Origin of the sequence: Saccharopolyspora ipomoeae (genome assembly GCF_029952525.1) — a bacterium.
Lineage (GTDB): Bacteria > Actinomycetota > Actinomycetes > Mycobacteriales > Pseudonocardiaceae > Saccharopolyspora > Saccharopolyspora ipomoeae.
Genome location: NZ_JASAOF010000003.1, coordinates 461,374 through 518,520 on the forward strand (window position 1 = coordinate 461,374; position 57,147 = coordinate 518,520).

Below are 57,147 nucleotides of genomic sequence, written 5' to 3' on the forward strand. Positions count from 1 at the left end.
TCTCCTTGAGCGTGGTCTCGTGCGAGCGACGCATGTGAGCGCGGAACTCGGCCTCGAAGCGGCGCACGTCGCCGACCGCCACGGAGTCGAGGTGACCCTTGGTGGCGATGAACAGCGTCAGGACCTCTTCCTCGACCGGGAGCGGCTCGCCCTGGCCCTGCTTGAGGACCTCCATCAGGCGGGCACCGCGGTCCAGCTGGGCCTTGGAAGCGGCGTCCAGATCGGAGGCGAAGGCCGAGAAGGCCTCCAGCTCGCGGTACTGGGCCAGGTCCAGACGCAGCGAACCGGTGACGCCCTTCATCGCCTTGATCTGCGCGGAACCACCGACACGCGACACCGAGATACCGACGTCGATGGCGGGGCGCTGACCGGCGTTGAACATGTCCGACTGCAGGAAGCACTGGCCGTCGGTGATCGAGATGACGTTGGTCGGGATGTAGGCCGACACGTCGTTGGCCTTGGTCTCGATGATCGGCAGACCGGTCATCGAACCCGCGCCCAGCTCGTCCGACAGCTTCGCGCAGCGCTCCAGCAGACGCGAGTGCAGGTAGAAGACGTCACCCGGGTAGGCCTCGCGGCCCGGCGGACGACGCAGCAGCAGCGAGATCGCTCGGTACGCCTCGGCCTGCTTGGTGAGGTCGTCGAAGATGATCAGGACGTGCTTGCCCTGGTACATCCAGTGCTGGCCGATGGCCGAACCGGTGTACGGGGCCAGCCACTTCAGACCCGGGGAGTCCGAGGCGGGGGCGGCGACGATGGTGGTGTAGTCCATCGCGCCGGCTTCCTCGAGGGACCGCTTCACACCGGCGATCGTGGAGCCCTTCTGGCCGATCGCGACGTAGATGCAGCGGACCTGCTTGGCCGGGTCGCCCGACTCCCAGTTCTGCTTCTGGTTGATGATCGTGTCGACGGCGACCGTGGTCTTGCCCGTCTTGCGGTCACCGATGATCAGCTGACGCTGACCCCGACCGACCGGGGTCATCGAGTCGATGGCCTTGATGCCGGTCTGCATCGGCTCGCCGACGCCCTGCCGCTGCACGACCGTGGCGGCCTGCAGCTCCAGCGGGCGGTGCTCCTCGGCGACGATGTCGCCGAGACCGTCGATGGCCTCGCCCAGGGGGTTCACGACGCGGCCGAGGAAGTTGTCGCCGACCGGGGTCGACAGGACCTGGCCGGTCCGCTTGACCTCCTGGCCCTCCTCGATCTTGTCGGACTCACCCAGGATGACCGCGCCGATCTCCTGAGCCTCCAGGTTCATCGCGACACCGTAGATGCCGCCGGGGAACTCCAGCAGCTCCTCGGTCATGACCGAAGGCAGGCCCTCGACATGGGCGATGCCGTCACCGGTCTCGGTGACGACCCCGACCTCCTCGCGGCTGACCTCCGGGGAGTAGCTGGAGACGTAATTCTCGATCGCACTGCGGATCTCGTCCGACGAGATCGTCAGCTCCGCCATGTCTCGTTCCTGCCCTCGGTTAGTTCTTGGAAGGGAGTTGGTGTTGCGCGCCGCGCGCCCGGCTCGGTCAAGCCGGGGCGCGGCGTCGGCATCAGTCGGCCAGGTCGCGCCGCAGCGTCTGCAGGCGTCCCGTCACGCTGCCGTCGATGACCTCGTCACCGACCTTGATCAGCAGCCCGCCCTCGACACCGGGATCGATCTCCAGGTGCAGAGCGATCGGACGGGCGTAGATCCGCTGCAGGGTGCGCGACAACCGGTCCTGCTGTTCCGCGCTGAGCGGGAAAGCGGATCGGATGTGCGCCACCGAGCGTTCCCGGCGCTTCGCCGACAGCTCGGCCAGCTCTTCCAGCCCCTCGCTGACCCGCCGACCGCGCGGCCGGGCCACGAGCTGCCGGACCAGTTCGAGGGTGACCGGTTCGACCTTGCCCTCGATGAGCCGATCCAGCACGGCGGTCTTGGCCGCCGGGTCCCCGGAGGGATCCGACAGCAAGCGCTCCAGATCCACCTCGGAGCCGATGATCCGGCCCAGGCGGAACAGCTCGTCCTCGACGGCGTCGAGGCGACCTGCCCGCTCGGCCTGCACCAGCAGCGCGGTGCGGGCCAGCTGCTCCAGACCGCCGACGAGGTCGTTCGGGCTGGACCAGCGGGCGCGGACGGCTTCGACGATCACCGGAAGCGCCCGGGCGCCGACCTTGGTCTCCAGCAACCCGCGGGCCAGGTTCTCCCTGGACTGCGCGTCGGTGGAGGCATCGGCGAGCGCCCGCCGCAGCGTGGACTCACGGCCCAGCAGAGCGGCCACGCCGAACAGCTCGTCGGCGAGCCCGGTGATCTCCGCAGCCTGAGCCCCGTCAGTGGCCTGCAGCAACTGCAGCTGGCTGGCTGCCATCGCCTCACGGCTCGCGGCGTTCACGAGGGTGCTCAACTCTCAGCGCCTTTCACTAGATTCAGGGCTTGGCCGACTCGGCCGGGGCCGAGGTCGCGTCCAGCTCGTCGAGGAACCGGTCCACGGTTCCGCGACGACGCGCCTCGTCCTCCAGGGACTCGCCGACCACCCGGCTGGCCAGGTCGACCGCCTGACGTCCCAGATCGGCACGCAGCTCGGCGACGATCTGCGCCCGCTGGTGCGTCAGCTGGGCCTGACCCTGGCTGACGATGCGGTCCGACTCGGTCTGAGCCTGAGCGCGCATCTCCTCCAGGATCTGCTGCCCTTCGGCACGGGCGTCGTCGCGAATGCGTGCGGCCTCGGCGCGGGCCTCGGCCAGCTGCGACTTGTACTGCTCGAGGGTCCGCTGAGCCTCGGCCTGCGCGGCCTCGGCCTTCGCGATGCCGCCCTCGATCCGCTCGCTGCGCTCCGCGTAGATCTTTTCGAAGCGCGGGACCGCGAACTTCCAGAGCACGAACAGCAGCAGCAGGAACGCGATCAGACCGACCACGATCTCCGCGGGCTCCGGGATGATCGGGTTGTGCTCGCCTTCAGCGGCCAGCAGCATCTGGGTCTTCACCACAACGTCTCCCAACGCGTTGAGCCGTCAGATGATCAGGCAGCCGACGCGATGAAGTAGACGACCAGACCGATCAGCGCCAGCACCTCGACCAGAACGAAGGAGATCCAGGCGATGCCCTGCAGCTGACCCTGGGCCTCCGGCTGGCGGGCGGTGCCGTTGATGACCGCGGCCCAGATCAGGCCGACGCCGATGCCCGGGCCGACGGCGCCGAGGCCGTAGCCGATCGCGGCGAGACCGGGGTTGATGCTGCCCGCAGCCTCAGCGGCCTGCGCGAGAACGATGTTGCTCACTTTCACTACCTTTCACTCGGTCCGCTTTATCTGGGCGGATCGACAGGTCCTTTTTCGGATCGGAAAGTCTTTGTCGTCGCCCGGTTTTTATTTGTGTCGGGCCCTCAGTGGCCTTCGGCCAGTGCCGCACCGATGAAGTTGGCGGTCAGCAAGGCGAAGATGTAGGCCTGAAGCACCTGGATCAGGGCTTCGACAAAGGTCAGGGCGATAGCGAAGGCGAACGCCACCACGGAGATGGGCTTGAACGCCGCGCCCGCCTCGAGGAGCAGGTACTCACCGCCGAGCGTGAACACCAGCAGGATCAGGTGCCCGGCGAACATCGCGGCGAAAACTCGGACCGCCAGAGCGGCCGGCTGCGCGATGAACTTCTGCAGGAACTCGATCGGCGCCAGCAGGATGTAGATCGGCTTCGGAACCCCGGGCGGGAACATGATGTGCTTGAAGTAGCCCAGGAAGCCGTGCCGAGCGAATCCGACCCCGTGGAACACCAGGTACACCACGGCCGCCAGCGCGATCGGGAAACCGATCTTGGACATCGTGGGGAACTGGATGATCGGGATGATGCCGAAGAGGTTGTTCACCAGGACGAACGTGAACAGCGCGAAGATCAGCGGCACGAAAGGACGGAAGTCCTTGGCACCGATCTGCTCCCGGGCGATCTTGTTCCTGCTGAACTCGTAGGCGAACTCGGCCACGAACTGACCCTTGCCCGGAACCAGCTTCAGGTTTCGGGTGGCGATCAGGAAGTAGGCGCCCACGATGATCGCCGAAGCGATGACGAGAACCATCGGCTTGGTGACTCCGCCGGCGATCGGCGGGAGGAAAAAGCTATCGGCGCCCGGCGGCTGGAATGTTCCGCCTTCGGCCAGCATCAGCGCGCCCAACTGGGCTCCTTCCGGTTCTCCCGGCCGAACTTCACTCTTCCGGGGGAATCGTCACGTTTTGCACTTAACGTACCTGATACGCGATCCGGCACGCGGAGGGGCCCACCCCACCTAGTGGTGTCTCAAGGGCCGGCCTCCTGGTGCCCTTCAACCCGCTGTGCAGGGAAGGCTTGCGGTTCAGACCTTACCAGCGGGTACGTAGCCAACCGACATGCTGGTCGGCTACCCCTGCGATTCCACCCATCCGCAGGGCCGGATTACGCCGTGAGAACGGTTCAGTTACCCGGAATGATGGTCGGGATCCTGGTGCGTTTGAAGGCCACGACCTCCGCACCGGCCCACACCATCACGGTGGCCAGCATGGTGAACGCCAGCGACTCCCGGTGAATGGCGTCGACGCCTCCCAGCAGCGTCATCACCACCAGCAGCACCAGCATCTTGCCCACGTATCCACCCAATGCGACAACCATCACAAACTGCGGGTTCATGCCTCCGGAGAACCGCATCAGCCAGATGGTCAGCAGCGAGGACCCGAAGGCCACGACCCCGCCGATCAGCGCCCCGACCAGCCCGGGAACACCGACCAGCACCGTCGCCACGATCGCCCCGACGACCACGGTGGCCGCACCCGGCCACACGGCGGTGCGCAGCATCGCCGAGGCCAACCTGCGCACGACCTCGGCGTGCGGGTTCACCGGCTCGGCCTGCACGGCCTGCTCGCCGGTGGCGGGCTCGGATGCTTCGCTCATCAGGACTCTCGATCGGCTCGGGTTCGCATGCGCGGAATCAACGAGATGATAGCGGCCAGCAGGACGACCAGTCCCACGACCCAGCCGACCACCCACGTGTTGAACAGCGTCAACGACACCGCGCCGAAGGCGATCACGGCCGCCCACAGGTACATCAGCAGGACCGCGCGGCGCTGCGAATGACCGATCTCCAGCAGCCGGTGGTGCAGGTGCATCTTGTCGGCGTGGAAGGGGCTCTTGCCCGCCTTCGTCCGCCGCACCACCGCCATGATCAGGTCCAGCAGCGGGACGAACAGCACCGCGGCCACCACCAGCAGCGGCGACAGCAGCGCGATCGTGTCGCCCGGCCCGGAACCGGTGTAGATGATGCGGCCGGACGCCGAGGTGCTCGCCGTGGCCAGCATCAGGCCGATCAACATCGACCCCGAGTCACCCATGAAGATCTTCGCGGGCTGGAAGTTGTGCGGCAGGAAGCCCAGGCAGGCACCGGCGATGGCGGCCGCGATCAGCGCCGGCGGGTAGGCGTTGACGTCGCCGTTCTGCCGGTCCAGCACGCTCAGGCAGAACACGAACGTCGCCGCAGCCGAGATCAGCCCGATGCCCGAGGCCAGCCCGTCGAGGCCGTCGACGAAGTTCATCGCGTTGATCATCGCCACGACCAGCAGCACCGTCAGCAGCTGCCCCTGGTTGCTGCCCAGCACCAGCAGCTGGCCCACGTGCCCGTCGGAGCCGCCCCACGGCACCCAGAACACGAACCACTGCACGCCGCCGAGCACCAGGATCCCGGCCGCGGTGACCTGACCGGCGAGCTTGGTCAGCGAGTCCAGCTCGAACCGGTCGTCGAGCGCGCCCACCAGCACGATCAACCCGCCCGCGATGAGCACGGCGAGGGAATCCCTGGAGTAGCTGAACCCGCGGGACAGCGCGGGCAGGTTCGCGGCCAGGAAGATCGCGGCCAGCACGCCGCCGTACATCGCCACGCCGCCCATCCGCGGCATCGGCTTGACGTGCACGTCCCGGACCCGCGGGTAGGCGACCGCGCCCACCCGGATGGCCAGCAACCGGACCAGACCGGTCAGCAGGAAGGTCGTGACGGCCGCCGTGAGCAGGACCAGCAGGTACTCACGAGCGGGCAGTCCGACCGGGGCGAAGGGTGCGTAGTCCATGCCGGTGGCTCACCCGCGCTGCGGCGCGCGGTCGAAGTCCAGCCCCCAGAACGGAGTAATCAAACCCGGCGCTCCTCGTCGCTTGAGAATCGCGGTCCCGCCGGCGTCGCCGCGGCGCCTGGCACCCGCGCGGCGAGACCGCCGCCCGCCCCGACCGGGACGGCAGGTCCGCACTGTTACAGGCCTAACGCTATCGATCGCGCCACCGGGACCGTTCACCGGTCCGCTTCGAGCTCCACGCCCAGCACGTCGGACAGCTCCGCCCTGCTCACAGCGCCGTCGCGGAGGATCCGCGGCGTGCCCTGGGTCAGGTCGACGATGGTCGAGGCCACCGGCTCCCCCGACGGCCCGCCGTCGAGGTACACCTGGACCCGGTCGCCGAGCTGCTCCTCGGCCTCGGTGACGTTGCCGGCAGGCGGCTGACCGGTGAAGTTGGCGCTGGAGACGGCCATCGGGCCGACCTCGCGCAGCAGGTCGAGGGCGACCGGGTGCAGCGGCATCCGCAGGTTCACGGTGCCCCGGGTCTCGCCCAGGTTCCAGTTCAGTGACGGTGCCTGCGGCAGCACGAGCGACAGCCCGCCCGGCCAGAACGCCTCGATGAGCGCTCGCGCCTGCTCCGGGACCGACATGACCAGGCCGTCCACCGTGGACCAGGAACCGACCAGGACCGGCACCGGCATGTCCGGGCCCCTGCCCTTCGCCGCCAGCAGCGACCGCACGGCCTCGGCGTCGAAGGCGTCTGCGCCGATGCCGTAGACCGTGTCGGTCGGCAGCACGACGAGCCCGCCCGCGCGGACCGCGTTCGCCGCGGCGGCCAGTCCCGCCTTGCGCTTGTCCTGACTGCTGCAGTCAAAAACGGTGCTCACACCACGAATCCTGACACGCCACGCCGAGACACCTGCGGGTGGTGCACCAGATCACCGTCGGGGGCATCCTGACTAGTAACGCCGGAGCATCGGCCCGAGATCAATTCGGGTGTGGCCGTGGACGTGGAACGAACCCGGCCTCCCACGCGTCTGCCGGACACGGGCGCCGATCGAGCACAGAAATGAGGAGAACGCTGATGACCGCCCCACCCCAGGGTGTCGAGGTCGACCAGATCGAATTCCCGGCCGGCAAGGTCCGCTACTACAAGGCGGGAACCGACGGACCGCCGATCGTCCTGCTGCACGGAGGCGGCCCCGACAACGCCCTGCTCAGCTGGCGCCACACCATCGGCGCCCTCGCCCCCGACCACCGCGTCTACGCCCCCGACCTGCCCGGTCAGGGAGGCAGCACCGAGTGGCGCGGCCGCGGCAACCAGCGCACCTTCGAAGAGGTCCTGCGCTGGCTGCTCGACGCCTGGCAGGTCCCGCAGGCGATCCTGGTCGGCCTGTCGATGGGCGGCAGCATCGCGACCGGCTTCACGCTGCGCCACCCCCAGCGGGTCCGCGCGCTCGCCCTCGTCGACAGCACCGGCGTGCAGCACCGCATGCCGCACCACCTGCTGACCTACCTGCTGATGCGCACCGACCTGACCGGCCGGGTCGCCGCCAAGCTGCTGCGCGGCAACCGCGCCCTGGTGCGCACCGCCCTGAACAAGGTGTTCTTCGCCGACTCGACGTCGGTGCCCGACCTGGACGCGGTCGTCGAGGAGGTCAGCGCCGAGGCCCGCGTCCGCCGCTCGGTGTTCGCCGACTGGCACGCCGACGCCATCAACCGGCGCTCGATGAGCATCAACCACCTGCCGCAGCTCAACCGGATCACCTGCCCGGTCACGGTCGTCCACGGCGAGAAGGACGCCCTCGTCCCGGTCGCCTCCGCCCAGGCGGTGGCCGGAGCGATCCCCGGCGCCCAGCTGCGGATCATGCAGCAGGCCGGTCACTGGCCCAACCGGGAACGCCCCACGGAGTTCAACGCCCTGCTCCGCGAGTTCGTCAACGCGCTCAACGCCCCGCCCCCGGCGGCACCGCCGGCCTCGGCCCCGCAGCGCGATGCGACCGCCGAGGCCCCCACGCAGCGCATGAAGGTCCCCGCCACCCCGCAGGACGACGGGCCCGGCGCCGACGCCGAGACCCAGATGATGAAGATCGGCACGTCCGCGTCCGAGGACGTGAAGTCGCAGGAGCGGTCCGAGGAGTCCCCCGACAAGCCCGAGAACACCTCGAAGACCACCGAGACGACCGACGAGGCGTCGGAGAGCACCGCTGCCCCCTCAGACGAGGGCGGCGATGACAGGAAGGCGACCACCGACGCACCGACCCGCTTCATCAAGCTCGACTCCACGCCGAAGGACGGAGACGACGCACCGGAGGATTCCGAAACGGCCCAGGACGCAGCAACGGCCGGAGAGCCCGAGACGGCGCAGGAACCCGAGACGGCGCAGGAACCCGAGACGGCCGAGAAGACGGAGCCGAAGCAGGAGACCGGGTCGACCGACGAAGCCGAGTCGTCCGAGAAGGCCGCCACCGAACCGGCCGCCACCGACACCTCGGATGGCGACGACACCTCGGATGGCGACGACAGCGACAGCGGCACCGAGGCCGCCGCCGACGACACCGGTTCGGACGCGGACACCAGCGGCACCGACGCGAAAACTCCCACCGCCGACGACGAGACGGACGCCCCCGAGGAAACCGAGAAGCCGAAGAAGACCGACTCGAAGAGCACCGACGACAAGCCCGTGACCTGAGCAAGGGAACCTTTCGCGCACCACCGGCGCTCGCTTCGCGACCTTCACCGCCACGACGCCCGGCCGTGCGCGAAAGGTTCCCCTCCTCCGCGCGAGCAGGGGAACCTCCCTGTCACTCCGGCTCGGTGCGGCGGGCGGTGGCGAAGCGGGGGCGACCGGCGAGGTCGGGGTGTTCCCGCACGTCGGTGAGGACCCTGCGGGCGCGCAGGAGAGCGGGCACCGAGCCGCCGTGGGTGTCGTCGTGCTCGATCGCCACTCCGCCCCCCGGCTTGAGCAGGCGGGCCGCGCATGCCACCACGTGGCGGACGACGTCGAGACCGTCGCGGCCGCCGAAGACCGCCTCGTGCGGGTCGTGGTTGCGGACCTCGGGCGGGACCGGCGTGCCGTCCGGCACGTACGGCGGGTTGCAGACGACCAGGTCGACGAGGCCCTCGAGCTCCATGAACAGCATCGGGTCGGTGACATCGCCCGAGTACAGGGCGATCGGGCTGTCGCCGGACTCCGCTCGCCGCTCGGCGTTGCGCCGGGCCCACGACAGCGCGGTGGGGTCCTTCTCGACCGCGTGCACCGCGGCGTCCGGCCGGGCGTGCGCCAAGGCGAGCGCGAGCGCACCCGATCCCGTGCACAGGTCGACGATCACGGGCTTGTCGATGTCCTCGATGACGCCCGCTCCCCATTCGAGGAGCAGCTCGGTCTCCGGGCGGGGCACGAACACGCCCGGCCCCACTTCGAGGTTCACCTCTCCCAGGAAGGCCTGCCCGGTCAGGTGCTGCAGCGGGACCCGCGCGGCACGGCGGCGCACCAGGTCCTGCAGCGCCTGCACGACCGGCGGGTCGACCAGCGGCACCATCATCAGCTTGGTGCGCTCGACGCCGAGCAGGTGCGCGGCGAGCAGCTCGGCGTCGGTGCGCGGGCTCCCCACGCCCGCCGCCGTGAGAGTGCGCTCGGCCTCCAGGATGGCCAGGCGCAAGGGCTGTCGGGTCACGTCGGTCAGCTTAGAGCGCGAGGCGCTCGTTGCGATCCGCAGCCAGCAGCGCGTCGAGCACCGCTTCCAGGTCGCCGTCGAGAACGTGATCGAGGTTGTACGCCTTGTAGTTGACCCGGTGATCGGAGATGCGGTTCTCCGGGAAGTTGTAGGTGCGGATGCGCTCGGAGCGGTCGACCGTGCGGACCTGGCTGCGGCGGGTCTCCGACGCCTCCCGCTCGGCCTCCTCCTCCGCGGCGGCCTGCAGGCGCGCCTTGAGCACCTGGATGGCGCGCAACTTGTTCTGCAGCTGCGACTTCTCGTTCTGGCAGGACACCACGATGCCGGTCGGCAGGTGGGTGATGCGCACCGCCGAGTCGGTGGTGTTCACGCTCTGCCCACCGGGCCCGGACGACCGGTAGACGTCGATGCGCAGGTCCTTCTCCTCGACCTCCACCTCGACCTCTTCGGGCTCGGGGTAGACCAGGACGCCGGCGGCGGAGGTGTGCACGCGGCCCTGGGACTCGGTGACCGGGACGCGCTGCACGCGGTGCACGCCGCCCTCGAACTTCATCTTCGCCCACACGCCGTCGGGGCTGTTGTCGCCGGACTTGGCCTTGAGCGCGACGGTGGCGTCCTTGTAGCCGCCGAGGTCGGACTCGGTGGAGTCGAGGATCTCGGCCCGCCAGCCCTGGCGCTCGGCGAACCGCAGGTACATGCGCAGCAGGTCGCCCGCGAACAGCGCGGATTCCTCGCCGCCCTCACCGGACTTGACCTCGAGGACCACGTCGGAGCCGTCGTGCGGGTCGCGGGGCAGCAGCAGCTCGGTGAGCTTGTCCTCCAGCTCGGGGACGCGCTCGGCGAGCCGCTCGGCCTCCTCGGCGAAGCCCTCGTCCTCGGTGGCGAGCTCGCGCGCGGTCTCCAGGTCGGAGCGCGTCTCGTCGAGTTCGCGGGAGGTGCGGATGATCGGGGTGAGCTCGGCGTAGCGGCGGCCGAGCTTGCGGGCGTTCGCCTGGTCGACGTGCACGCTCGGGTCGGCCAGCCGCTTCTCCAGATCGTCGTACTCGGCCAGCAGACCTTCGAGCTTCGATGTCTCCACGGGGCGACCCTTTTCCTGACGGCTTGAAGTCGGTCTCGGCGCGGCCGCCCCGGTCGAGACGGCCCTCACGCAATGACGGCGCCCGCCCTCGCGCGTGGGAGCGGAGGGCGGGCGCCGTCGGCGCAGCTACTTCTTGCGCTTGCCGTACCGGGCCTCGAAGCGGGCCACGCGACCACCGGTGTCCAGGATCTTCTGCTTGCCCGTGTAGAACGGGTGGCAGTTCGAGCAGACCTCAACGGTGATCTGACCGCTCTTGCGGGTGCTGTGGGTGGTGAAGCTGTTGCCACAACCGCAGTTGACCTGCGTCACCACGTACTCGGGGTGGATGCCACTCTTCAACGGCTTTTCCTCTCGACTTGGCCGCCGGGTCCACGCGCACATCGCGACGTGGTGAACCGGGACCGGAACCAGCCTTCGATTGTGCCAGACCACGGCACGCGACCTGCAACGCAGGTGTTCGGAGCAGTATTCCCGGCGCCGTTCGTCGCAGCTGCGCGACCGCCCGGCGCATCGGAGCAACCGTCCGGCGAGACCGGGTCGTGCCCCGGATGCAGAACTCCGTGAACACCGTTCATCATCTTCCCGTGTCGTTCTGCGCTGCCCTGGGAAGGCTCACGGTCCGGTCGTGGGTGTCACTCCCCCTGCTCTTCTTGGGCTGCGCCACCGGTGTGGCGGCGCTCATCGACCTGATGCTGCAGACCGACCCGACGCTGGCGGGCGACCTGTCGCTGTCAGCTCCCCTGCTGTTCGGCTTCGCGGGTGGCCTGGCCCTGTTCAGCGCCGGCCACGTGCAGTGGAGCTTCCGCTGGCAGCGCTTGAGCCTGCGCGTCGCCTACCCGCTGGCGATGCTCGTGTGCGCGATCGCGATGGATGCGCTCACGCTCCCGATGAGCGCGGCGCTGATCATCGGCCCGATCGCCGCGCTGCTGCTCGCGGCGCTGCTGGTTCGCGCCCACCACGCCCGCGACGAGGCCGACTGCCTCGCCTCCTGAACCGCCCCTGACCGGCGCAAGGGAACCTTCCTGCCAACCACCGCCCGAGGGGAACCGCCCAAGGGCCCCTTCCTGCTGCGCCCGCCCGCGCTGCAGTGAGCAGGGGAACCTTCCTGTCACCGCCGGACCGCAAAAAGGGCCCGCACCTCTCGGGTGCGGGCCCTGTTCTGCGGGAGGGACGGGTCAGTCGTCGTCCTTGCCCGGGGTGTTCTTGGCGACCTGCATCAGGAACTCGATGTTGGTGCGCGACTTGCGCAGCCGGTCCTGCAGGAGTTCCAGCGCCTGCTGCGCGTCGAGGGCGGCGAGCACCCGGCGCAGCTTGTGGGTCACGGCCAGCTCGTCGGGCGAGAGCAGGATCTCGTCCTTGCGGGTGCTGGAGGAGTCGACATCGACCGCCGGGAACAGCCGCTTGTCGGCGAGCTTGCGGTCCAGCTTGAGCTCCGCGTTACCGGTGCCCTTGAACTCCTCGAAGATGACCGTGTCCATCGTCGAACCGGTCTCGACCAGCGCCGTGGCGAAGATCGTCAGCGAGCCGCCGTTCTCGATGTTGCGGGCCGCGCCCAGGAACCGCTTCGGCGGGTACAGGGCGGTGGAGTCCACACCACCGGACAGGATGCGCCCGGACGCCGGGGCCGCCAGGTTGTAGGCGCGGCCCAGACGGGTGATCGAGTCCAGCAGCACGACGACGTCGTGCCCCATCTCCACCAGGCGCTTGGCGCGCTCGATGGACAGCTCGGCGACCGTGGTGTGGTCCGACGGCGGGCGGTCGAAGGTGGAGGCGATGACCTCACCCTTGACCGAGCGCTGCATGTCGGTGACCTCTTCCGGACGCTCGTCGGCCAGGACGACCATCAGGTGGCACTCGGGGTTGTTCGTGGTGATCGCGTTGGCGATCGCCTGCAGCACCATCGTCTTACCTGCCTTGGGCGGCGAGACGATGAGCGCGCGCTGCCCCTTGCCGACGGGCATCACCAGGTCGATGATCCGGCCGGTGAGGTTCTGCGGCTCGGTCTCCAAGCGCAGGCGCTCGTTCGGGTACAGCGGCGTCAGCTTGTGGAACTCGGAGCGGCTCTTGGCGGCTTCGGGCTCCAGGCCGTTGATGGAGTCCACCCGCACCAGCGGGTTGAACTTCTGGCGCTGCTGCTCGCCCTCGCGGGGCTGGCGGATGACGCCCTTGATGGCGTCGCCGCGGCGCAGCCCGTACTTGCGGACCAGCGACAGCGAGACGTAGACGTCGTTGGGTCCGGCGAGGTAGCCGGAGGTGCGCACGAACGCGTAGTTCTCCAGCACGTCGAGGATGCCGGCGACGGGCAGCAGCACGTCGTCCTCGCGGACCTCCGGCTCGCCGCCCTCGCCGCGACCGCGGTTGCGGCGGCGGTCGCGGAAGCGACGTCCCCGGCCCCTGCCGCGGCCCTCGTCGTCATCGTCCTGCCGGTTGTCGCGGTCCTGACGGTCCTGGCGGTTGTCCCGGTTGTTGTCCCGGTCCTGCCGGTTGTCGCCGCGGTCCTGGCGGTTGTCGGACTTGCGCTCGGCGTTGCCGCCGCCGCGCTGGTCCTCGGCACCGCCCGACTCGGTGCTCGCGTTGTTGCGCCCGTTGGAACGGCGACGGCGGTTGTTGCCGCGGCGGTTGTCGTCCTCGCCGCCGCTGTCGCCGGACTGCCGACGGGTGCGGGTGCGCGTGGCGGCGGAGCCGTTGTTGTTCGACCCGTTCCCGGCCGACCCGCTCGCGGTCGACCCGCTTCCGGTCGACTCCGCCGCGGTGTCGCGCGAAGCGTTGTCGCCCTCGTTGGTGGTGCTGTCGAGGGTCTGCTGGCTGGCCTTGGCGGGGGATTCTTCGCTGCGCACCTGCGCCTTCTTCGCGGTCGAGCGGGTGCGCGGCGCAGTGCTGCCGCTCCCCTGCTTCTCCTTGATCGCGGCGATCAGGTCGCCCTTGCGAAGGCCGCCGGTCTCGATCCCCAGTTCCCCCGCGAGTTGGCGCAGCTCGGCAAGAACCATGCCGGAAAGCCCGCCGCGTCGCCGCGGAGTGCCGTTGGCCTCGGCATCCTGCTGGCCAGCAGATGAGGTGCCGTTGGCGGCCTCGCTGCTCAACAGTTCGGTGTTGCTCACGAATGTCCTTCCTGACCGGATCGCGCCTCCTACGCGACCCAGCGGATTGCCCGCCCGCTCGTTTGAGTGCGGACGGCCGGTATGTGCTACCAGCCCTGTCGCCGGTCGGATTCGCCCCTCGGACGCAGCATTACCGACTTCGACGTTGGCTCGGGGAACCAGCAGCACCGGGCAGTGGGAGGCACCCGGCTCGCGTGGTCCATGTGCGACGCATCCACTCCGATCCACACGTGCCGATGCACGTCCTGCCGCCTCATTCCAGGAATCCCCGACTCTCGGATTGCCCCGGTGGTGAACCGGGAAACTTCGGGTTCCGGGTCGGCGTCATGGTCACCTTGAGAGGCCACACCGTGGAACTTAAGGCCCCCACCCCGACATCGGCAACGGATTGGCGCCGATGATCCCGAAGCGAACTCACTTTGAGTTGACAACTCCTGCCTCGGTCACCGCGGTCGCCAGACCCGCCTGAAGTTGATCTTCACCCATGCCGGGCGAAGTCCAATTCACTGCGGGAGATGCGCCCCGGAAAACGATGTTCCGGGCACGGCACCGGCCCTAGGCGCGGTGACTGATTGACCTTGAGGGTAGACGCCCCGTAGTTCGGGTGCAACAACCCCCTGCGGGCGTGTACCGCCCTCGCAGATCAAGCCGTCGACATTTCCGCGAGCGAAGACCCCGGACGCGGTCGCGATCCCATTTCCGGGACCGGTCCGCGTGATTCCCTCCAGCGACTCGCGCTAGCGGACCGTCGGCGACAACTCCTTTCTACCACTTCCGGCGAAGCCGCCGCGCCGGGGGCCGATGAGCAGGGTCTTTACCCCTCGACGAACCCCCGGCCGTCGGCAGCCCGACGCCTGATCGCGAAGCGGCGGAGTCAGTCCTCTACGTGCGTGCGGACCCCGACGCGGTCGACCGGCAGGTCCAGCGCGGCGAAGCTCTCCGGGGCGAGCTCGCGCGCGTTCACGTTCTTCACGGGCAGCGCCAGCACGGTCGGCCCCGCGCCGGACACGGCCGCCGCGATCCCCTCCGCGCGCAGCGCGCGCACCAGCGCCACGGTCTCCGGCCACGCGGGCTCGCGGTAGTCCTGGTGCAGCCGGTCGTCGGTCGCGGCCAGCAGCAGCGACGGGTCGCGGGTGATCGCGTGCACCGCGAGCGCGGCACGCCCCGCGGCGAACGCGGCGTCGGCGTGCGGAACCCGCTCCGGCAGCAGCCCTCGCGTCACGTTCGTGGCCGATTCCGCTTGCGGTACAAAGGCGATCGGCGACACGTCGGGGTGCGCGGGCGAGCTCACCGCGCGGAAGCGCTCCGATTCCCGCCACGCCAGCACGAAATCACCCAGCAAGCTCGCCGCCACGTTGTCGGCGTGCCCCTCGCGAACCGCGGCCAGGTGCAGCGCGCGTTCCACGTTTTCCGTTGCGCGCAAGTCGATTCCGGCCAGACCGTGCGCGACGGCGATGCCCGCGACGATGGCGGCGGCCGAGGACCCCAGACCCCGCGAGTGCGGAATGCTGTTCTCGCAGCGCAGTTCCAGCGCGGGCGGAGCCGGAAAACCCAACTCCGCAAGGGTGTCGTGGACGACCCGCACGACGAGGTGCCGCTCGTCGCCGGGCACCGAACCGGCGCCCTCACCGGTCACCGAAACCGTCGCCGAGCCGCCCGGGCCGTTGACCACGCGCGCGGACACGACGTCGTGCAACGACAACGCCATGCCCAACGCGTCGAAACCCGAGCCGAGGTTCGCCGTCGACGCGGGAACCTCGACCCGGACCGCGCTCACCGGCAGCGAACTCACCGCAGCTCCAGCGCGTCGGCGACCGCGCTCGGGTCGACCGGCAGCGGCTCGACCTCGACCATGCCCGCCAGCGCGGTGTCGGGGTCCTTCAACCCGTGACCGGTGACCGTGCACACCACGACCGAGCCCTTCGGCAGGCGCCCGTCGGCCGCGGTGGCCAGCAGGCCGGCGACACTGGAAGCCGAGGCGGGCTCGACGAACACGCCCTCGCGGGCGGCCAGCGTGCGGTATGCGGCGAGGATCTCCTCGTCGCTCACCGCCGAGAACAGGCCCTGCGAGGCGTCCTTGGCCTTCTCCGCGCCCTCCCACGAGGCCGGGCTGCCGACGCGGATCGCGGTCGCGATCGTCTCGGGCTCGGCGACCGGATGACCGTGCACCAGGGGTGCGGCACCGGCAGCCTGGAAGCCGAACATCCGCGGCAGCGAATCGGTGATCCCCTCGCCGTGGTACTCGGTGTAGCCCTTCCAGTAGGCCGTGATGTTGCCCGCGTTGCCGACCGGCAGGCAGTGGATGTCGGGCGCGCGGCCGAGCACGTCGCAGATCTCGAACGACGCGGTCTTCTGGCCCTCCAGGCGCACCGGGTTGACCGAGTTGACCAGCGTGACCGGGTGCTCGGCGGCGGTCTTGCGGGCCAGTTCCAGGCAGTCGTCGAAGTTGCCCTGGACCTGCAGGATCTTCGCGCCGTGCACGACGGCCTGGGCCAGCTTGCCCAGCGCGATCTTGCCCTGCGGTACCAGCACCGCCGACGTCAGCCCGGCGCGCGCCGCGTAGGCGGCCGCCGAAGCCGACGTGTTGCCGGTGGACGCGCAGATGACGGCCTTGCTGCCCTCGGCGAGCGCGTGGGTGATCGCCACCGTCATGCCGCGGTCCTTGAACGACCCGGTCGGGTTGGCGCCCTCCACCTTCAGGTAGACGGTGCATCCGGTGCGCTCCGACAGGTGCGGCGCGGGCACCAGCGGCGTGTTGCCCTCCTGCAGGGTCACGATGCGCGCACCGTCCGGGACGGCAACCCGGTCCCGGTACGCCTCGATCAGACCGGGCCAGCCGGCTCCGGACTTCGCCGGAGCGCTCTGGATGTTCGTCACGTCGGTTCACCTTCCACGCGCATCACGCTGACCACGTCGCGCACAATCGGGAGCTGCGCAATCTTGTCCACTGTGGACGACAGTGCTGCGTCGTCGGCGGTGTGCGTGACCACCACGAGGCTGGCCTCGGCACCCCTGCCCTGCTGACGCACCACCGAAATGCTCACATCGTGCTCGTTGAACGTCGCCGCGACCTGCGAGAGCACGCCCGGCTTGTCGGCCACGTCGAGGCTGATGTGGTACCGGGTCGGGGTCTTGCCCATCGGCTGCACCGGCAGCTGGGCGTGCGCCGACTCGCGCGGCCCCTTGCCCTCGACCACCAGGTTGCGGGCGACCGCGACGAGGTCGCCCAGCACCGCGCTCGCGGTCGGCGCCCCACCGGCGCCCTGGCCGTAGAACATGAGCTGACCGGCGGCCTCGGCCTCCACGAACACCGCGTTGAACGCCCCGCCCACACCGGCCAGCGGGTGGCTGCGCGGGATCATCGCCGGGTGCACGCGCGCCGACACCGACTCGGTGCCGTCCTCGTCGATCACCCGCTCGCAGATCGCCAGCAGCTTCACCGTGCGGTCCAGCGTCGCCGCGGCCGCGATGTCGCCCGGGGTGACCCCGGAGATCCCCTCGCGGTGCACGTCGCTGGCCGTGACGCGGGTGTGGAACGCCAGCGACGCGAGGATGGCGGCCTTCGCCGCAGCGTCGAACCCGTCCACGTCCGCCGTCGGGTCCGCCTCCGCGTAACCCAGGCGACCGGCCTCGTCGAGCGTCTCCGAGTAGCCGGCACCGGTGGAGTCCATCGCCGAGAGGATGTAGTTCGTCGTGCCGTTGACGATGCCCATGACCCGGTTGATCCGGTCCCCGGCCAACGACTCGCGCAGCGGCCGCAGCAGCGGGATCGCGCCCGCCACCGCGGCCTCGAAGTAGATGTCGGCACCCGACTCGTCGGCCGCGGCGTAGAGCTCCGAGCCGTGCTCGGCCAGCAGCGCCTTGTTCGCCGTCACCACCGACTTGCCCGAGCGCAGCGCCGACAGCAGCAGCGAGCGGGCGGGCTCGATGCCGCCGATCAGCTCCACCACGACATCGACGTCACCCTCCACCAACGCCTGCGCATCGGTGGTCAACAGGTTCTCGGGCACCTCCGGATGCTTGTGCGGACGGCGCACAGCGACGCCGGTGACCAGCATCGGGGCCCCGGTTCGCGCCGCGAATTCCTCCGGTTGGTCCTGCAGCAGCCGCAGCACCTCGGTGCCCACGGTGCCGCAGCCCAACATCGCGACCCTGATCGGTTCACGGTCCCGGATCACTCACACCTCCAGCCGGAGCAGGTCGTCCTCGGTCTCCCTGCGCAGCAACAATCGCGCCTGACCAGCTCGAACCGCAACCACCGGCGGCTTGGGCAGGCGGTTGTAGTTGCTGGCCATCACGTAGCAGTACGCCCCGGTGGCGGCCACCGCGAGCAGGTCTCCCGGAGCAATGTCGCTCGGAAGCCAGCAATCGCGCACCACTACGTCACCGGATTCACAGTGCTTGCCCACGATGCGGGACAGAACGGGCTCCGCCTCGGCCGATCGGGACACCAATCGGCTGTCGTAGACGGCGTCGTAGAGCGACGTGCGGATGTTGTCGCTCATCCCGCCGTCCACGCTGACGTAACGCCGCTCGACGTCCGCACCCAGCGCCACGTCCTTGATCGTGCCGACCTCGTAGACGGTCATCATGCTCGGGCCGACGATCGCGCGCCCCGGCTCCACCGCGATCTTGGGCACCGGCAGGCCCGCGTTCTCGGCCTCCTTGCCGACGATCTCGAAGAGCCTGCTCGCCAGCTGCGCGGGCGGCATCGGATCGTCCTCGGGCGTGTAGGCGATGCCCAGGCCACCACCGAGGTCCACGGTGTCGGCCGAGGCCAGCGCGTCGGTGCCGTGCTCCTCGCGCAGGTCCGCCAGCAGCCGCACCACGCGGTGCGCGGCCAGCTCGAACCCGTCCACCTCGAAGATCTGGGAACCGATGTGGCTGTGCAGCCCGGCCAGCTCCAGCGCATCGGCCTTGAGCACGCGGGCGACCGCCTCCGCCGCCTGACCCGAGGCCAGCGAGAACCCGAACTTCTGGTCCTCGTGGGCGGTGGCGATGAACTCGTGGGTGTGCGCCTCGACGCCGACCGTCACCCGCACCAGCACCCGCTGCTTCGCGCCGCGCTGGGACGCGATGTGGTCGAGCCGGGCGATCTCGTGGAACGAGTCGAGCACCACCGAACCGACCCCGGCCTCCACGGCGGCGGTCAGCTCGGGCACGGACTTGTTGTTGCCGTGGAAGGTGATGCGCTCGGCGGGGAAGCCGGCGCGCAGCGCCACGGACAGTTCGCCGCCGCTGCACACGTCCAGGCTCAGGCCCTCCTCGGCGACCCAGCGGGCCACCTCGGTGCACAGGAACGCCTTGGAGGCGTAGTGCACGGCGGCCGGATCGCCGAAGGCCTCGGCGTAGTCGCGGCAGCGCGACCGGAAGTCGTCCTCGTCGAGCACGAACAGCGGGGTGCCGTACTGCTCGGCGAGCTCCCGCACGTCGAGGCCCGCGACGCGCACGACGCCGTCGGCGCCGCGCTCGCTGTTGCGCGGCCACACGTGCGGATGCAGCAGGTCGATCTCCCCCGTACTGGACGGGGACGGTCCTGCGGTGTTGCCGGGCGGCACGACATCGGCGTGCCGCGGCCCGGCGGGATGGGCGCGCATGTTGACAAAGCTCCTTAGCGCAGCCTGCCGCTGGACAGGCGGTGAAGTGGCAGGAAGGTTCCCTCCACGTCGAGGGAGCCCGCCTGCCCGCGATTACATCTGTTCCGGCGCGCTCACGCCGAGCAGGCCCAGACCGTTGGCCAGCACCTGGCGGGTGGCCTCGCACAGCTGCAACCGCGCGATGGTCAGCGGGTTGGCCTGGTCATCACCGGGCTGCAGAACGCGGCAGGCGTCGTAGAACTTGTGGTACGCGCTGGCCACGTCCTCCAGATACCGAGCCACCCGGTGCGGTTCGCGCAACTCGGCGGCCGAGCGCACCACGCGCGGGAACTCGCCCAGGGTGCGGATCAGGTCGCCCTCACGTTCGTGGGTGAGCAGCGACAGATCGGCATTCTCCACGGCTCCCCGCTCGATGCCCAGGGAGGCGGCGTTGCGCTGCAACGACGACAGCCGGGCGTGCGCGTACTGCACGTAGAAGACCGGGTTCTCGTTGGTGCGCTTGCTGATCAGGTCCAGGTCGATGTCGACGGCGGAGTCCACCGAGGAGCGGATCAGCGAGTAGCGGGCGGCGTCGACGCCGACGGCCTCGACGAGGTCCTCGAGGGTGACCACGGTGCCGGCGCGCTTGCTCATCCGGACCGGTTTGCCGTCGCGCACCAGGTTGACCAGCTGGCCGATGAGGACCTCGACCACCGACGGGTCGTCGCCCAGCGCCGCGGCGGCTGCCTTGAGCCGGGCGATGTAGCCGTGGTGGTCGGCGCCGAGCATGTAGAGGCACAGGTCGAAGCCGCGGGAGCGCTTGTCGCGCAGGTACGCGATGTCTCCGGCGATGTAGGCGGGGTCGCCGTCGCTCTTGATGACGACCCGGTCCTTGTCGTCGCCGTACTCGGTGGAGCGCAGCCACCAGGCGCCGTCGGCGGCGTAGAGGTGATCGGAGGCCTTGAGCTGCTCCACGCACTGCTCGACCTGGCCGGAGGTGTGCAGCGAGTCCTCGTGGAAGTAGACGTCGAAGACGGTGCCGAAGTCGGTGAGGCTCTGCTTGATCTCCTCGAACATCAACCCGACGCCGATGCGGCGGAAGGTCTCGTTCCGCTCGTCCTCGGGCTGTTCCAGCACGCCGGGCTCGGCCTCGACGACCTTGCCCGCGATCTCGGCGATGTAGTCGCCGCCGTAACCGTCCTCCGGTGCGGGCTCGCCCTTGGCGCCGGCGACGAGGGACTTGACGAAGCGGTCGATCTGCGCGCCCGCGTCGTTGAAGTAGTACTCGCGGGTCACCTCGGCGCCCTGAGCGGAAAGTACCCGTCCCAGCGCATCGCCGACGGCGGCCCAGCGGGTGCCGCCCAGGTGGATGGGGCCGGTCGGGTTCGCCGAGACGAACTCGAGGTTGACCTTCAGGCCGCTGTAGAGCTCACCGGTGCCGTAGTCGGCGCCCGCGTTGAGCGCCTCGCGCACGATCTGCCCCTGGGCGTCGGCGGCGAGCCGCAGGTTGAGGAAGCCCGGACCGGCGACGTCGACCGAGTCGATGCCGTCCTGGCTGGTCAGCGCCTCGGCGAGCCAGGTGGCGAGATCGCGCGGGGCGACTCCGGCCTTCTTGGCGACCTGCATCGCGAGGTTCGTCGCGTAGTCGCCGTGCTCCGGCTTCCGCGGGCGCTCGACGGTGACCGCCTCGGGCAGCACCGACGTGTCCAGCCCACGGGCGGAGAGCACGTCGACGGCGGTGTTGCGGACCAGTTCAGCGAGCGCGGCGGGAGTCACCTGATGAAGTCTAGGGATCCTTCCGCGCAGTTCAGACGTCGGGTTGCCGCCCACTCCGTGGACTCCGGCCCCTCCGTTCGGCCCAGCCGGGGCCTCCGACCGCGCGCGAGACCGGCCGCGGCCGCTTCCGAGACGACCACGGGGCGTGATCGAAGCGTTGTCTGTGTGTGAGAACGTGTGGTGGCGAGCATGCGCCGATCGGCACACCGCCGTTCGGGCACTCTCTACACTGGCGGGCGCTGTCCCCAGGTTCGGGCGAGACGAGGTTTGCGAGCAGCATGGCTAAGAAGAACGCGGTGCGCGGCGCCGCCGTGGTCAACCAACGGTCGATCCCCTGGATGCTGGTGTCCGGGGTAACGGTGGTCGCGGTGTTCGCTGCGGTGATCTTCGGGTACGCCTACAGCCGTTGGTCCGACCAGGCCGCGACGCGTGACGCGCAGGCCGCCGCCGAGAAGGCCACCGAGGCGTTCAAGCCGTCACCGCAGAACCCCGACCCGTCGAAGGCGATCCCCGGGGTCGTCACCGCCGACTACAAGGGCCAGCAGCACGTTCAGCCCACCCAGCGCGTCGCCTACGACAAGAACCCGCCGTACGGCGGCCCGCACGACGGCGTCTGGGCCGACTGCACCGGCGTCGTCTACCCGGAGGCCGTGCGCACCGAGAACATGGTCCACTCGCTGGAGCACGGCGCGGTCTGGATCGCCTACAACCCGGACAAGGTCGACGAGGCCGGGCTGGACCGGCTCAAGGTCCGCGCCCAGGGCAAGCCGTACACGATGCTGTCGCCGTACCCGGGCCTGGACAAGCCGATCTCGCTGCAGTCCTGGGGCCACCAGCTCAAGGTCGACAGCGCCGACGACCCGCGGATCGACCAGTTCATCACCGCGCTGCGGCTGAACAACAACGGCGTCTACCCCGAGGTCGGCGGTTCTTGCCAGGCCTACCCGGGCGCGTTCGACACGAACAACCCGCCGAAGTTCGACGCGAGCCCGCCCGGCCCGGACGCGGTCACCATGGACGGCAAGGGCGCCAACGCCGGCACCGGCGAAATGGGGCAGTGAGCCCGTTGGTCGAGGCACGACGCATCTCTCACGTCGTTGTCGCCATCGTCGCGGCGTTCTCGCTGCTGCTGCTGGGGGCGGCGCTCGGACTGCTGATCCGGGTACCGTCCTTCGAGCACGCCGCCCCCGAGGCGACGGCGACCGACATCGGTTTCTCCCAGGACATGAGCGTCCACCACCAGCAGGCGGTGACCATGGCGACGCTGGCCCGGGAACGAGCCGACGACGTCGCCGTCCGGCAGCTGGCCTTCGACATCGAGACCAACCAGCGCGACCAGATCGGGCGCATGCAGGGCTGGTTGAGCATCTGGAACCAGCCGGCCCAGGCCACCGGTCCCGTCATGCAGTGGAGGAAGGAAACCGGCGAGCACCAGCACGGCGCCACCGCGATGCCGATGTCCGACGGCGCGCTCATGCCCGGCATGGCCAGCAGCGAGGAACTCTCCCGGCTCGGCTCGCTGCGAGGACCGGAGTTCGACGTGTTCTTCCTGCAGCTGATGCTGCGCCACCACCAGGGCGGCGCCCCGATGGCCGAGTACGGAGCCACCCACGCAGCGGTCCCGGCGGTGCGCGCCCTGGCCGAGAACATGCTCGGCTCCCAGGGCAGCGAGATGGAACTGATGAAGACCATGCTCAACCAGCGAGGCGCCCAACCGCTCGGTTGAGCGGGCGCTGACCTGAGCATGGGAACCTTCCGCTCACTCCACCGAGGAAGAAGGGCCCCTCTCGCTCACCAGGTCAGTTCGCGGCACCGGCGCGCGCACTCGGTGGGTTCGACCTGCAGGGTGGCGTGCTCGATGCGGTAGCGCTCGGACAGCAGTCGCTGCGCCGCGGTGAGCACTCCCCCGTGGTCAGCGTCCTGGCTCGCGGTCAGGTGCGCCGAGGCGACCTCCATGCCGGAGGTCAGCGTCCACACGTGCAGGTCGTGCACTTCGGTGACGGAGGGCAGCGCGGCGAGGTCGTCGCGCATCTCCTGCAGGTCCAGCCCCTCCGGCGCCTGCTGCACGAGGATCCGCAGCGCCTGGCGCGCGAGCTTGAAGGTCCGGGGCAGCACGAACAGCCCGACTCCGACGGCGATGATCGGGTCGGCGAGGTACCAGCCGAAAGCCCAGGTCACGAAGCCGCCGACGAGCACGCCCGCGGAGCCGATGGTGTCGGCGAGGACCTCCAGGTAGGCGCCGCGCACGTTGAGGCTCTCGTTAGCACCCTTGCGCAGCAGCGCGAACACGACCAGGTTGGCGAGCAGGCCGGCGGCCGCGGTGGCCATCATCGGCAGCCCGGCGACCTCGTGCGGCCGCTGGAAGCGCTCCACGGACTCGATGAGGATGTAGCCGGCGACGCCGAACAGCAGCACCGCGTTGGCCAGCGCCGCGAGGACCTCCACCCGGTAGAGGCCGAAGGTGCGCTTGGTGCCGGTGGGACGACGCGCAGCGGTGATCGCGGCCAGGGCCATCCCGACGCCGAGGACGTCGGTGAGCATGTGCCCGGCATCGGACAGCAACGCCAGCGAGGACGTCATCCAACCGACGACGGCTTCGAGCACGAAGAACGCGAGCAGCACGCCGAAGGCGATGGACAGCCTGGTCAGGTAGCGGCCTGACGCGTGCGCCGCGTCGGCGGCGGAACCGTGCCCGTGGCCGTGCCCCATCTCGTCGCCTCCTCACATCCGCACCAGATACATAGCGAAGTATGCATGATTCGCGGCGCGCGACGAAAGTGCCCTGCAACTCAGATCACGACCTTCACCCGAACCTCCGCGCCCGTGGCGACAGAAAGGTTCCCCTGCACCGGCCACCGGGGAACCCGCAGATGAACGCGACCGCCCCACCACAACCCGACCCCGCCCCAGGCACCTGCGAGGCGTGCGATAGGCTATCGATCGTCCACAGCGACCAGCCCTCGTAGCTCAGTGGATAGAGCACTGCCCTCCGGAGGCAGGTGTCATAGGTTCGAATCCTATCGAGGGCGCCTGAGAACGACGAGCAGAACCGCCTCTGGCCAGCACGAACTGGGCCAGGGGCGGTTTGCTTTTCAGTGGCCGGCGCTCCGCCGCCGAGCTCGGCGTCGTCCCTGACGTCAGTTCACGATCAGGTCCTGCGGGAGCGGGGTGTCGGTCTCCATCGCTTCGAACAGCCGCAGCGCCTTCTCCTTGTCCCACTGGTGAGCGGTGGAGTCGGTAACGGGAACCGTCGTCGTCACGACACCGCCCGAGGAGATGCCGCGCATCGCCCATGCCAGCGACAGCAGGTCTCCCGGGCCGTCCGAGTCGAGCATCGTCAGCGCGCCCGCGCCCTCGTCGGCCAGCGCGTACGCGCGGAACGGGTTGATCAGGGTGCTGATGCTCGACGCCTCGGATGCCAGGGCGCCGATGAACTTGCGCTGGTTGGCGACCCGGTCCAGGTCGGAGCGCGGGGTCGCGTCGCTGTAGCGCATGCGCACGAAGGTCAGGGCGTCCGGGCCGTTCAGCGTCTGGCAGCCGACTTGGAGGGTCTGGCCCGTCTTGACGTCGTGCATCTCCTGTTCGAGACACATCTCGACGCCACCGACCGCGTCGACCAGACCCGAAAAACCGCCGAACCCGATCTCGGCGTAGTGATCGATGCGCAGCCCGGTCGCCTGCTCCACGGTCTGCGCCAGCAACTTCGGCCCGCCGACGGCGAAAGCCTCGTTGATCATCGTCCGGCCTCGTCCCGGGACCGGCACCCGCGAGTCGCGCGGGATGCTGATCAGCGTGGGAGTCGTGGAGTTGTCCGGCAGGTGCGCGACCAGGATCGTGTCCGTGCGCTGGCCATCCGCGTCCCCCACGTGCAGGCCCTCCGCGGTCTCCGGATCCAGCCCTTCCCGACTGTCCGATCCCACGACCAGCCAGTTCGCGCCCGCGGTGGCCTCCGGTCGGCCCGGGTAGTCCGGAAAGGCGTCGATCCGGTGCACCGCCGAGTCGATGTGGAACCAGAGCCAGCCCGCGAACACCACCGGAAGCACGATCAGGGCCACCAGCAGCGCCACGAAGGGCCTCTTCCTGCTCCGCCGCCGCGGCACCGGCACCCGCCCCACTGGGCTCCCCACCGGCCGCTGCTGCGCACTCCAGTCACGCTGGATCCGATTGCTGTTCATATTTCTGGAGACGCCGTGCCGGGTCGAAGGTTGTCCGCGCCACCGAAAAGAGGAAGGCCCACTTCCCCCTCCGGCCTCGCGGGCACGAGTTCCGATCACGACGCGAAGCTCCCGCGACACCGCCCCTGACCAGCGGATTCTCAACCAGGGGCGGTGTCGTGCCCAGCGGGATCAGCCGAGGAGATCAGGAATCGAAGTCGACCGTGATCGCGTCCGTCACCGGGACCGACTGGCAAGTCAGGACGAACCCCTCATCCACCTCCGCCTGCTCCAGGGCGAAGTTGCGCCGCATGTCGACCTTCCCGTCGGTGACCTTCGCCCGACAGGTCCCGCACACCCCGCCCTTGCAGGCGAAGGGAAGATCCGGCCTGGCCTTCTGCGCGCCGTCCAGGACCGTGTTCTCACGCGGCAGCGCGGTGGTCGTGCGCCGGCCGTCCAGGACGATGGTCGCTTCCGTCATCTCCCCCACCGGCTTCGCGTCGACGTGACGCACGGGTTCCGGCGGGACGTCGTCGACGTAGAACAGCTCGCGGTGGATGCGCTCGTCACCGACGCCGAGTTCGGACAGCAGCTGCTGGGCGCCCGTCACCATGCCGAACGGCCCGCACAACCACCACTCATCGACCTCACCGACCTCGGGCACGAGCGCCAGCAGGTCGCGGAGCTTGGCCGCGTCGAGGCGACCGGTGAACAGGTCCGCTTCACGCGGCTCCCGCGAGAGCACGTGCACGAGCTCCAGGCGCTCCGGGTAACGATCTTTGAGGTCGGCGAGCTCGTCGGCGAACATCACCGTGTCGGTGCGCCGGTTGCCGTACACGACGGTGACGGTCGCGTCCGGGTCGCGCAGGACCGTTCCCGCGATCGACAGCAGCGGGGTGATCCCGGATCCGGCGCCGATCAGCACGTGGTGACCGGAAGGCGACCGCGGTGTGAACGACCCGGTGGGAGCACCGACTTCGATCTCGTCGCCCGCCCGGACCTCGTTGACCAGCCAAGTGGAGAACAACCCCTCGGGAACCTCTCGCACACCGATGCGCGGAAGGTTCCCCTCCGCCGTGCAGAGGGAGTACGACCGCCGCTCCTCGCGGCCGTCGACGACGCGGCGCAGCGTCAACGACTGCCCGGCCCGGAAGTCGTAGACGTCCTCCAGCTCCGGTGGCACGGCGAAGGTGACCGCGACGGCGTCGTCGCACAGGCGGCTGACGTCGGCGACGGTCAGCGTGTGGAACTCGCCCCGCACGCGGGATTTCGTCAACGCGGCCACCTCAGATCTCCTTGACGTGTTCGAACGGTTCGGCGCACGACCGGCAGCGACGCATCGACTTGCACGCCGTGGCACCGAATTCCGACAGCAGCTCCGTGTCCGCGGCACCGCAGCGCGGGCAGGGAACTTCCCTGCCAGGCGGGAGGAGCGTGAGCGGAACCGGCCCCGGTGTTGGCGCCGGTGCGCCGCCCGGTGGCGCGATGCCGGCTTCGGCGAGCTTGCGGCGGCCCCGCTCGCTGATCCAGTCCGTGCTCCACGGAGGGTTGAGCACCGTGCGCACCTCGACACTGGCGTAGCCGGCCTCGCGCAGTGCGTGGACCAGGTCGTCGCGCATCGTGTCCATGGCCGGGCAGCCGGTGTAGGTGGGTGTGATGGACACCTTCACCTCACCGTCGTGTTCGGACACCTCGCGCAGCACTCCCAGGTCGGCGAGCGTGAGCATCGGCAGCTCCGGGTCGCAGACCGTTTCGGCGACGGCGCGCGCGGTCACCACGTCGCCTCCGGGTGCGCTCGGGCGACGCTCTGCAGCTCCGCGAGGAGGTATCCCATGTCCTCGGTGTGCCGCCCGTGCCTGCCGGTACCGCCGGCGATCCCGGCCTTGCCCGCGATCGCGGGCAGTTCGAGCGTCGCGGGCTCGATGACCTGGTCCAGCACGCCGTCGAACTCGTCGCGCACTGCGGCCGGATCGACAGCGACACCGGACTCGGCCAGGCGTGATTCGATCTCGTGCGCGGTGAACAGCTCGTCCACGTACGGCCAGACGTCGGTCAAGGCCGCCTGCATGCGTTCTCGCGAGAACGGGGTTCCGTCACCGAGCCGAACGGCCCACCGGGCCGCGTAGTCGCGGTGGTACGTCAGCTCCTTGACGCCCTTGTCGGCGATCGCGGCCAGCACCGGGTCCACCGAGGTCGTCAGCCGCTGGAACAGCGCGAGCCGCCACGTGGACAGCACCAGCAGGACCGCGACGAGCCGGCCGAAATCGCCGCGCTCCAGCTCGGCGAGCCGCACGTTGCGGAACTCGTTCTCGTGGCGGAAGAACGCGTAGTCGTCCTCACCACGTCCGCTGCCGTCGGCCTTTCCCGCGCGGGCCAGCAGGAGCCGGGCCTGCCCCAGCAGGTCCAAGCCGATGTTGGCGATCGCGACCTCGTCCTCCAGTTCGGGGGCGAAGGTGCACCACTGCTGCAGCCGGTGGGACAGGACCAGCGCGTCATCGCCGAGCATCAGGCAGTACTCGGCCAGGTCGGCACCGTCCACGCCGGGCGGAACCGAGGTGTCGATGCCCGCCAGGGGATCTTCGAACCCCGTGCCGAAGGCCCAACGAGAGTCGTCGTGGGCGTCGATGAGTGCCTCGTAGGCGTTGTCGAAGGACATCGTCGGCTCACATGTGGGGAACGTTGTCGGGAATGTCGTAGAACGTCGGGTGGCGGTACACCTTGTCCCCCGAGGGCGCGAAGAAGGGATCCTTCTCGTCAGGGGATGACGCGGTGATCTCCGATGCCTTGACCACCCAGATGCTCACGCCCTCGTTGCGCCGCGTGTAGAGGTCGCGGGCGTGGTGCACGGCCATCTCGTCGTCGGCGGCGCGCAGCGAACCGACGTGCACGTGGTTCAATCCGCGCTTGCCGCGCACGAACACCTCGTAGAGCGGCCACTCGCTCCGGCTCATGACGTCGCCTCCGTCCTCTTGCGGGCGTGCGCGGCCGCGGCTTCGCGGACCCAGGCACCGTCCTCGTGGGCCTGGCGTCGCCGTGCGACGCGTTCGGTGTTGCACGGCCCGTTGCCCTTGATGACCTGCTTGAGCTCGTTCCAGTCGACCTCGCCGAAGTCGTAGTGCTGCCGTTCGGCGTTCCACTTCAGGTCGGGGTCGGGCAGCGTCACGCCGAGCACCTCGGCCTGCGGGACGGTCATGTCGACGAACCGCTGCCGCAGCTCATCATTGGTGTGCCGCTTGATCTTCCAGCGCATGGACTGCTCGGTGTGGGCCGATTCGGCGTCGGGCGGGCCGAACATCATCAGCGAGGGCCACCAGAACCGGTTCACCGCGTCCTGGACCATCTCCTGTTGCGCAGGGGTTCCCTTCATCATCGTCATCAGCAGTTCGTAGCCCTGCCGCTGGTGGAAGGACTCCTCCTTGCAGATGCGGATCATCGATCGAGCGTAGGGACCGTAGCTGGAGCGGCACAGCGGAACCTGGTTGCAGATCGCGGCACCGTCGACGAGCCAGCCGATCACCCCGACGTCGGCGAAGGACAGCGTCGGGTAGTTGAAGATCGACGAGTACTTCTGCCGTCCGGTGATCAGCTTCTCGGTCAGGTCCTGCCGGTCGCCGCCGAGCGTTTCGGCCGCCGAGTACAGGTACAGCCCGTGCCCAGCCTCGTCCTGCACCTTCGCCAGCAGGATCGCTTTGCGCCGCAACGAGGGTGCCCGCGTGATCCAGTTGCCCTCGGGCTGCATGCCGATGATCTCGGAGTGGGCGTGCTGGGCGATCTGCCGGATCATCGTCTTGCGGTAGCCGTCCGGAAGCCAGTCCCGGGGCTCGATCCGCTGGTCCTTGTCGATCGTGCGCTCGAAGTGCGCTTCGAGTTCCTCGTCGGACAACGTCGCTGTCATCGGTTCTCCTTGGCCACCAGGGTGAGCACGTCGTACTTGGCTACGGACTCCTGGTTCTGGTTGGTCACGTCGGCGTCCCAGCGGACCTCGCCGTAGTCGGCGTTCTCGCGTGGGGTGATCTGCTTGCAGGTCAAGGTCACCGTCAGGTCGTCGCCGGGTTTGACGGGTGTGAGGAACCGGAGGTTCTCCAGCCCGTAGTTGGCCAGCACCGGTCCGGGTTCGGGTGACACGAACAGACCCGCGGCGAAGGAGACGACCAAGTAGCCGTGCGCCACGATCCCGCCGAAGAGCGGGTTCTCGCGCGCGGCGGCCTCGTTGGTGTGCGCGTAGAAGGTGTCGCCGGTGAACTCGGCGAAGTGGGCCACGTCCTCGTCGGTGACGGGACGGGGGCCGGCGACGACCGCGTCTCCGATCTTCAGCTCGGCCAGCGACTTCCGGAAGGGGTGGGTGCCTTCCTCGCGACGAGGGGCACCTTCCACCCACCGGCCGGTGACCTGGGACAGCACGTTCGGGCTCGCTTGCACGGCCGTGCGCTGCATGTGGTGCAGCACGCCGCGGATCCCGCCCATCTCCTCACCGCCACCGGCCCGTCCGGGGCCGCCGTGCACGAGCGCCGGCATCGGCGAGCCGTGCCCGGTGGATTCCTTGGCGTCGTCGGCGTCGAGCACCAGCAGGCGCCCGTGCCAGGGCGCCACCCCGAGCACGACTTCCCGCGCGAAAGCCGCGTCGCCGCTGACGACCGAGCCGGCGAGGCTCCCCTGCCCGCGAGCCGCGTAGTCGACGACCTGCTCGACCGAGGTGTAGGGCATCAGCGTCGACACCGGGCCGAAGGCCTCGACTTCGTGCGGCTCGGCCCGGTCGGGGTCGCCCTTGAGCAGGACGGGTGAGAGGAAGGCTCCCTTCTCCGCGTCCGCGTCGAGGACCTCGACCGTCTCCGGGTCGCCGAAGACGATGGTGCCCGCTCCTCGCAGGGCCTTCAGGGACCGGCGGACCTCTTCGCGCTGCTCGAGGCTGGCCAGCGCACCCATCCGCACGTCGGGGTGGGCGGGGTTGCCGACCTTGATCTTGGCCAGGCGCTCCCGGGCGGCCTCGGCGACGTCGTCGAGCAGGTCGGCCGGGACGAAGGCCCGCCGGATCGCGGTGCACTTCTGACCGGCTTTGACGGTCATCTCGGTGACCAGCTGCTTGACGTAGAGGTCGAACTCGGTCGTTCCGGGTGTCGCGTCGGGGCCGAGGATCGAGCAGTTGAGCGAATCGGCTTCGGCGTTGAACCGCACCGAGTTGCGCACGATGGCCGGGTGGGCCCGCAGCTTCTGCGCGGTGGAGGCCGAGCCGGTGAACGACACCAGGTCCTGGCCGGTCACGTGGTCGAGGAGGTCACCGGCGCTTCCGCTGATCAGCTGCAGCGATCCCTCGGGCAGCAGACCGGAGTTGACGATCAGCTCGACGAGCTTCTCGGTGAGGTAGGCGGTCTGGCTGGCGGGTTTGATGAGGCTGGGCACACCGGCGAGGAACGCCGGGGCGAACTTCTCCAGCGGACCCCACGCCGGGAAGTTGAAGGCGTTGATCTGCACCGCGACACCACGCAGGGGCGTGGCGATGTGCTGGGCCTGGAACGTTCCGCCCTTGCTGAGAGGTTCGACCCCGCCATCGACGTAGACGGTGTCGTTGGGCAGTTCGCGACGGCCCTTGCTCGAGTAGGAGAACAGCACTCCGATGCCGCCGTCGATGTCGAACTGGGAGTCGCCGCGGGTCGCCCCCGTCTTGGCTGACAGCGCGTAGAGCTCGTCGCGGTTCTCGCGGAGGTGGGATGCCAGCGCCTTGAGCAGCGCGGCACGCTGGTGGAACGTCAGGTCCCGCAACGCCGGTCCGCCGACCCGGCGTCCGTGGTCGAGCGCGGCGGCCATGTCGATACCCGCCGAGGAGATCCGTGCGACTTCCGCTCCTGTGACGGCGTCGTAAAGCGGTGCGCCGTCGCCTTCGCCCACCTGCCAGCCGCCACTGGTGTAGCTGCGCAGGACCTTGCTCGCACCCTGAGCCATCGTGCCTCGCTCTCCCAGAATTACTAACCGAACGGTCGGGAATTAATGCTAGCGCGCCGCCGCGGAGAACGGAACCGGCTGAACCGCGATTCGCCCCCATCCGGCGCCACCACCCGCCCGGAAGCCCCTCCCCGCGGCGCGCGCGGACGTGGAAGGAAGGTTCCCTTGCCCAGCGCACCGCCCCGCTCAACGGACGAAGTTCCAGGTGCCACCCCGGCCACTTTCGGAAGGACTCCCTCCGCTCAAGCCGCCCTTGACAGGCGTTCGCGGGCTGACTTTTACTTGAGCAGATTTATTTACCGTCCATTCGGTCAGTAAGCATAGGCGGTGCAGCCCCCGTGTCCACCTCGGCGAACCGACTCACCGATTCCGCGCGCTCGATGCTCGAATCCGACGTCGCCTCGGCGTCGCTGGGCATCGACGTGACCACGGCGCACGACGGCATCGCGTCCGCCCGCATGCGGGTGACCGAGCAGATGGTCAACGGCCACGACATCGCGCACGGCGGCTACGTCTTCCTGCTCGCCGACACGACGTTCGCGGCCGCGTGCAACAGCCACGGGCCGGTCACCGTCGCCGCCGGAGCGGAGATCTCCTTCGTCACGAGCGCACGCCTCGGCGACGAGCTGACCGCGACCGCGGAAGAACGAACCAGCTACGGCCGCAACGGCATCTACGACGTCACCGTGCACCGGGACACCCCCGCCGGACCGGAGGTCATCGCGGAGTTCCGCGGCCGGAGCCGGACCGTCGGACAGATCAAGCCCTGAGGAGTCTCCCCATGCCGACCACGCACAACGAAGTGCCGACCGCGCGCCGACTGGGCACCGCGCCCGCGGTGGACGACCTCTCACCGGCGGAACGGCTGAGCACCGACGAACTCCGCGCCCTGCAGCTCGAACGCCTGCAGTGGACGCTGCGCCACGCCTACGACAACGTTCCCTTCTACCGCAGGAAGTTCGACGACGCCGGGGTGCACCCGGACGACTGCAGGGAACTGGGCGACCTGGAGAAGTTCCCCTTCACCACCAAGCAGGACCTGCGCGCCAACTACCCGTTCGGCATGTTCGCCGTCCCGCAGGAGCAGGTGCGGCGCGTGCACGCCTCCAGCGGAACCACGGGAAAGCCGACCGTCGTCGGCTACACCGAATCCGACCTGGACGCCTGGGCGACGGTGATGGCCCGATCCATCTTCGCCGCGGGCGGGCGCCCCGGGCACAAGGTGCACGTCTCCTACGGGTACGGGCTGTTCACGGGTGGGCTCGGGGCCCACTACGGCGCCGAGAAGCTGGGCACCACGGTCATCCCCGCTTCCGGCGGCATGACAGCACGCCAGGTTCAGATCATCAACGACTTCCGCCCCGAGATCATCATGGTCACGCCGTCCTACATGCTCACGCTCCTCGACGAGTTCGAACGTCAAGGGATCGACCCCCGGAAGTCCTCGCTCCAGGTGGGGATCTTCGGCGCCGAGCCGTGGACCGAGCAGATGCGCCGCGAGATCGAGGAACGAGCGAACATCGACGCGGTCGACATCTACGGGCTCTCCGAAGTGATGGGACCCGGCGTCGCGCAGGAAGCCGTCGAGACCAAGGACGGCCTGCACATCTGGGAAGACCACTTCTACCCGGAGGTGGTCGACCCTATCGACGGCGTCGCGCTTCCCGACGGGACCACCGGTGAGCTGCTGTTCACCTCGCTGACCAAGCAGGCGCTGCCGATCATCCGCTACCGGACCCGCGACCTCACGGCACTGCGTCCCGGCACCGCCCGCCCCGCGTACCGGAGGATGGACAAGGTCACCGGCCGCAGCGACGACATGATCATCCTGCGCGGGGTGAACGTCTTCCCGACCCAGGTCGAGGAGATCGTGCTCGACACCGCCGACCTCTCACCGCACTTCCAGATCCGGCTCACCCGCCAGGAGAGGATGGACCGGCTGACCGTGCTCGTCGAAGCCCTTCCCGAGACGCCCGCGGAGCGGTGGGGAACGGCCTCGGCCGAGATCGCGGCGCGGGTCAAGGACGGTGTGGGCGTCAGCGTCGGCGTGGAGATCGTGGAGCCGGGCTCCCTGGAACGCTCGGTCGGCAAGCTCCGCAGGGTCATCGACCAACGGCCTAGAGACTGAGGTCACTTGCGATAATGGTGTCCATGACCGAACCACCCAGCAACCGCGCCACCAAGCGCGGTCGTCCCGGCTACGACCTGGAATCCCTGCTCGCGGTGGCGGTCAAGCTGTTCAACGAGCGCGGCTACGACGGCACCAGCATGGAAGATCTGTCGCGCAAGCTGCAGATCACCAAGTCCGCGATCTACCACCACGTGCGCAGCAAGGACGAACTCCTGCGACTGGCGGTCAACCGCGGGCTGGACGGGTTGTTCGCCGAAGCCGACAAGCTGGAGAGCATCGACGGTCGCGCCATCGACAAGCTCGAGTACCTGGTCCGCGCCAGCGTCAACGTGCTCGTCGAGCAGCTGCCCTTCGTGACCCTCCTGCTGCGGATTCGCGGCAACACCAAGGTCGAGAAGGCGGCGCTGGCACGTCGGCGGGAGTTCGACCAGATCGTCGCCGACCTGGTCAGCAAGGCCGCCGCGGACGGTGATCTGCGCCCGGACGTCGACCCGGCCACCGCGGCTCGCCTGCTGTTCGGCATGGTCAACTCGCTGGTCGAGTGGTATCGGCCGCGACGCGGCGCGGACACCGAGACGCTCGCCGACACGGTGGCCGCCGTCGCCTTCGACGGGCTGCGAGTCCGCAGGGAGGAGTGACCGCCCGCGATCAGGGGCGGTGGTCGTCCCCGAGTTCGTAGAAGCCGTTGATGTGCCCGTGCAGCAGCTCCACCGCCCGCCGGCCGTCGCGGTTCTCGATCGCTTCCAGGATGGCTCGGTGCTCGCGGCGCACCCAACGCGAGGTCAGGCGCCAGTCGTCGAGCTGCTCGTAGGCCTCGATCATCTGGCGCTGGATCGCGGTGCGAAGCGACCCCATCAGGTGCGCGGCCAGGGAATTCCCGGTGGATTCGGCGATCCGCACGTGGAACTCGGTGTCGAGCCGGTTGAAGTCCCGGGCCGTGAGGTGCGGCGAGTCCATCTGGTCGAGGATCGCCCGCAACGCGAGGTGGTCGGCTCGAGTGGCGTGCCGTGCGGCCTCGGTCATCGCCCACTCCTCCAGCGTCAACCGGGTCCGCAGAACTTCGGCGGGGTCGAAGTGGCCGAGCGCGAGCTGCATCTTCAACAGCATCGAGAACCCGGTACCCGGGTGGCCGAGGAAGACCGTTCCGCCTTCGGGACCGCGACCGGGCCGGACGTCGACGACGCCCAGGGCCTCGAGCACGCGCAGCGCTTCCCGCAACGAGGGTCGGCTCACTCCCAGGAGCTGGGCGAACTCCCGCTCGCTGGGCAACCGGTCGCCGGGCGCGAGACGACCGTCGAGGATGCGCTGCTCGATCTGCGACATGACCTGCTCGTAGGTCCGAACCTTGCGCGCCGGCTCCCACGAGCTGTGGGTCGCGGAACTCATGCCACTCCTCACTTCCGGCCTTCGTTGCCCAGGTCCAACCACCTTACGTCCCCGTTCACCCGAAATCGGCCCCACTGACGGCATCCTTACGCTCCGCTCGAGGCCGGTGCCCGGATTCGGGCCCTGAAAAGCCCGGGAACCTTCCTGCCGGGGAAGTAGCAGGAAGGTTCCCGTTCATCGGTCAGCTGGTCAGTGGGCGCCGATGCCGGTCAGCGATCGGACCTCCATCTCGTCGGTGCGGTCGCCGTCCTCGCGCTCTCCGAGCAGGGTGCCGATGTAGCCGAACAGGAACGAGGCCGGGATCGACACCAGGCCCGGGTTGTTCAGCGGGAACAAGGCGAAGTCGGCCCAGGGCATCATGGACGACGGGGCGCCCGAGACGACCGGCGAGAAGATCATCAAGAGCAGGCACGTGGCCAGCCCGCCGTACATGCCCCACAAGGTGCCTCGGGTGTTGAACCTCCTCCAGTACAGCGAGAACAGCAGGGTGGAGAGGTTCGCGGAAGCGGCGAAGGCGAACGCCAGCGACACCAGGAACGCGAGGTTCTGACCGTTGACCAGGATGCCGCCGATGATCGACGTGGCGCCGATGATCAACGCCGTCAGCCGGGCCACCCGGATCTCCGAGTCCGGGTCGGCCTGGCCGCGTTTGAAGACGTTGGCGTACACGTCGTGGGCAAAGGAGGCCGACGCGGTCAACGTCAGCCCCGCCACCACGGCGAGGATCGTGGCGAAGGCGACCGCGGCGACCACTCCCAGCAGCACCGTTCCGCCGATGCGGTAGGCGAGCAGCGGAGCCGCGGAGTTCTCCCCGCCCGGGGCCGACAGGATCGAGTCCGTGCCGCTGACCGCGCCCGCGCCGAAGCCGATCACCAGCGTGCACAGGTAGAACACGGACATCGTGACCGTCGCCCACACCACCGAACGCCGGGCCTGCAGAGCGTTGGGCACCGTGTAGAACCGCATGAGGACGTGCGGGAGCCCTGCCACGCCGAGCACCAGGGCCAGCGACATCGAGACGAAGTCGAGCTTGGTGGTCCCATTCTCGCCGTACTGGGCTCCGGGGGCGAAGATCCGCTCGCCGAGCGGGTTCTTCTCGGCCGCGTGCTGCATCAGGGACGTGATGCTGAATCCGAACTTGCCCATCAGGAACAGGGTCATGAGCGCGACGCAGAGCATCAGCGCCACGGCCTTGATGATCTGCACCCAGGTGGTTCCCTTCATCCCACCGACGAGCACGTAGACGACCATCAGCGCGCCGACCGCGGCGATCACCAGCGCCTGCCCGGCCGCGCTGTGCACGTCGAGCAGCAGCGCGACGAGGCTTCCCGCGCCCGCGATCTGCGCGATCATGTAGATGAAGGAGATGACCATGGTCGACACGGCTGCTGCCGCGCGCACCGGACGCTGGTTCATCCGGTAGCTGAGAACGTCGCCCATGGTGAATCTGCCGGTGTTGCGCAGGAGTTCGGCGATCAGGAGCAGGTTCACCAGCCAGCCGACCAGGAATCCGATGGAGTAGAGGAATCCGTCGTAGCCGTGCACGGCGATGGCGCCGGCGATGCCGAGGAACGAGGCGGCCGACAGGAAATCGCCAGAGAGCGCGATTCCGTTCTGCGCACCGGTGAACTGCGCACCGGCGGCGAAGTAGTCGGTGGTGGAGCCCGCACTGCTCACCCGGTAGACGATGTAGAGGGTGACCAGCACGAATGCCGCGAAGATGCTGATGTTGAGCATCGGGTTGGTGTCCATTACGGCCGCTCCTCCCCGGTCGCCTCGCGGTAGAGGGCATCGGCGCGCGGGTCGATCTCGCCGGCCGCGTAGCGCAGGTAGAGGACCGTGATGACCAGGGTGCTCACGAACTGGGCGATGCCGAAGACCAGACCGATGTTGACGGTCCCGAACAGCCGGATCGCCATGAATCCGGGGTAGTACGCGGCGGCGATGACGTAGCCGATGTACCAGAGCAGGAAGATCGCGGTCATCGGGAACGTGAACTTGCGCAGCTTGCCGCGCAGTTCACGGAAGTCGTCACTGCGCGCGAGTTCGGGGAAGTCCGGTTCCGGACGACCGAGGTCGGGCAGATCGGTGCGCCGGGCGGATTTGTCGATCTGACCGAAGGTCGCTTCGGTCTCCCGCGGGGGCGGCGGGGGTTGGGTGGCGTTGCGCATGCATCCTTCCAAGCATTTCGAGCATCGCACCGGCGTGTTCCGCCGATGCTGCGAAGTCCCCCAACTCCGTCCGACCGCCGCAGTCGTTCCCGATCTCCTTCGATCGCGAATTCAGCAGCGGCCGGTGACCGCACGACCTTGCGATGCCAACCGGGCCGGAGTCTAACGATCAATTCGCATTACCTGGACTACGGCAGCGACACACCACACCTATTGATGAATCGAATGATCACTACGCGTGATTGGGGCCGACTCGAAGCCACACCTCCCCGGGTGCCGGACGGCAGCGCAGAGTCCCCCACGATCGGCCCGATGAAAACCGTTTTAGCTGATCAACGGCAGAATTAGGCGAGGGTAACACAGGAAGAGCATGGGAACCTTCCTGTCGTTTTCGCCCACATCGTCACCCGATAGGAGAGATTCTCTCCATCGGGTGACTAAAGCGCGGGCGACCTCCCCGGAAATGAACACGAGCAGTGTCCAATGTGCTCGGCGAGGCCGCCGCCACCCACGAAGATGATCTCCATTGATGCGAATTCGCAGGTCAGCGGTTCAAATTCAGGAACCTTGGTAGATCATTCCGGTGAGGTAGTGTTCTGCACGCCGACGACCGGTGCGAACTGATTCGATGCCGCCGCGATCACCCCCGACATCGCAGGCCTTCGAGCACCACCGTCGAAGACCGCACGGCCACCCGCGAAAACCCCGAAACGCAGGCAGCGCCGCCAACCACGCATGACCTGCCGCGCACACCCGAGGCGGGCCGGCCTGCCCACCACACGAACGCGCAGTTGGCGACGAAAGCTTCCACCGCGCGGGAAAGGACTGCGTCGTGAGCAGCGGAGTACAAGACCCGCCCGCGAACGCGACCCGGACGTCCATGTGGTCGCGCGCCACAACTCGAATCATCACGTGGCAGAACTGGAAACTCCCGGTCAAGATCGCCGCGGTCGTGCTCGTCCCGGTCATCTTCGCGATCGTGCTGGGCGTCCTGCAGATCCGCGGTCAGATCACCGAGGCCAGCAACTACGAGCAGATGGACCGGGTCGTCTCAGCCGGCCGCGCCGTGCGCACCGCCGTCGACCGGCTGCAGGACGAACGCAGCCAGGCCGCGGAATTCCTGGCACGCGGACAAGTCACCAGCGCCGACGTCCGCAACCGGTTCGCCGACTCGGACCGGGCGCTCGCCGAAACCCAACGCCTGCTGCGCGCCGCACCGGACAGCGACGCCGTGCGCTACGCCCGCCAGGAAACCGACCGGCAATCGACCGAACTCGAACCGATCCGCAGGCTCGTGCTCGGCGGCAACGTCGACCCCGGCATCACCGCCAACTCCTACACCGAGCTCATCGACGTGATGCTCGCGCTCGACCGCACCCTGATCAGCCAGATCTCCTCGTCGGAACTCGTGGCCACCGCCACCACCATCCACGAGCTGGCCAAGATCAGCGAAGAGGTCCAGTTGCAGCAGGCGCTGGTGCTCACCGGCCTCGCGCACGAGAACTTCACCAGCGACAACCTCGCCCGGATCGCCGCCAGCGAGGCCCGCCGCACCGCGGCGGTCAAGGAGTTCCGCGCCGCTGCCGACCCGGAGCAGCGCATCCGCTACGACCGGCTCTACACCAATCCCGAGGTGCCCGCCCGGGAAACCTCGGTGCAGCTGGCCATGGCCGAGCAGAACAACACCCGATCGAGCCTCTCCTCGCACCTGGTGTCGTCGACGACCTGGAAGAACCAGTCGCACACCGCCGCGCAGGCGCTCACCGATCTGCAGGCCCAGCTCGACCGCCAGCTGCACCACACCGCTTTCACGCTGCAGGACACGGCGGGCAACCTCGCCGGGCTCGAATCGGTCCTGCTGCTCAGCGCCCTGCTCGTCGCCGGAGCGATCGTGGTCGTGATGGCCCGGCACCTGCTCGGATCGCTCGACGTGCTGCGGCGCAGCGCGCTCGACACCGCCAACCACCAGCTGCCCAACGCCGTCGCCGACATCCGCGCCGGTCACGCACCGCTGGCGGTCGACCCCGTGCCGGTCTCCACCACCGACGAGGTCGGTGAAGTGGCCCGCGCGTTCGACGACGTGCACGCGCAAGCGGTCACCCTCGCCACCGAGCAGGCCGAGCTCCGCCGCAGCTACAGCGACTCGTTCATCAACGTGTCGCGGCGCAGCCAGAGCCTGCTCGAACGCCAGCTGCGGCTGTTCGAACAGCTGGAACGCGACGAGGAGGACCCCGACCAGCTGGCGACGCTGTTCCAGCTGGACCACCTCGCGACCCGGATGCGCCGCAACAACGAGAACCTGATGGTGCTCTCCGGCGCGGACCTCGCCCGGCGGTTCACCAGGCCGACCACCCCCGCCGACCTGCTGCGGGCGGCGGTCTCGGAGATCGAGCACTACCCGCGGGTGACCGTGCAGCAACTGCCCGACACCAAGATCGTCGGTTACGTGGCCAACGATCTGGTGCGGCTGCTGGCGGAGCTGCTCGACAACGCCGCGAACTTCTCGGCGCCGCAGACCCAGGTGGTGGTGTCGGGACAGCGGGAGAAGGACGGTTCCCTTCGTCTCGACATCGACGACGAGGGCATCGGCATGAACCCCGCCGAGCTCGCCGAGGCCAACCAGCGCCTGACCTCCGACGAGGAGATCAAGCAGTCCACGTCCCGGCGCATGGGCTTGTTCGTGGTCGGGCGACTGGCCCGTCGGCACGGCATCCGCGTCGAACTCGCCCCCGGGCAGGAGGGCACCGGCGTGCGCGTGTCGATGACGCTGCGGCCGGAGCTCCTGGTCGACGACGTCTCGCTGCCCGCCCCGCGCACCAACGGCGTCTACCGCCCGGACCACGACGACGACACGCTGATCCGGCAGTTCGACTGGGAGGCCGCTGAGCAGGACGCGATCAGCGATCCGCCCACCCACAACGGATTCCACCTCTTCCGCGGAGACGGCGACGAGGTGCCGAACACCGCTCCCGCGGACCTGTTCGCCACCCAGGAGATCTCCACCGAGCCGCCGCCCGCGATGGAGGTTCCCTCCACCGCGGAGTCGATCCTCGACGAGCTGTCCTCGGCGTGGTTCCAGGAACGGCCCGACGGTGAACCCGAGCTCCTCTGGCCGGACGAGGCCGACGGCCCCAACACCGAGACGTTCGCGGTGGTGGACCTGGAAGAGAAGGACCCGTCCTCCGACGACGCCGACGACTCCACGAGCGAGGCGCCGCTGCGGGACTGGAGCTTCGCCAGCGATGAGGGCAGGCAGCGCGCGGAGGAGGTCGCGGCGGCGGAACCCACCGACTTCACCTCGGCCGGGTTGCCGCAGCGGATTCCGCTGGCGAACCTGGTCGCCGGGAGCGCCGACCGGCCCGACGCCGAAGAGCCCCGGCCGACGCGGGACGCCAACCTGGCCCGAGGCAGGCTGGCCAGCTTCCAGGCAGGGGTCCAGCGGGGTCGGCACCGGCTGACCCAGGCGGGCCAGGCGGCGAGCAGCGCGGTCGAGGGACCCGCCACCGCGCCACCGGACGCGCCCGAAGACCCCGCACCCGCAGCGGTGGAGGAGACCTCCGACGAGGCCGCGCAGTACACGCCCTCCGGCCTTCCCCGCCGCACACCCAGAGCCCAGCTGGTATCGGGCTTGGCCACCGATTCGGCCACCGCACCGCCCCGCGACGCAGACGTGATGCGCGGTCGGCTGGCCAGCTTCCAACGCGGTGTCCGCGAAGGCAAGCACAGTCTCCGCGACCCTCAGCCCTCAACGGATGAGACCCGGTGACCCCCGAATCAGTTAGGAGGAAAGGAGGCGCCATGAACGCCCACAATTCCCAGCCGAGCCAGTTCGGTTGGCTCGTCACGGACTTCACCGAGCGAGTCCCCGGTGTCGCCCACGCAGTCGTGGTCTCTGCTGACGGACTGCTGCTGACCGCATCGGCGAAGCTCCCCACCGATCGCGCCGATCAGCTCGCTGCGGTGGCGTCCGGGCTGCTCAGCCTCACGCAAGGGGCTGCGAGGTGCTTCGAGGCGGGTTCGGTCACCGAAACCGTGGTCGAGATGGAACGCGGTCTGATGCTGCAGATGGCCATCAGCGACGGTTCCTGCCTGACGGTGCTGGCGGCTCCGCAGTGCGACATGGGTTTGATCGCGTACGAGATGACGCTGCTGGTCGAACGCGTCGGCCAGATCCTGACCCCCGAGCTGCGTTCTCAACTGCAGGGCACGAGCCGCGTGATGACCGGACAGTCGGTGTGAGGCGGAGATGAGCGAAGGTCCGGACCCGACCGGGCAACACCGGTGGCGTAACCCCGATGCGCCGGACAACGACGGCGTGGCGGAGGTTTTCAACCGGTTCACCCTGGACAGCGGACGCCGCGGGTGGCGCTGGAAACGTGCGCGGAAGGACCCCGGACCGCAGGGCGCGACCGAGCCGGGCGGTGACGATCGCGGGGCGCGGTCGCACGCGCCGCATTCCGGTGCCTCCGCGCCCGAACCGCCGTGGCCGGCCTCCGACGGCCACGGCGAGACCGCCCCGGCACCGGTGCCCGCGTCCAGGCAGCCCTCGGACGCTTCGCCGGACCGTGACGCGATGTCGACCTCCATCCGCCCCTACGCGTGGACCGGAGGCCGCACCAGGTCCAACCACCACCTGGAACTGGAGACGCTGGTCTCGGCCAGCGAGTTCTGCACGCCGGAGCGGTTGCGGCGCACCGAGCACCACTCGATCGCCGAGATCTGCCGGCACCCCAGATCGGTGGCCGAAGTGGGCGCGATGCTCGGGGTTCCGCTCGGCGTGGCCAAGGTGCTGCTCGGTGATATGGCGGACCTGGGGTTGATCACCGTGCACGAAACCGTCAGCGACAGCGCCAGCTCGTCGCACTTCCTGTTGATGGAACGAGTTCTGAGCGGTCTCCGTCGGCTCTGACTCCCCCAGCGCGCCGGACTCATTGGCGACGCGCCGAACGCAGCAACCCAGCTCTGACTCGATGACTGAAGTGGGCAGACATGAATCCTGATACGCAAGCCCGGCCTGAATCCCCCCGCAGGTCCCCGACCACCACCTCGGCGAAGATCGTCGTCGCCGGTGGTTTCGGCGCAGGAAAGACCACGTTCGTCGGTTCTGTGTCGGAAATCGTGCCGCTGACCACGGAAGCGGTCATGACCGAGGCCAGTCACGGAATCGACGACCTGCACGCCACTCCGAACAAGCAGACCACGACGGTGGCCATGGACTTCGGTCGCCTCTCGCTGGATTCGGATCTGATCCTGTACCTCTTCGGAACCCCCGGCCAGCACCGGTTCTGGTTCATGTGGGACGACCTGGTGCGAGGAGCGATCGGCGCGGTCGTGCTGGTCGACACGCGCCGCCTCGCGGACTGCTTCTCGGCCATCGACTTCTTCGAGGACCGGAAGCTGCCGTACATCGTCGGCCTGAACTGCTTCGACGGCAACCTGCAGCACCGCGTGCAGGAAGTCCGCGAAGCGATGGCAATCCCCGAGGACGTCCCGATCGTCACCTGCGACGCCCGAAACAGGGAGTCCACCAAGCAATCCCTGATCCGGCTGGTCGAGTACGCGATGCAGTGGTGGATGCAGCGGCATCCGGAGGAGCAGGGGAACCTTTCTGCCACGCGCTGACCCCTCCGCTCCCGGTGGGCGTGGGAGCGCTTCATCCCGGTGCTCGGCTGGGCGAAGCGTTCCCACGCCCACTTCGTAGCCGGGCGGTCACCCGTTCAGGCACCGGGTCCCAACACGCGCACGTCGACGCTTGCTTCCACGATTTCGCGCGCTGTGGGCCGATAGTTCTTGGCATGCAGAAATCGATCGCCGCCAAGGCAGCCGCCGCCAACCTGCGTCGCCGCGTCTACCGCGTCGCCGAACTCGCCAGGCTCGGCATCAGCCAGTCCACCGCCTATCGCTGGGCTCGTGCCGACGGCCCGTGGACCCGCCTGGCGCCCGGAATCGTGCTCGTCGCAACAGGTCCCGCGACGGTGCGCGACCGCATCGACGCCGCGTTGCTGCGCGCGGGCCCGGGCGCGATGGTCACGGGGATGCACGCGGCACGGCTGCACGGCTTGAAATCGCCGCCCGAGTCGGCTGACGTCCACATCCTCATCCCGCACGGTCAGAAGATCCAGAGCTATGCGGGGACGCGCTTCGAACGAACCACCCGCCTGCCGAAACCTGTTTTCGTCGACGGGATTCCGGTCGCCCCGCCGGTGCGCGCAGTGATGGACGGCGCCCGCACGTTCCTGTCCGCGGCCTTGACCAAGCAGCTCCTCTTCGAAGCGGTTCAGCACGAGAACCTCTGCGATTTCGAGGAACTGGTGACCGAGATGAATCGCGGCAGTCGCCGTGGCACGGCCTTGCCGCGCGCGACGCTGCGCGCCTACCGCCTAGACCTCGCTCCACCGCGCGATCTGCTGCGCGTGGCGCCGCTCGCCGGTTCCGGGAAACCGCCGCCGTCCGCGCGGGCAGCCCGTTCACGTCGCCATCCGCTGGCGGTGGCGGGGCGCCTGATCAGTCGCGCGTTCCTCAGGACACAGGCGCTGAATCCCTGATCGCGAGGCGATCGTCGACCGGTTTCCCGGCGATGTCCACGGCACGTCCCGGCGGGACCGGTGTCGCCGAAGGCAGCCAGCTGCCGGCGCTGCGCCACGCCGTGTCGATCAGAGCGCCGGAGTGCGCGAACGAGTAGGGCGAGAGCCCCACGACGGAAGGAGCGGGCACCACGTACAACTCGCAGCGGGAGGCGTTGAGCTGCATGTCGAGGCGTGCTGCGGAGACCATCGCCGCACCCAGGGCGGCGCCGTTGACTCCGCCGACCGAGCGCGGCGGTGTTTTCGGCGGCGGCCAGGTCGCGATGGAGCCGACCCCGCGGCGCCGGTCCGCGTTGCGCTCGAACGGCTCGGTCCCACCGCAGGGCAGCACGAACACGCGCTGAGCTCCCTGCTCGACGGCGCGGCTGATCGGCATGAAGGCCGCGGGGCCTCCGTCGACCAGCCAGCGCTCACCGACCTTCACGGGTGGGAACATCCCGGGGATCGAGCAGGACGCCACCAGCGGTGGCAGAGCGGGTCCCTCTTCGAAGTAGACGGCTTCGCCGCTGACGAGGTCGGTGGCGGTGACGGTCAGCGGGATCTCCGCCTGGTCGAGCCTGCGGAACGGGAGGGTCTCGTGCAGCCATCGGGCGAGCCCGTGGTTGCCCATGACGTGGTTGGACAGGCCGAGCTTGCCCGCGAGGATCCTCATCGGCTGGATCGGGAATACGTCGGCGCGCCGCATCGACTTCCACAGCTCGCGCAGCTTCTCGACACCGCGCACGGTGGGGTCACCGGCGATCCACGCCGCGTTGAGCGAGCCCGCGGAGGTTCCCACGACGATGTCAGGGGTGACGCCGTGCTCGATCAGTGCCGTTGCCAGACCGGCCTGGATGGCTCCGAAGGTGGAGCCGCCGGGCAGGACCCATGCTGTGCGCATCAGCTCTCCCTCCTGCATTCACCTTGTGCGCAAGAGTAGCGAGGAACGCAGTATTCGCAGCTCAGGCGTCGCCGGGATCACCGCGCCTGCGGTGGCGCTTGATCTCCGAGCGCCGCTTCTTGCCGGCCAGGCGCCGCCGCTGCGATCCCTTGGTCGGCTTGGTGGGGCGGCGCTGGGCCGCGGGCGGTGCGACGGCGGCGGCCAGCACGGCGGCGAGGCGTTCGCGCGCGGCTTGGCGATTCGCCAGCTGCGCTCGGCTCTCGGACGCGGTGATCGTGATGACCCCGTCGACGAGCCGCTTGCCGAGCCGCTCGAGCGCCCGGGCGCGCAGCTTCTCCGGCACGGACGCCGCCCGCGCGAGGTCGAAGGACAGTTCCACGCGTGAGTCGGTGGTGTTGACGCCTTGCCCGCCCGGTCCGGACGACCTGGAGAAGCGCTCGGAGAGCTCCGCGGGCGGGATGCTCCAGGCACGGGTGACGGGCAGGTCTTCGGGCATACCGCCAGCATGCCGCAGTCCATCGGCGGGCACGGCGGCACCTGCCGTGCGGCTTGGGATCCTTCCTGCCACCTGTGCGGCAGAAAGGTTCCCAAGCAGGCGATTCAGCTCCCGGCGGGCCTCCACCCGGCGACCCCGCCTGGCACCGGGGCGTCGGCGGCGTAGGGGGTGCGGGTGAGGATGAACGTGTTGAGGTTGAGGTGGTTGGGTTTGCCGTCGGCGTCGCGGCCGATGCGCAGGATCTCGCCCGCGTAGTAGCCGTCGAGGCCGGTCCAGGTGCCATCGCCGTTGGGGCGGAAGCGCGAGGCCCTCCCCTTGCGTCCGTGCCCGAGCCTGAGGTCAAGAAGACCGTTGCTCAGGACCCGTAGCACGTGCGGGGACGGGCCCCAGTACCACTCACCGGTCAGTTCGAGCAGTCCCATGTCGACGTCCGGGCGGGGGATCCAGGGCTCCGGGATGCGCGGTTCGTGCTCGGCGAGAGCGTCGAGCAGGTCCGTGCCGAGGGCTCCGGTGACGCCGGCCGTGGTGTTGGCCATGAAGATCACTGCCTCGTTCTCGGCCGGGTCGGTCCAGACGCTGGCCAGGAAACCGGGCATGGAGCCGCTGTGGCCTGCGAGCCTGCGACCGTTGTGCCGGATCAGCTGGAGGCCCAGGCCGTAGCCGGAGCGCCATTCGGGTCCGTCGTCGACGGATCCGGGCACGCGCATCTCCGCCACGGTGTCCGGGTGCAGAACCTCCCCGGTGTCGCCCAGGACGAACCGGGCCCACCTGGCCATGTCGTCAAAGGTCGACCACAACTGCCCGGCCGGTGCCATCGCACCGGCGTCCTCGGCCGGTTCCGGCAGCACGACATCCGCCCACGGGTGCACGGCCAGCCCTTCGGCGTGCGGTGCGACGTTGCTCAGGGTGGTGCGACGCATCCCCAGCGGCTGCAGGATTTGGCGTTCCATCACCTCGTGCCACGGGGCTCCGCGGAGGCGGGCGACCAGTTCGCCCAGGACGCCGAACCCGACGTTCGAGTAGTGGAACTGGTGGCGCGGTGTCGGGCGGATCGCGCTGTCGTCGATGGTGGCGAGCAGCTCGTCGGCGCTTCCTCCCGGGGTGCGTTCCCACCACTGCCCGGCGGGTTCCGCGGTCAGGCCGCTGCACTGGCTGAGGATCTCGCCGATGCTGCGGTTGCCGAGCGCCGTTCCCGGGAGGTGCTCGTCGAGCTTGTCGGTGAGGTCGAGGCGACCTTCATCGCGCAGCCGCATCACCAGGACGCCCACGAACGTCTTCGTGATCGAACCGACCCGGTACTGGGTGTCGGTGGAGGCGGGTGCCCCGTTGACCTGGCCGCGGGAGTCGACCCAGATGGTCTCGCCGTCGCGCAGCAGGCCGGCGATGAGGGAAGGAACCCGGTTTTCACTCTGCTCCACGGCCAGGCGTCGCAGCAGCACGCGCTGGGTGGAGGGCAGCAGACTCGTCACCATGCCTCAATGCTGTCACGCCAAAGGTCGTGCGCACGCGCATCGTCTCCGAGCGTCCGGGCGGAGTGGCAGGAAGGTTCCCGTGCTTCGGCTCAGGCCTTGCGGCTGCGCCGTTCGACTCCCTTGCTGATCCCCTGCTTCACCACCGGGAACTTCACGGGCAGCTTTCCGATCATGATCAGGACGAGGATGAGCAGTGCCAGCACGATCCAGCCGGTCCAGCCCAGCAAGCCGACACCGGCGTTGTCGACCGGATGTCCGGCCTGGCTGAAGACCAGCGCCATGGTGCCCGCGGAGTTGAGGAATCCGTGCGCGATCGCCGCCGGCCAGACGCTGCCCGACGCCAGCCGCAGCCAACCCAGCAACGTCCCCACCAGCACGCAGAAGCAGCCCATCATCAAGAACGCGACCACGACGGGCACGGTCGGGTAGTTGTAGCCGAGGAGCAGGATCGGGGCGTGCCACAGGCCCCACAGGACACCGGTGGTCAAGAACGCGCCGGACTGACCGAGCGGGAGCAGCTGCTTGACCAGGTAGCCGCGCCAGCCGAGTTCCTCACCGAGCGCGGGAACCGCGTGAACCCACCCGAGCAGGAAGATCCAGCCGAGCTGGGTCACGGCGAGCCCGGTCGGTGAGACCTGGTTCTGCTCACCGACGACGGTGGTGCCGGTCTGTTCGGCGAGTCCGGAGAACCCGGTCCAGTCCGCTTCGTAGACGCCGAGCAGGTATCCGACCACCAGGGCGAGCAGCATCGCGACCAGCGGCCCGGCGCAGCCCAGGAGCGCGTAGTGCCACCACTTCTTGATTCCGCCGGGGTTGGTCAGTCCCAGTGATCGCAGTGGGGTCGGGCTCGGGCTGATCCACCGGCTGACCACCAACGCGGCCACCGCGGGCATGAACATCATGAGCGCGAGGGCGACCGGCGCCCACTTCCACGACAGCCCCTCGCCGGTCAGCCAGAGCGGAAGGCTCAGCAACCAGGCCGGTGCGTAGGCGAGGACGACGAACCAGACGGTGCCGCGAACATCCACTCGATCACGTTCGGAAGCCACGCTGGCATTTTGCCAACGTTTTCTGAGTTGTCGCTGAGCACGCCCTGGGATGAGAGAAAGGGGGCCTTCCTGTCATCCGACATGACAGGAAGGCCCCCTCGTCGTCACGATCGCTCGCTCACGGAGTTGGTGCTCCGGGCTGCGGAGCTTGCGCGGGCGGTGCCGCCGGTGTGCCCGGGAGGGGCACGGTCGGCAGACCGTTGTGGATCTTCGTCATCGCGTCGAACCAGGTGCGCGCGGGCACCTTGCCGCCGTAGATGTTGCCGTCGCCGCACAGGTACGGCGGTGAGTCACCGCCACCGTCGCAGATGCCTTGGGGCCGCTTGCCATCGGAGTAGGTCAGCACCGCGCCCGCCATCTGCGGGGTGGCGGCCAGGAACGCGGCGGACTTGTGCTCCTGGGTGGTGCCGGTCTTGCCGATCATCGGACGCGCCCACTGAACCGCCTGCGCCGCTGCGCGGGAGGTTCCCTCGGTGTCGTCCTTGCTGAGCCCTTGCGCCAGCCCGGTCGCCACCGCCGGCGACACCGCCTGCTCGCAGCCGGGCTCGTTGAGCGTGACCGGGTTGCCGTAGCGGTCCTTGACCTCCTCGATCGGCGTCGGCGGGCAGTAGACGCCGTCGCTCATGATCGTGGCGGCGACGTTGGACAGCTCCAGCACGCTGGTCGGGGTGAAGCCGAGGGTGAAGGACCCGTTGTTGCGGTTCTTGATGGAGTCGCCCAGCGACGGCCCGTTCGACCCGTCGTCCTTGAGCGTGGATCCCAGCGCGTTGACGCCGTTGATGCTCTTGCGCATGCCGAGCTTGGCGGCCATGTCGACGGCGTTGTTCAGCCCGACGCGTTCCAGCAGCGCCACGAATCCGGTGTTCGGGGATGTTGCCAGCGCCATCTGCAGGGTGCGCGGTCCGGGCCGGACGCCTTCGGCGTTGTGCACGGTGTAGGGCGCCAGACCGTTCTTGTAGACGCGCGAGGTGTAGCTGGCGGGCACGTCGATCGTGTCGTAGATGTCCATGCCGCGTTCGAGCGCGGCCCCGGCGGTGAAGATCTTGTAGATCGACCCGGCGCCGAAGGGCTGCACTCGGCTGACGATGTCGTAGGCCGTCTGCCCCTTGCTGGGGTCATTGCCGAAGTCGCGGTTGGCGACCAGTGCTCGGACCTTGTGCTTGTCCTTGCCGGGTTCGACGACCGACATCGCGTTGGCGATGCCCTCGGTCTGGGTCGGGACCTGCTTCTGGGCGGCCTGCTTGGCCGCGTCGGAGGCGGTGCGGTCGAGCGTGGTGCGCACCGTGTACCCGCCGACCTTCAGCTGGTCGGTGTCGATCCCGTAGCGCTCGAGGTAGTCGCGGACGTAGGTGCAGAAGAAGCCGTCGGTGGTGCCGTCACCGATGCCGACGCAGCCGTTCGGCGGGCGCCCCAGCGGGGAGAGCACGCCCAGGGGCTCCTGCTTGGCGATCTCGGCGTCTTCCTTGGTGATGCGGATGTCGTTGTTGCTGTCCGCCATCAGGTCGATGACGAGGTTGCGCCGGGCGAGCGCGTCCTGCGGGTTGCTGTTGGGGTTCAGCGATCCGGGCTGGTTGACGACCGCGGCCAGCAGCGCGGACTGGGCGATCGTCAGCTTGTCCGGGGTGGTGCCGAAGTAGGTTTGGGCGGCCGCTCCGACGCCGAAGGTCTGGTTGCCGAAGGGCACCACGTTGAGATAGCCGGTGAGGATCTCTTCCTTGGACATCGTGCGTTCGAGCTCGACGGCGATCTTGGCTTCGCGGAGCTTGCGCGCGATCGTCGTTTCCTTGGCCTGCTCGGCCTCGAGCTCGTTGGTGGCCGTGACGTGCACCAGGTAGTTCTTCACGTACTGCTGAGTGATCGTCGACGCGCCCTGGGCGGTTTCACCGCTGCCGATGTTGGTGGCCAGGGCCCGGATGGTGCCGTGCCAGTCGACGCCGCCGTGGTGCCAGTAGCGCTTGTCCTCGACCGCGGTGATGGCGGCCTTCATCGTGTCGGCGATCTGGTCCGGGCGGGTTTCGACCCGGTAGTCCTTGAAGAAGTAGGCGATGGGTTTGCCGTTGCGATCGGTGACGGTGGACACCTGCGGCATTTCCTGCTTTGCCAGCGAACTCGACATTTTCGACATGGCATGGGTGGTCTGGTTGACCATCGCCCCAGCCCCGGTCGCCACCGGCAGCAGTAATGCCGCCACGAGTACGCCGGCAAGGACGCACAGTCCGAACATCTTCAACAGCACGCCGCTGCGCACGCCAGCCCCTATCACCAAAGTGTCCGCAAGATCCGGCCACCGACCGCGGGACGCGGCGCACATCCGCACTCCCGCTCACCGATCCCAGCGGTCGGAAAGAACCACCGGCTTCCGCTGCGCGGAAGCAATCGGCATCGTTTCGCTTTGCCGTCAACCAGTTCGTTGATATCACACCCGGCCGCGTGGCCCGCGTGCTGCCGAACAACTGAATTCGACTTGAAATCGACACGGAGCAGGGCCTGATCACTACACTTCGTGACAGATTGGTTCCCTTGCTCGCGGAGGAAAGATGACCGACCCGTTCCTGGATTCGTTGGCCACCGCACTCGGCGGGCAGACCGCAACCGCGCTGGGTGCTGCGGGGACGATGGCCTTGGCCAAGGTCCGCGATCTGCTGCGCCGCAGGTCGCAGCAGGATCCTGACACTCAGGCGGCCCTGGAGGCGGTCGAGCGCGAAGACGCGGGGCCGGCTCAGATCACCGCGCTGTCCGAGCGCTTGGACGAGGTGTGCGCCGAGGACGTGGAGTTCGCCGAGGAGCTGCGCCGCGAAGGAGCTGCCGTGCACAACGAGATCACGGCGTCGGACAACGTGGTCAACATCAACAAGGGCCAGGTCACGAACCTCGTGCAGACCCGCGAGATCAACGGCGGGATCACCTTCAACTAGGTGACTGATCCGATTCGTTGAGCCCGGCGAGATACCGGTTGTACTCGGCCAGTTCCGGATCTTCGTCGGCGTCGACCGGGGGCGCCGGCGGCGGCACGAGCGGCCGCGTCCGGCGTTGTTCCGCTGTCTCGGGTGCTGTCGTCCGCTGCTCTTCCGAAGTTTCGGGTTCGCTGCCGGTTTCGTCCTCGCCGCGCTGCTGAGCGAAGTCCATGCGGACGAGCTTGATCCAGAGGAAGATCGTGAACGCGCCGAACAGCGGCCACTGCAGCGCATAGCCGAGGTTCTGGAAGCTCCCGCCCGCCTCGTGCGCGCGGTCCCACTGCCACACGGCGAGGAAGCCGGTGGCGATCGTGGCCACGATGAACAGCACATGCAGAAGCAGCCAACGTGGGGTCAACAGGCTGCGCAACACGCTTCCGATTCTAGGTGCTCCCCGTCCCCGGCGGCCGCCCGGCATCTGCGGCGACGACCACCGGCCACTGTCGGTGACTTCACCGCCCTCACGCCCACGGGCGCGGTGTGGCCGACCCCACAGGACGGATGTGCCCGCGATCGGATGATGCCCGCACGGCCGTGACAGGAAGGTTCCCTGCTTCACGCCCACCGACGCACCGCGAGGGCCCGGCAGAGCACCAGCAGAACGCCGGTGATCGCAAAGGTCGCCGGATATCCGGTCGCGGCGATGAGCACGCCGAATCCGATGGCCCCGAGTCCGTGGCCGCCGTCGTAGGCGATGTTCCACGCGGTGCTGGCGGTCGCCGAGTCGACCCGTTCCAGCATGAGGATGAGGGTGGTGTTCTGCACCGCGCCGAAACCGGCACCGAACAGCGCCGCGCCGGCCAGGGCGACCGGATCCGCGGTCCACGCGGCCACCGCCAGCAGCAGCACGCCGATGCCGCCGAGCAGGACCGCGGGTCTGAGGACACCTCGCTGGCCCAGCCGGTCCCCCACGTACCCCGCGAGCCACCGGCCGAGCATGGTCGCGGCGGCGAAGACGAGCAGTCCGGCGGGCGCGACCGAGGCATCGACGGCCATCGGGAGGAAGGCGGTCAGGCCGCCGGCCGCCGCGGTGTTGACGACCATGATCGTCCAGGACGGCAGCAAGGCGACCGGACGAGCGGGCGCGGTCCGCTTCGCCTCGCCGAGGTGCACGCGCGCGATCCCCAGGGCGGCCAGCGCGGCCACGAGTGGAACCGCACCGGCGGCCCAGAACAGGGGCTCGAATCCGATCCGCTCACCGAGCCACACCCCCGCCGGTAGCAGTGCGACGTTGGGGAGTCCGATCGCCAGGCCGTAGTAGGCGGCGGCTCTGCCGCGCTGGGCGATCGGCACGAGTTCCGCGGTCAACGCTGAGCCGGTGACGGTCAGGACGCCGAAGCCGATCCCGCGCAGCGCTGACACCCCGAGCAGGGTCGCGATGTCGCTGGACAGCGTGAACAGCGGTGTGGGCGCCCCGATCAAGGCGGTGCCGAGGGCGAACAGCCCGCGGCAGTCGACGCGGCGCAGCAGCCACGGCATCACCAGTTGGGTGAGCACCGTGATCAGCATGAACACCGCGTTCGTCGCGCCGGCCGCGACCTCTCCTGCGCCTCCGGAGACCGCCCACAGCGGCACGACCGGCAGCAGCAGCGCATACCCGGAGAATCCCCCGACCGTCGCGATCAGCAGGAATCGGAAGGATCGCTGTCGCAGCGGTGTCGGGGTGCCGGTGGAGACGGGTGTGCGCACCTGCTCTTGATAAGCCGCTCGAACGGCCCGTGTCCATTCGGGCAGCACCCGAGTTGTCACCTCTTGGCCGATTGTGCGTTTCGGGTCGAGCGATTTGTCTGGAGCGCGTTTCGGCTACGGCAAGGAGTTCGGCAATGCACCGTTTACGAGCACTGGCGCTGGTCGGCGTCGTGGTGGGCGCTGCGTTCGTTCCCTCGACAGCGTCGGCACCGCGCACCGCTGCGGCCCCACCACCGTGCAGCGAGGAGCCGCGAGAGAACCCGATCAGCGAGTTCACCAGCTACGACGAGATGCTGGTGGAACTCGACCGAATCGAACGGGTCAGCGAAGGCCGGGTGACGCTCGAAGAATCGGGCACCTCCAACCAGGGGCGCGGCATGATGCTCGCCCGGGTCGGATCGGGCCCGAAGGTCGTGTTCATCACCGCCGAGATCCACGGCAACGAGAAGACCGGGCCCGACGCCCTGCTGGACGTGGTCGACTACCTGGGAACGTCGGATTCGACTGCGGCTCAGCGGATTCGCGACCAGCTGACCGTGGTGGCGATGCCGAAGATCAACCCGGACGCGGCGTCCCTGGACCGGCGCGGGAACGACATGACCTGGGAGGAGGCGCAGGCGCGGTTCCCCCAGCTGGCCGCGTCGCCTCCGCCCTGGAACTACATCACCGACCAGCGGCAGGGTGACGACTACTCGCAGCGGCCGGGTTTCGACGTCAACCGCGACTACCACCCGGACCTGAACTACCAGCCGCAGCCGCAGGACTTCCCGGGCAGCAGCGACAGCCCGGGTTGGTTCCTCAGCCCGGAGACGCAAACGGTCCGGGACGTCTACAAGCGGCTGCGAGCGGAGTTCGGCGCGGTCGACACCTACGTCGACCTTCATCACCAGGGCGCCTGCTACACGGTGCCGGGAACCGATGACTTCGTGACGATGAGCTTGTCGGGCAAGTTCGTCGCGGACCCGCGCACGCCCGAGGGGTCCGAGTTCGCGGAGTTCGCCGACACGTTCCGGCCGGAGTACTCCCGCCAGCTCAACGTGGCCGCTTACAACGCGCTGCAGGACGCGGCCGAGCGCAACCCGGACTACGGGCACATCACGCTGTACCCGCAGGACATCAACCTGCCGGGCACCGGGCTCGGGGCTTTCCAGCTCAACGGCAGCGGTGCCGTGCTGTTCGAGGTCCGGGGACAGACCCAGACCTTGGGCGAGCAGCACCGGGAAACCCTCACCCGCACCGTCCACATCGGTTTGGACGGGATCCTCTCCTCCATCGCGAGCGGCGAGGTGACCCGGCTCGACCCGGCCGCCTACGACCAGATCCCGCCGACCGACCGCGGTCAGCGGACGCTGGGCGGACAGACGGACATCGAGGGCTGATCCGGCCCACCGCCCCGGTCCCGGACGAGATGGCACGCGGGATGTGACAGGAAGGTTCCCGTACTCACCACCTGCGCGCGTGGGGCCGGTGCGGGGCGAGGATGCGAGGGCGTTGTCGTCCCGTCGAGGACGGGACGACAACGGCTCACTCGTCGAGTTCTTCGAGTGCCGCTTGGGCCGCTTCGAGTTCGGCCCGGAGTTGTTCGACTCGGGCCCGGTGCTGTTCTCGGGCGGCTTCGATCACCGGCTCGACTGCCGCGGCGACGTCGTCGTGCAGGAGCTTGGCCGCCTGCGCGACGGCGTTGGCCGGGACCTGGGTCGGTTTGACCAGCTTGCGCTTGGTGTTGACGACCTCGACGCTCCACTGCCCGTCCTCATCGGCGGTGAGCGTGACCACGGCACCGCCGATCTGGGGCTTGGCCTGTCGCGACTTGCGGCGTGCCGCAGCGGTGTCACCGGATTTCGCAGCGGCCTGCGGTGTCGACGTGGCCGCGGGAGTTGCCGGTTTCGCAGCGGGTTTCTCGACCGGTTTCGCCGCAGCGAGCTGGGCGGGTTTGCTCGCCGGGGCCTTCGTCGGAGCCTTGGCCGGTTCTTGCGGAGCCGGCTTCTTGCGCGGTGGTTTGACCTGGGTGACCTCGGCGGCCGAGAAGGACAGGACGTCCTTCGATCCGGCCGGGCGGACCTGGATGAAGTCCCCTTCGGCCGGTTCGCCGAGCGCGATCACCTTGCCGGAGCGCCCTTCTTGGACGCCGACGGCAGAGCTGGTGAACCACACCGTCGGTGTGGTTCCCGCGCTGAGTTCGTCGCGGATTGCGCGCAGTTCATCGGACGACAGCGGTGACATCGCCGCCCCTAGCTAGGGTGCGCTCCGAACGGAGCTGCTCGACAGTGACCGGATCACTATATCGAACGCTCGTGCGAAGGTTCAACGGGGGCGGCGAGTCGATCACCTCAGCGCGCGGCGACCTCGTAGTCGGAGTAGTCCACCTTCCTGGTGCGCATCCAGTACTTCCAGGTGAAGCCCGGCCACAGCGTGCGGTTCACGCCATTCTCGTCGAGGTACCAGCTGCGGCAGCCGCCGACCGACCAGACCTCCCCGCCGAGCTCGTCCTGGAGCTCGCGGTTGAAGGCATCCTGCACCGGCTGGCGCACGTCGACCTGCCCGATCTCGCCCCGGTGGATGCGGCGGATGCAGTCGATCACGTAGTTCAGCTGGGACTCGATCATGAACACGACCGAGTTGTGCCCGAGGCCGGTGTTCGGCCCGAGCAGGAAGAACAGGTTGGGGAACCCGGAAACGGTGATGCCGAGGTAGGTTTCGGACCCCTCGCGCCAGGTGTCCTGGAGCTTGCGCCCTTCGCGGCCGACGATGGCGAGGTGGTCGTAGGCGTCGGTGACGTGGAAGCCGGTGCCGTAGATGATGGCGTCGACCTCGTGCTCCTGGCCATCGCCGGTGACCACCGAGTTCTTCCGGACCTCGGCGACGCCGCTGGTGTCGACGTCGACGTTGGGCCGGTTGAGCGCCGGGTAGTAGTCGCTGGACAGCAGGATGCGCTTGCAGCCCATCGAGTAGTCCGGCGTGACCGCCTCGCGCAGCTTCGGGTCGGAGATGGTTTTGCTGATGTAGCGCTTGGACAACCACTCGGCGGCCTTGCCCAGCCGCTTGTTGAACACCGCGAAGTAGCGGGCTTCGAGGATCCAGTACACGGCGGCGCGAGCCGCGCGCTGCGTGAGCGGCACGGTGCGGAACAGCTTCTTGACGGACTCGGGGATCGCGCGGTCGGGCTTGGGCTGGATCCACGGGGGCGTGCGCTGGAACAGGTGCAGCTTCTCGGCCTGCTCGGCCACCTTCGGCACGAACTGGATGGCGCTGGCCCCGGTTCCCACGACCGCGACGCGCTTGCCCTTCAAGTCGTAGTCGTGGTTCCACTGCGCCGAGTGGAAGATCTCGCCCTCGAAGTCCTGCACGCCCGGCAGGTCGGGGTAGCTGGGGATGTGCAGGGCGCCGACGCCGGAGACCAGGGCGCGACCGACGTACTCGGTCCCGTCGCCGGTGGTGACCAGCCAGGTCTTGCTCCGCTCGTCGTACTCGGCACCGGTGAACTCCACGCCGTGGTGCACGTGATCGCGGACCTGGTACTTGTCCGCGCAGCGGCTGAGGTAGTCGTTGATCTCGCCCTGCTCGGCGAACAGCCGCGACCAGTTCGGGTTCTGCTCGAACGAGAACGAGTACATCAGCGAGGGAACGTCGCAGGCGCAGCCCGGGTAGGTGTTGTCTCGCCAGGTCCCGCCGAGGTCGTCGGACTTCTCCAGCACGATGAAGTCATCGATCCCGGCCTGCTTGAGCTTGATAGCCATGCCGAGACCGGAGAACCCGGTTCCGACGATGACCACCGAAGTTTCGTATCGACGCTGGCCAGGCGATTGCCTCTGCACCATCAGAGCCCCTCCTCGGACACCGGCACACTATCTACTGATCAGTAGGCTACTACGAGTAGGTTACTTGCGGTAGGGTTGATTCGTGACGAGCTCTCCTGCATTGGGCGGCCGCAAGCGGATGTCCCGCGCCGAACGCGAGGCGCAGATCCTGGAAGTCGCCGAGCGGGTCTTCGCCAGCGACGGCTACCAAGCGAGCTCGATGGACGACATCGCAGGTCAGGTGGGCCTGTCCAAGCCGATGCTCTACGAGTACTTCGGCTCCAAGGAAGGCCTGCTGCTGGCCTGCCTGCGGCGTTCCAAGCGCGAGCTCCTCGAAGCCACGAGTCAGGCCGCGGCCAACGCCACCAGTTCGGAGCAGCTGCTCTACGACTGCATGCTGGCCTTCTTCCGCTTCGGCGACGAGCACCAGCAGGCCTGGGCCCTGCTGCGGAACGAGTTCTCGATCCCCAACGCCTCGGTCAACTCGGAGCTGGAGGCCATCCGCATCCAGCAGCGCGACTTCACCGCGAACCTGCTGCGCCAGGTCCGCAGCGACCTCGACGACGAGCAGGCCGAGGCCTACGCGGAATCGATCATCGGAGCGAGCGAGCGCCTGGCGCTGTGGCGGGAGCACCGGCCGGAGGTCACCGCCGAGAAGGCCACCGAGCACATGATCACGCTGTTCACCCCCGGCCTCGGCTTCTGATCAACACCGCGCCGACCGGCGCATGGGAACCTTCCTGCCATCACCGCGCCCGCGGGCGGTGGCCGGACCGGTGCGAGGGAACCTTCCTGCCACAGCCGCGAGCCGAAGGGGCCGATTCACTCGTTCGGGCTGCATTGGTCGATCACGGCTCAAGATCCTTAACAGCGTCTCCGATGTCGAGTCAGCCGTGCCAACACCTCTGACTCGAGGAGATCCAATCTTGCGCTCCTGGACCACGCGCACAGTCAAGGCGGCCGTCATGGCCGCGGGCCTCGCCACCGTCGGCACCGGTGCCGCGAACGCGGCGGGAACAACCGACATCGACAAGCCCGACCTCACGTCCGTGCCGGACGAGGTCACCGCGGAGATCCCGGCCAACGCCTGCCAGATGCAGGAAGGCCCGTCGTTCAGCCCGACGAAGGCGCCGTGCGCCGACACGCAGCTGAACGTGAGCTCGCCGAACGTCGTCAAGAAGGTCGGCGTGGACATCACCAAGACCGCGCACGG

Annotated in this window: 53 protein-coding genes and 1 tRNA gene (2 of these 54 cut by a window edge); 17 read left to right on the forward strand and 37 right to left on the reverse strand. The window is 68.9% G+C overall.

Annotated elements, in window-relative coordinates; all coding sequences use genetic code 11:
- The 8 genes from atpA to QFW96_RS08820 all read right to left on the reverse strand — a co-directional run.
- A protein-coding gene (atpA, locus tag QFW96_RS08785; protein WP_281455049.1) for a F0F1 ATP synthase subunit alpha crosses the window boundary here: on the reverse strand, window positions 1–1,456 show its 5' portion. Its footprint begins 188 nt before the window's first position; only the first 1,456 of its 1,644 coding nucleotides appear in the window; it begins with the start codon at window positions 1,454–1,456; the stop codon falls past the left edge of the window.
- A 91-nt stretch (window positions 1,457–1,547) separates the two neighbouring features.
- On the reverse strand, window positions 1,548–2,378 hold the full coding sequence (locus QFW96_RS08790; RefSeq protein WP_281455050.1) for a F0F1 ATP synthase subunit delta: 831 nt from the start codon (window positions 2,376–2,378) through the stop codon (window positions 1,548–1,550).
- Between the two features lie 22 nt (window positions 2,379–2,400).
- Entirely contained in the window at window positions 2,401–2,958 is a 558-nt protein-coding gene (locus QFW96_RS08795) for a F0F1 ATP synthase subunit B (RefSeq protein ID WP_093414614.1), read from the reverse strand.
- 35 nt (window positions 2,959–2,993) lie between these two features.
- Window positions 2,994–3,251 carry an ATP synthase subunit c family protein gene (locus QFW96_RS08800; protein WP_029534827.1) on the reverse strand — a complete coding sequence of 86 codons (258 nt, stop codon included), beginning with the start codon at window positions 3,249–3,251 and terminating at the stop codon, window positions 2,994–2,996.
- A 104-nt stretch (window positions 3,252–3,355) separates the two neighbouring features.
- Entirely contained in the window at window positions 3,356–4,135 is a 780-nt protein-coding gene (atpB, locus tag QFW96_RS08805; protein ID WP_281455051.1) for a F0F1 ATP synthase subunit A, read from the reverse strand.
- Between the two features lie 275 nt (window positions 4,136–4,410).
- Window positions 4,411–4,884 (reverse strand): Cg1360 family ATP-synthase-associated protein, encoded by a 474-nt coding sequence (locus QFW96_RS08810; protein WP_281455052.1) that lies wholly within the window; start codon window positions 4,882–4,884, stop codon window positions 4,411–4,413.
- Entirely contained in the window at window positions 4,884–6,050 is a 1,167-nt protein-coding gene (locus QFW96_RS08815) for a glycosyltransferase family 4 protein (RefSeq protein ID WP_281455053.1), read from the reverse strand. The genes QFW96_RS08810 and QFW96_RS08815 overlap by 1 nt, the downstream gene beginning before the upstream one ends.
- A 215-nt stretch (window positions 6,051–6,265) precedes the next feature.
- The gene (locus tag QFW96_RS08820) at window positions 6,266–6,916 is read right to left on the reverse strand and encodes an L-threonylcarbamoyladenylate synthase (RefSeq protein ID WP_281455054.1); all 651 of its coding nucleotides are present in this window, start codon (window positions 6,914–6,916) and stop codon (window positions 6,266–6,268) included.
- A gap of 197 nt (window positions 6,917–7,113) precedes the next feature.
- Between QFW96_RS08820 and QFW96_RS08825 the strand changes: the two genes are divergently transcribed.
- Entirely contained in the window at window positions 7,114–8,721 is a 1,608-nt protein-coding gene (locus QFW96_RS08825; protein WP_281455055.1) for an alpha/beta fold hydrolase, read from the forward strand.
- 112 nt (window positions 8,722–8,833) lie between these two features.
- On the opposite strand, the gene prmC is transcribed toward QFW96_RS08825, so the two are convergent.
- The 3 genes from prmC to rpmE form a co-directional block, all read right to left on the reverse strand.
- Entirely contained in the window at window positions 8,834–9,706 is an 873-nt protein-coding gene (gene prmC, locus QFW96_RS08830; protein WP_281455056.1) for a peptide chain release factor N(5)-glutamine methyltransferase, read from the reverse strand.
- A gap of 10 nt (window positions 9,707–9,716) precedes the next feature.
- Window positions 9,717–10,784, reverse strand: a complete 1,068-nt coding sequence (prfA, locus tag QFW96_RS08835; protein WP_281455057.1) for a peptide chain release factor 1 — start codon at window positions 10,782–10,784, stop codon at window positions 9,717–9,719.
- Between the two features lie 126 nt (window positions 10,785–10,910).
- Window positions 10,911–11,123 carry a 50S ribosomal protein L31 gene (gene rpmE / locus QFW96_RS08840; RefSeq protein WP_093413636.1) on the reverse strand — a complete coding sequence of 71 codons (213 nt, stop codon included), beginning with the start codon at window positions 11,121–11,123 and terminating at the stop codon, window positions 10,911–10,913.
- A 245-nt stretch (window positions 11,124–11,368) separates the two neighbouring features.
- Between rpmE and QFW96_RS08845 the strand changes: the two genes are divergently transcribed.
- Window positions 11,369–11,776, forward strand: a complete 408-nt coding sequence (locus QFW96_RS08845; RefSeq protein WP_281455058.1) for a hypothetical protein — start codon at window positions 11,369–11,371, stop codon at window positions 11,774–11,776.
- Between the two features lie 183 nt (window positions 11,777–11,959).
- On the opposite strand, the gene rho is transcribed toward QFW96_RS08845, so the two are convergent.
- The 6 genes from rho to argS all read right to left on the reverse strand — a co-directional run bounded on the left by rho (window position 11,960) and on the right by argS (window position 21,234).
- On the reverse strand, window positions 11,960–13,882 hold the full coding sequence (rho, locus tag QFW96_RS08850) for a transcription termination factor Rho (RefSeq protein ID WP_281455059.1): 1,923 nt from the start codon (window positions 13,880–13,882) through the stop codon (window positions 11,960–11,962).
- An 874-nt stretch (window positions 13,883–14,756) separates the two neighbouring features.
- Window positions 14,757–15,674: a homoserine kinase gene (gene thrB, locus QFW96_RS08855; protein ID WP_281455060.1), complete on the reverse strand. Its 918-nt coding sequence runs from the start codon at window positions 15,672–15,674 to the stop codon at window positions 14,757–14,759.
- Window positions 15,671–16,759 carry a threonine synthase gene (gene thrC / locus QFW96_RS08860; RefSeq protein ID WP_281455061.1) on the reverse strand — a complete coding sequence of 363 codons (1,089 nt, stop codon included), beginning with the start codon at window positions 16,757–16,759 and terminating at the stop codon, window positions 15,671–15,673. Before thrC ends, thrB begins: the two co-directional genes overlap by 4 nt.
- Window positions 16,756–18,060, reverse strand: a complete 1,305-nt coding sequence (locus tag QFW96_RS08865) for a homoserine dehydrogenase (protein ID WP_281455062.1) — start codon at window positions 18,058–18,060, stop codon at window positions 16,756–16,758. The genes thrC and QFW96_RS08865 overlap by 4 nt, the downstream gene beginning before the upstream one ends.
- Window positions 18,061–19,479, reverse strand: a complete 1,419-nt coding sequence (gene lysA / locus QFW96_RS08870; RefSeq protein ID WP_281455063.1) for a diaminopimelate decarboxylase — start codon at window positions 19,477–19,479, stop codon at window positions 18,061–18,063.
- Between the two features lie 93 nt (window positions 19,480–19,572).
- Entirely contained in the window at window positions 19,573–21,234 is a 1,662-nt protein-coding gene (gene argS, locus QFW96_RS08875; RefSeq protein WP_281455064.1) for an arginine--tRNA ligase, read from the reverse strand.
- Window positions 21,235–21,512: 278 nt separating this feature from the next.
- Here argS and QFW96_RS08880 point away from each other — a divergent pair, with 278 nt between their 5' ends.
- Both QFW96_RS08880 and QFW96_RS08885 read left to right on the forward strand, forming a co-directional pair.
- Window positions 21,513–22,295 carry a thioredoxin-like domain-containing protein gene (locus tag QFW96_RS08880; RefSeq protein WP_281455065.1) on the forward strand — a complete coding sequence of 261 codons (783 nt, stop codon included), beginning with the start codon at window positions 21,513–21,515 and terminating at the stop codon, window positions 22,293–22,295.
- Entirely contained in the window at window positions 22,292–22,960 is a 669-nt protein-coding gene (locus tag QFW96_RS08885; protein WP_281455066.1) for a DUF305 domain-containing protein, read from the forward strand. The genes QFW96_RS08880 and QFW96_RS08885 overlap by 4 nt, the downstream gene beginning before the upstream one ends.
- Before the next feature lie 65 nt (window positions 22,961–23,025).
- On the opposite strand, the gene QFW96_RS08890 is transcribed toward QFW96_RS08885, so the two are convergent.
- A complete protein-coding gene (locus QFW96_RS08890; protein ID WP_281455067.1) occupies window positions 23,026–23,943 on the reverse strand; it encodes a cation diffusion facilitator family transporter in 918 nt (305 codons plus the stop codon).
- 247 nt (window positions 23,944–24,190) lie between these two features.
- Between QFW96_RS08890 and QFW96_RS08895 the strand changes: the two genes are divergently transcribed.
- Window positions 24,191–24,263 (forward strand) — tRNA-Arg (locus tag QFW96_RS08895).
- A gap of 108 nt (window positions 24,264–24,371) precedes the next feature.
- Here the strand turns inward: QFW96_RS08895 and QFW96_RS08900 are convergent.
- From QFW96_RS08900 to paaZ, 7 genes are all read right to left on the reverse strand, one after another.
- Window positions 24,372–25,301: an LCP family protein gene (locus QFW96_RS08900; protein WP_425524731.1), complete on the reverse strand. Its 930-nt coding sequence runs from the start codon at window positions 25,299–25,301 to the stop codon at window positions 24,372–24,374.
- A gap of 292 nt (window positions 25,302–25,593) precedes the next feature.
- Entirely contained in the window at window positions 25,594–26,673 is a 1,080-nt protein-coding gene (paaE, locus tag QFW96_RS08905; RefSeq protein ID WP_281455068.1) for a 1,2-phenylacetyl-CoA epoxidase subunit PaaE, read from the reverse strand.
- A 1-nt stretch (window position 26,674) separates the two neighbouring features.
- Window positions 26,675–27,166, reverse strand: coding sequence for a 1,2-phenylacetyl-CoA epoxidase subunit PaaD (gene paaD / locus QFW96_RS08910; protein ID WP_281455069.1), 492 nt, complete (start codon window positions 27,164–27,166; stop codon window positions 26,675–26,677).
- Entirely contained in the window at window positions 27,160–28,044 is an 885-nt protein-coding gene (gene paaC, locus QFW96_RS08915; protein WP_281455070.1) for a 1,2-phenylacetyl-CoA epoxidase subunit PaaC, read from the reverse strand. The genes paaD and paaC overlap by 7 nt, the downstream gene beginning before the upstream one ends.
- A 7-nt stretch (window positions 28,045–28,051) precedes the next feature.
- Window positions 28,052–28,339, reverse strand: coding sequence for a 1,2-phenylacetyl-CoA epoxidase subunit PaaB (gene paaB, locus QFW96_RS08920; RefSeq protein ID WP_281455071.1), 288 nt, complete (start codon window positions 28,337–28,339; stop codon window positions 28,052–28,054).
- Entirely contained in the window at window positions 28,336–29,283 is a 948-nt protein-coding gene (paaA, locus tag QFW96_RS08925; protein WP_281455072.1) for a 1,2-phenylacetyl-CoA epoxidase subunit PaaA, read from the reverse strand. The genes paaB and paaA overlap by 4 nt, the downstream gene beginning before the upstream one ends.
- On the reverse strand, window positions 29,280–31,325 hold the full coding sequence (gene paaZ, locus QFW96_RS08930; RefSeq protein WP_281455073.1) for a phenylacetic acid degradation bifunctional protein PaaZ: 2,046 nt from the start codon (window positions 31,323–31,325) through the stop codon (window positions 29,280–29,282). The genes paaA and paaZ overlap by 4 nt, the downstream gene beginning before the upstream one ends.
- 380 nt (window positions 31,326–31,705) lie before the next feature.
- On the opposite strand from paaZ, the gene paaI reads away from it, so the two are divergent.
- The 3 genes from paaI to QFW96_RS08945 are packed head-to-tail and all read left to right on the forward strand — an operon-like array spanning window position 31,706 to window position 34,094.
- Window positions 31,706–32,095 carry a hydroxyphenylacetyl-CoA thioesterase PaaI gene (paaI, locus tag QFW96_RS08935; protein ID WP_281455181.1) on the forward strand — a complete coding sequence of 130 codons (390 nt, stop codon included), beginning with the start codon at window positions 31,706–31,708 and terminating at the stop codon, window positions 32,093–32,095.
- Between the two features lie 11 nt (window positions 32,096–32,106).
- Window positions 32,107–33,453, forward strand: a complete 1,347-nt coding sequence (paaK, locus tag QFW96_RS08940) for a phenylacetate--CoA ligase PaaK (protein ID WP_281455074.1) — start codon at window positions 32,107–32,109, stop codon at window positions 33,451–33,453.
- Between the two features lie 23 nt (window positions 33,454–33,476).
- A complete protein-coding gene (locus QFW96_RS08945) occupies window positions 33,477–34,094 on the forward strand; it encodes a TetR/AcrR family transcriptional regulator (RefSeq protein WP_281455075.1) in 618 nt (205 codons plus the stop codon).
- 10 nt (window positions 34,095–34,104) lie between these two features.
- On the opposite strand, the gene QFW96_RS08950 is transcribed toward QFW96_RS08945, so the two are convergent.
- From QFW96_RS08950 to QFW96_RS08960, 3 genes are all read right to left on the reverse strand, one after another.
- Window positions 34,105–34,842, reverse strand: a complete 738-nt coding sequence (locus tag QFW96_RS08950) for a FadR/GntR family transcriptional regulator (RefSeq protein WP_281455076.1) — start codon at window positions 34,840–34,842, stop codon at window positions 34,105–34,107.
- A gap of 189 nt (window positions 34,843–35,031) precedes the next feature.
- A complete protein-coding gene (locus tag QFW96_RS08955; RefSeq protein ID WP_281455077.1) occupies window positions 35,032–36,594 on the reverse strand; it encodes a solute symporter family protein in 1,563 nt (520 codons plus the stop codon).
- A complete protein-coding gene (locus QFW96_RS08960) occupies window positions 36,594–37,013 on the reverse strand; it encodes a DUF485 domain-containing protein (protein ID WP_281455078.1) in 420 nt (139 codons plus the stop codon). Before QFW96_RS08960 ends, QFW96_RS08955 begins: the two co-directional genes overlap by 1 nt.
- An 832-nt stretch (window positions 37,014–37,845) precedes the next feature.
- Between QFW96_RS08960 and QFW96_RS08965 the strand changes: the two genes are divergently transcribed.
- From QFW96_RS08965 to QFW96_RS08985, 5 genes are all read left to right on the forward strand, one after another.
- Window positions 37,846–40,779, forward strand: a complete 2,934-nt coding sequence (locus QFW96_RS08965) for a sensor histidine kinase (protein ID WP_281455079.1) — start codon at window positions 37,846–37,848, stop codon at window positions 40,777–40,779.
- 32 nt (window positions 40,780–40,811) lie between these two features.
- On the forward strand, window positions 40,812–41,252 hold the full coding sequence (locus QFW96_RS08970) for a roadblock/LC7 domain-containing protein (protein ID WP_281455080.1): 441 nt from the start codon (window positions 40,812–40,814) through the stop codon (window positions 41,250–41,252).
- A gap of 7 nt (window positions 41,253–41,259) precedes the next feature.
- Complete coding sequence (locus QFW96_RS08975; protein WP_281455081.1) at window positions 41,260–41,922, forward strand: DUF742 domain-containing protein; 663 nt, start codon at window positions 41,260–41,262, stop codon at window positions 41,920–41,922.
- Window positions 41,923–42,002: 80 nt separating this feature from the next.
- Entirely contained in the window at window positions 42,003–42,635 is a 633-nt protein-coding gene (locus QFW96_RS08980) for a GTP-binding protein (RefSeq protein WP_281455082.1), read from the forward strand.
- 173 nt (window positions 42,636–42,808) lie between these two features.
- Complete coding sequence (locus tag QFW96_RS08985; protein ID WP_281455083.1) at window positions 42,809–43,558, forward strand: hypothetical protein; 750 nt, start codon at window positions 42,809–42,811, stop codon at window positions 43,556–43,558.
- Here the strand turns inward: QFW96_RS08985 and QFW96_RS08990 are convergent.
- The 5 genes from QFW96_RS08990 to QFW96_RS09010 all read right to left on the reverse strand — a co-directional run bounded on the left by QFW96_RS08990 (window position 43,533) and on the right by QFW96_RS09010 (window position 49,664).
- Window positions 43,533–44,477, reverse strand: coding sequence for a patatin-like phospholipase family protein (locus QFW96_RS08990; protein WP_281455084.1), 945 nt, complete (start codon window positions 44,475–44,477; stop codon window positions 43,533–43,535). The genes QFW96_RS08985 and QFW96_RS08990 overlap by 26 nt on opposite strands.
- Window positions 44,478–44,538: 61 nt before the next feature.
- The gene (gene arfB, locus QFW96_RS08995) at window positions 44,539–44,973 is read right to left on the reverse strand and encodes an alternative ribosome rescue aminoacyl-tRNA hydrolase ArfB (RefSeq protein WP_281455085.1); all 435 of its coding nucleotides are present in this window, start codon (window positions 44,971–44,973) and stop codon (window positions 44,539–44,541) included.
- A 104-nt stretch (window positions 44,974–45,077) separates the two neighbouring features.
- Window positions 45,078–46,445, reverse strand: a complete 1,368-nt coding sequence (locus tag QFW96_RS09000; RefSeq protein WP_281455086.1) for a serine hydrolase domain-containing protein — start codon at window positions 46,443–46,445, stop codon at window positions 45,078–45,080.
- 89 nt (window positions 46,446–46,534) lie between these two features.
- Entirely contained in the window at window positions 46,535–47,494 is a 960-nt protein-coding gene (locus QFW96_RS09005) for a CPBP family intramembrane glutamic endopeptidase (protein ID WP_281455087.1), read from the reverse strand.
- A 118-nt stretch (window positions 47,495–47,612) separates the two neighbouring features.
- Window positions 47,613–49,664 carry a transglycosylase domain-containing protein gene (locus tag QFW96_RS09010; RefSeq protein WP_425524738.1) on the reverse strand — a complete coding sequence of 684 codons (2,052 nt, stop codon included), beginning with the start codon at window positions 49,662–49,664 and terminating at the stop codon, window positions 47,613–47,615.
- A gap of 367 nt (window positions 49,665–50,031) precedes the next feature.
- On the opposite strand from QFW96_RS09010, the gene QFW96_RS09020 reads away from it, so the two are divergent.
- Window positions 50,032–50,409: a hypothetical protein gene (locus QFW96_RS09020; RefSeq protein WP_281455088.1), complete on the forward strand. Its 378-nt coding sequence runs from the start codon at window positions 50,032–50,034 to the stop codon at window positions 50,407–50,409.
- Here QFW96_RS09020 and QFW96_RS09025 read toward each other — a convergent pair.
- Together QFW96_RS09025 and QFW96_RS09030 are read right to left on the reverse strand one after the other, a co-directional pair.
- A complete protein-coding gene (locus tag QFW96_RS09025; RefSeq protein WP_281455089.1) occupies window positions 50,402–50,821 on the reverse strand; it encodes a hypothetical protein in 420 nt (139 codons plus the stop codon). The genes QFW96_RS09020 and QFW96_RS09025 overlap by 8 nt on opposite strands.
- A gap of 182 nt (window positions 50,822–51,003) precedes the next feature.
- Window positions 51,004–52,137, reverse strand: coding sequence for an MFS transporter (locus tag QFW96_RS09030; protein WP_281455090.1), 1,134 nt, complete (start codon window positions 52,135–52,137; stop codon window positions 51,004–51,006).
- Between the two features lie 134 nt (window positions 52,138–52,271).
- Between QFW96_RS09030 and QFW96_RS09035 the strand changes: the two genes are divergently transcribed.
- Window positions 52,272–53,516, forward strand: coding sequence for a M14 family zinc carboxypeptidase (locus QFW96_RS09035; RefSeq protein WP_281455091.1), 1,245 nt, complete (start codon window positions 52,272–52,274; stop codon window positions 53,514–53,516).
- A 145-nt stretch (window positions 53,517–53,661) separates the two neighbouring features.
- Here the strand turns inward: QFW96_RS09035 and QFW96_RS09040 are convergent, their stop codons facing one another.
- Together QFW96_RS09040 and QFW96_RS09045 are read right to left on the reverse strand one after the other, a co-directional pair.
- Window positions 53,662–54,360 (reverse strand): DUF6319 family protein, encoded by a 699-nt coding sequence (locus tag QFW96_RS09040; protein WP_281455092.1) that lies wholly within the window; start codon window positions 54,358–54,360, stop codon window positions 53,662–53,664.
- Window positions 54,361–54,467: 107 nt separating this feature from the next.
- A complete protein-coding gene (locus QFW96_RS09045; protein WP_281455093.1) occupies window positions 54,468–55,955 on the reverse strand; it encodes a flavin-containing monooxygenase in 1,488 nt (495 codons plus the stop codon).
- An 82-nt stretch (window positions 55,956–56,037) separates the two neighbouring features.
- Here QFW96_RS09045 and QFW96_RS09050 point away from each other — a divergent pair, with 82 nt between their 5' ends.
- Together QFW96_RS09050 and QFW96_RS09055 are read left to right on the forward strand one after the other, a co-directional pair.
- Entirely contained in the window at window positions 56,038–56,640 is a 603-nt protein-coding gene (locus QFW96_RS09050; RefSeq protein ID WP_343231366.1) for a TetR/AcrR family transcriptional regulator, read from the forward strand.
- A 220-nt stretch (window positions 56,641–56,860) separates the two neighbouring features.
- Window positions 56,861–57,147, forward strand: partial view of a hypothetical protein gene (locus QFW96_RS09055; RefSeq protein WP_281455094.1) — the 5' end (the start) only. The gene runs 493 nt beyond the window's last position; 287 of the gene's 780 nt are visible here — the first part of the coding sequence; it begins with the start codon at window positions 56,861–56,863; the stop codon falls past the right edge of the window.

What these genes read in the sequence shown, in the direction of transcription:
- QFW96_RS08810 (WP_281455052.1), bottom strand. Translation starts at nt 4,884, where the DNA reads ATGAGCGAAGCATCCGAGCCCGCCACCGGCGAGCAGGCCGTGCAGGCC.
- QFW96_RS08815 (WP_281455053.1), bottom strand. Translation starts at nt 6,050, where the DNA reads ATGGACTACGCACCCTTCGCCCCGGTCGGACTGCCCGCTCGTGAGTAC.
- QFW96_RS08825 (WP_281455055.1), top strand. Translation starts at nt 7,114, where the DNA reads ATGACCGCCCCACCCCAGGGTGTCGAGGTCGACCAGATCGAATTCCCG.
- lysA (WP_281455063.1), bottom strand. Translation starts at nt 19,479, where the DNA reads ATGCGCGCCCATCCCGCCGGGCCGCGGCACGCCGATGTCGTGCCGCCC.
- QFW96_RS08880 (WP_281455065.1), top strand. Translation starts at nt 21,513, where the DNA reads ATGGCTAAGAAGAACGCGGTGCGCGGCGCCGCCGTGGTCAACCAACGG.
- QFW96_RS08890 (WP_281455067.1), bottom strand. Translation starts at nt 23,943, where the DNA reads ATGGGGCACGGCCACGGGCACGGTTCCGCCGCCGACGCGGCGCACGCG.
- paaC (WP_281455070.1), bottom strand. Translation starts at nt 28,044, where the DNA reads ATGTCCTTCGACAACGCCTACGAGGCACTCATCGACGCCCACGACGAC.
- paaB (WP_281455071.1), bottom strand. Translation starts at nt 28,339, where the DNA reads ATGAGCCGGAGCGAGTGGCCGCTCTACGAGGTGTTCGTGCGCGGCAAG.
- paaA (WP_281455072.1), bottom strand. Translation starts at nt 29,283, where the DNA reads ATGACAGCGACGTTGTCCGACGAGGAACTCGAAGCGCACTTCGAGCGC.
- paaZ (WP_281455073.1), bottom strand. Translation starts at nt 31,325, where the DNA reads ATGGCTCAGGGTGCGAGCAAGGTCCTGCGCAGCTACACCAGTGGCGGC.
- paaI (WP_281455181.1), top strand. Translation starts at nt 31,706, where the DNA reads ATGCTCGAATCCGACGTCGCCTCGGCGTCGCTGGGCATCGACGTGACC.
- paaK (WP_281455074.1), top strand. Translation starts at nt 32,107, where the DNA reads ATGCCGACCACGCACAACGAAGTGCCGACCGCGCGCCGACTGGGCACC.
- QFW96_RS08945 (WP_281455075.1), top strand. Translation starts at nt 33,477, where the DNA reads ATGACCGAACCACCCAGCAACCGCGCCACCAAGCGCGGTCGTCCCGGC.
- QFW96_RS08950 (WP_281455076.1), bottom strand. Translation starts at nt 34,842, where the DNA reads ATGAGTTCCGCGACCCACAGCTCGTGGGAGCCGGCGCGCAAGGTTCGG.
- QFW96_RS08955 (WP_281455077.1), bottom strand. Translation starts at nt 36,594, where the DNA reads ATGGACACCAACCCGATGCTCAACATCAGCATCTTCGCGGCATTCGTG.
- QFW96_RS08960 (WP_281455078.1), bottom strand. Translation starts at nt 37,013, where the DNA reads ATGCGCAACGCCACCCAACCCCCGCCGCCCCCGCGGGAGACCGAAGCG.
- QFW96_RS08970 (WP_281455080.1), top strand. Translation starts at nt 40,812, where the DNA reads ATGAACGCCCACAATTCCCAGCCGAGCCAGTTCGGTTGGCTCGTCACG.
- QFW96_RS08975 (WP_281455081.1), top strand. Translation starts at nt 41,260, where the DNA reads ATGAGCGAAGGTCCGGACCCGACCGGGCAACACCGGTGGCGTAACCCC.
- QFW96_RS08980 (WP_281455082.1), top strand. Translation starts at nt 42,003, where the DNA reads ATGAATCCTGATACGCAAGCCCGGCCTGAATCCCCCCGCAGGTCCCCG.
- QFW96_RS08985 (WP_281455083.1), top strand. Translation starts at nt 42,809, where the DNA reads ATGCAGAAATCGATCGCCGCCAAGGCAGCCGCCGCCAACCTGCGTCGC.
- QFW96_RS08990 (WP_281455084.1), bottom strand. Translation starts at nt 44,477, where the DNA reads ATGCGCACAGCATGGGTCCTGCCCGGCGGCTCCACCTTCGGAGCCATC.
- arfB (WP_281455085.1), bottom strand. Translation starts at nt 44,973, where the DNA reads ATGCCCGAAGACCTGCCCGTCACCCGTGCCTGGAGCATCCCGCCCGCG.
- QFW96_RS09000 (WP_281455086.1), bottom strand. Translation starts at nt 46,445, where the DNA reads ATGGTGACGAGTCTGCTGCCCTCCACCCAGCGCGTGCTGCTGCGACGC.
- QFW96_RS09020 (WP_281455088.1), top strand. Translation starts at nt 50,032, where the DNA reads ATGACCGACCCGTTCCTGGATTCGTTGGCCACCGCACTCGGCGGGCAG.
- QFW96_RS09035 (WP_281455091.1), top strand. Translation starts at nt 52,272, where the DNA reads ATGCACCGTTTACGAGCACTGGCGCTGGTCGGCGTCGTGGTGGGCGCT.
- QFW96_RS09040 (WP_281455092.1), bottom strand. Translation starts at nt 54,360, where the DNA reads ATGTCACCGCTGTCGTCCGATGAACTGCGCGCAATCCGCGACGAACTC.
- QFW96_RS09045 (WP_281455093.1), bottom strand. Translation starts at nt 55,955, where the DNA reads ATGGTGCAGAGGCAATCGCCTGGCCAGCGTCGATACGAAACTTCGGTG.